Below are 47,507 nucleotides of genomic sequence, written 5' to 3'. Positions count from 1 at the left end.
AACACCTTCGGCATCGGACAACACCTTCCACCAGGCGTTGCTACGACCGATGGAATCCGCCGGGCAAAAGCCACCGGATTCCGCCAATATCTCCAAGATCAACGTGGAATCGGCGGGGGCGGGGCGGGGCGAGGTGGGGGTAGCGTGCACCACGTGCCGGGGCGCAGGTTGCTGGGCTACGCCGTCGTCGCCACGTTGCTGGTGGTGGCGGGCGTCGTCGGGGTGCGGCTGGTGCTGGGACCGCCGTCCGACCCGGCGCCGGCCGCGGTGGCGGGGGAGCCGGCGCCACCGGTGACCGACGACCCGCTGGCGCGCATCGCCGTCGCCGGTGACACCGGGACCGGCGACGCGGCCGAGCGGGCCACCGTCGCGGAGATGGTGTCGCAGGCGGACCGCGGCGGTGGCGGATACGACGCGGTGCTGCTGCTGGGCGACCTCGTCTACGAGGACGGCGACGCCGCGCGGGTCGACGACGCCGTCACCGAGCCGTTCGCGCCGCTGCTCGACGACGGCGTGCCGCTGCTGCCGGTGCTCGGCAACCACGACTACGAGAGTGACGAGCAGACCCAGATCATGGCGGCGCTCGGCCGCGACGACGCCTGGTACGAGCAGCGGGTCGGCCCGGTGCGGGTGCTCGTCCTCGACACCGAGCGCACCGGCGACGCGGCGCAGACGGCCTGGCTGAAGGAGCGGCTGGCGGCGCCGCAGCCGGCGGGCACGTGGACCGTCGTCGCGCTGCACCGGCCGCCCTACTCGGCCGGGCAGCACGGCTCGGACCCGCGGGTGCGGGCCGACTGGGTGCCGCTGTTCGACGAGTACGACGTGCCGCTGGTGCTGGCCGGCCACGACCACGACTACCAGCGCTCGGACGTGCTGGACGGCGTCGTCTACGTGGTGTCGGGGGCGGGCGCGAAGCTGCGGCCCACCGGCCAGGCCGGCTTCACCGCCGTCAGTTCGTCCACCCTGCACTACGTGGACCTGCTGGTCTACGCCGACCGCCTGGTCGGGCGGGCGATCGACCAGTCCGGCGCGCTGGTCGACGTGTTCACGGTGCCGCGGTAGCCGCGTCAGGCGTCGACGGTGAAGCTGAACATCATGCCGCTCTCCAGGTGCTCGGCGATGTGGCAGTGCGCCATCCAGCGGCCCGGGTTGGTCAGGTCGAACAGGATGTCGACGGTCTCGCCGGTGCGGACCAGCACGGTGTCCTTCCACACCAGGTTCGGCTCGGTGGCGCCGTCGCGGGCGAGGACGAGGAACCGGCCGGCGCCGTGCAGGTGGAACGGGTGCTGCATCGGGTGGTCCGACTCCAGCTCGTTGACCAGCCGGATCTTCACCCGCTGGCCGACGGTGAAGCGCCAGTCCGGCTCGCCGCCGGTGGCCGGGTCGACGATGCGCCAGGTGACGGTGGCGTTGGTCGAGGCGCGGTTCATCCCCGCCATCTCGTCCTCCCACTCGATGCCGTCGGCGGTCGCGCTGAGGCCGTCATGGCTGTCGTGGCCATGGTGCTCGTGGTGGCCGCCGTGGCCGCCCTCGCCCATGGTCAGCTCGGCGATGAACGACAGCACCTCGTCCGGCTCGGCCGCGAGCCACGGGCCCAGCCCGGCCCGCTCGGCGGCGAGGTCGGGCGCGCCGCCGAGAGTCTCGAACCGCGCGGTGAGGTCCGGCGTGGCCGGCGTGGCGCCGACCGTCACCGTCGCCAGCCGGTGCGTGCCGACGGGGGTGTGGTGCTCCAGCGCGTACTCGCCCGGCGCCGGGAACAGCACGTCGACGACGGCCCGCTCGGACGGCGAGACCAGCACGCCGTCGACGAACTCGTCGTGCTCGACGCGGCCGGAGTCGCCGCCGACCAGCTTCATCCGCGCGCCCGGCACCCGCACGTCGAACACTCGCGTGTTGGCGGTGTCGACCAGCCAGAACCGCACCACCTCGCCGGCGTCCGCCGTCAGCGCCGGGGCCTGTTCGCCGCCGGTGAGGTACACGTTGCCGAACCGCCCCATGGCCGCGTGCGTCGTCTCGGCCGGGCTGAACGGCGCGATGCGGCCGTCCTCGACCAGCAGGTCGTCCAGCGTCAGCACGACGTCGCGGTGCGCGGGCGGCCAGTAGTCCTCGTCGGCGGGGCGGACGAGGATGGTGCCGTAGAGGCCGAGCTCCTGGGTGTAGTCCTCGCGCACGTGCGGGTGGTACCAGTACAGGCCGGGGTCGGGGAAGCGCAGCCGGTACGTGTGCCGCCCGCCGACGGCGATGGGCGCCTGCGTGTCGCCCGGGACGCCGTCGCTGCTGTTGTCCAGCCGCAGGCCGTGCCAGTGCACCGTCGTCTCCAGGTCGCCCTCGTTCGCGACGTCGACGGTCAGCTCGCTGCCCTGGCGGACGGTCAGCGCCGGGCCGGGGATCGAGCCGTTGTAGGCGAGCATGCGGACGGTGGCGCCGTCCAGCCGCTTCGCCACCGGCGCGATGGTCAGGGCGACGGTGTCGCCGTCGCCGGGCTCGAGCGTGGCGGGCGCGGTGGCCTCGGGCAGTCCGGCCGGGTCGGTCGGGAACGGCGCCGCGGCGGGCGGGTGGTCGGGCGCGTGGTGGTGGCCGGGGTGTTCCATGCCTCCGACGATGCACCACCCGGTCGTGGGCGTCCAGGACCGGGGTGGTCTCCCGGCCGGATGACACCTGCGACGCCCGGCCCGATTCCTGGCCGCTTACGACTCGGGCCGGTCGCGGCGCCAGTAGCTGGCACGGTGCCTCCGGCCTCCGGCTCGATCCGGGCCTTGCGGGTCAACGGTCGCTGAGGCGAGCGCGGACGGCGCCCCAGTCGTCGGCGCTGGACTCACCCGCGAGCACGCGACGTGCTCGCCGTTCGATCTCGCGAGCCCAGGCGGCTTCGACGCCCGGTCGATCCGCGTCGCCGGACTCATCGAGGCTCGCCAGCAGTTCGGCCGCGACGTCGGCACGGTCGCCGCGGGGCAGCGCAAGCGCTGCGCGCAACAGTTCCTCGGCCCGGTCCGTCATGGGATCAGTCTAGGCACTCACCCGGCAGCACCGCGCGGCTGAAAGGCCAGGCTGTGGATAACCGTCCTAGCTCTCCAGCGCGACGCCGGATTCGCCGGTCTGGACGAGGAAGGTGAAGGCCTCCTCGAAGTAGAGCTGGACGGTGTCGTCGTCGTGGGAGAGGTAGCCGATGGAGAGGTCCTGGGCGAGGTGCAGTTCATAGTCGCCGCCGCGGGCCGAGAGCAGCAGGCCGCCGTCGATGGCGGGGGCGAAGACGATCTCGCCGTCGTGCAGGACGCGGGCGACGTGCTCGCGGATCGGGTAGCCGTGGTCGGTGGTCTCCTCGACCGCCGTGTACACGTCCGCCGACAGCAGCAGGCTGTACGGGCCGCCGACGCCGGCGAGGCGGAGGGTGGTGAGGGCGTGGGCGGCGACGTCGGGGAGGTCGCGGACGTCGCCGGGCAGGGCGATCGGGGTGTTGGTGGTGCCGGCCACGATGCCCTCGATGCCGGCCGCGGCGAAGCCGGCCACGATGGCGCGGTCCTCGGCGTACGCGATGCGCTTCGCCGCGTCCTTCACCGGCTGCCAGTCGGCGTCCTTGGCGCCGCGCTCGACGTCGTCGACGGCCTGGCGGTCGACGGTGAAGGGGACGCGCAGCTCGACCACCGGCTTCACCTCGCGGCTGCGCGCCAGCACGCCGTCGCCGGGCGCGTCGAGCCGGCGCAGGTGCCCGGTGCCGACCCCGTGCAGGACGCCGTCGCCCGGGCCGATGACGTCGACGACGCGGCGGGCGGCGACGTACTGGACGAACGTGCGGCGCGCCTCGGCCTCGATGTCGGCCCAGGCGGCCGCCGAGACGGGCGCGAGTTCGCGGTGTAGGTTCCCTCGAGCCGACCGCGAGGTCCCAGGCGGCAACGAGTCCTGCAAGGGAGAAGAAGAGTTGTTCATGAGGCGTCGCTCCTCTTGAGACTGCCGACGTTCAGGCTGCCGTCGGTCGCGGGCGTCGGGCTCGGTGGGTCGGCTAGGCCGTCGAGGGCATCGACCGTGGGGACGGCGAACAGGCCGCCGGTGACCGCGACGGAGAAGTCGAGGATGCGGTCGTGGTTGCCCGGCGGCCGGCCGATGAACATGTTGTCCAGCATCTGCTCGATGACGTCGGGGTGCGCGGCGTAGCCGATGAAGTAGGTGCCGAACTCGCCGCCGCCGGGCTGCCCGAACGGCATGTTGTCGCGCAGGATCTCGCGCTCCTCGCCGTCGTCGTCGACGATGGTGGTGAGCGCGACGTGCGAGTTCGCCGGCTGCTCGGCGTCGGACAGTTCGACGTCGGAGAGCTTGCGGCGGCCGATGACCCGCTCCTACTCCTCGACCGGCAGCGCGTTCCAGGCGTCCATGTCGTGCACGTACTTCTGCACGACGACGTAGCTGCCGCCCTCGAACCCGGGCTCGTCGGAGAGGACGGCGGCAGCGGCGGCCGCGCCGGTCGGGTTCTCCGTCCCGTCGACGAAGCCGAGGAGGTCGCGCTGGTCGAAGTAGCGGAACCCGTGCACCTCGTCGACGACGGTGACCGCGCCGGCCAGCCGCCCGGTGATCAGCGTCGCCAGCTCGAAGCAGAGGTCCATGCGTCGGGCGCGCAGGTGGAACAGCAGGTCGCCGGGGGTGGCGGGCGCGGTGTGCCGGGCGCCGGCGACCTCCTGGAACGGGTGCAGCCCGGACGGCGGCTCGTCGCCGACGACCCGGGGCCAAGCGGCGGCGCCGATGCCGGCGACGCAGGTCAGGCCGTCGCCGGGGCCGCGGAAGCCGACGGCGCGGGTCAGCCCGGACAGGTCGGCCAGCAGGTCGCGCGCGACGTCCTCGCCACCCTCCTCGACCGTGACGACGAGGAAGATCGCGGCCTCGGTCAGCGGGCCCAGCACGCCCTGCGGTGTCGCAGCGTCGGTCACTGTCGCATTATCGCCCGCAGGACGGCCGGCGCGCAGGAAGGCCGCGGCATCACCAGCGTGGCCGGGTCAGCGAGTACGTCACCCCGTCCTGGCCGGCGACCGGCCTGGTGAGTTCGCAGCCGCCGTCCAGGTCGCACCGCAGCAGCGTCGCCAGGCGGTCGTCGCCGTCCTCGAGGCGCACATCGAGGATCAGGTGGTCGTCGTCCTCGAACACGGCGTCGTAGATGTGCCGCCCGCTGTAGTCGTGGACGAGTTCGCCGGTGCGGGCGTCGACGACCATGACCTGGGAGTGGGCCTCGGCCTCCGGGCGGGCGGTCGTTCCGATGAGGTGGTGGCCGTCCGGGCTGAAACGGAACAGCGCGTACGCGCAGGTCTCCCACAGCGGTTCGTCCGCGTCCGCCTCGTAGACCGCCCAGCAGGCGTCGTCGGCGAGGCTGGTGGGGCCGGTCACCAGTCCGGCGGCCGGCGAGACGGCGCTCACCAGCGCCAGCTCCCACGGCGGTGTGGCCGCGGCCATCTCGGCGTCCGGCGCGAGGTCGTCGATCCGGACGCCCGTCAGCGCTCCGGCGGCGGTCGCGACGTTGGACACCACGCGGTGCGTATCGAGGAACCCGGCCGGTTCGAGCCGCTGGCCGTCCGGCACGGCGCGCCCGCCGGGCCGGATCCCGCCGCCGTCGGCCTGCGCGGCGACCAGCATGCCCGCGTCCCGGTCGTAGTAGGCGGCCAGGACGCCGTCGGGCGACAGCACCGGACCCGCACCCGGACGGCGGTCCGTCACCTCGCCATCCGGGCCGAGCCGGGCGATCTCGTCGCCCTTGCTCGCGAGGAAGCCGCCGTCCACCTGCAGCACGTCGGTCCACATCTCGGGGAACCCGGCCGTGGTTCCGCCGGGGTCGTGGAACCGTGCGTCCTCGAACCAGCCGATCGAGGGCGGCGCGCCGCTCGGCAGCCCGTCCAGCACCAGCTGTGTCGTGCCACCGGTCGGCGGGTCGGCCGGGGGAGCGGTCTGCGGGACGCCGCGCAGGGAGAGGGCGGCCGGGACGGCGACGGCGCGGCGCCGCCGGACGACGCGGGCGCGCTGGCGGGCGCGGCCGGCCAGCCCCGCGGTGGCGAGCACCTCACCGGAACGGCGGCGCAACTCCGCGGCCAGGGCGCTCTCGAGATCGTCGAACTCGTTCATCGGTCGTGCCCCTTCCGTTCCTCCAGCCGGGCGCGCAGCGTCGCCAGCGCCCGGCTGGTCTGCGACTTCACTGTGCCGACGGAGCAGCCGAGGAGGTCGGCGACCTCCTGTTCGCCGAGGTCCTCGTAGAAGCGGAGGACGACGGTGGCCCGCTGCCTGGGCGCCAGCCCTTGGACGACGGACCACAGCGCGTCGCCCTCGGCGAGCATGTGGTCGAAGTCGCCGACGACCGGCCGCTCCGGAACGGCGTCGGTAGACCGCTCGAACCGCCGCGCCGCTCGCCGCCACCGGCTGGCGCGCTCGTTGATCATGATCCGGCGGGTGTACGCGTCGACGGAGCCGGCCCGCTCCACCCGGTTCCAGGCCAGGTACAGCTTGGCCAGCGCGGTCTGCAGCAGGTCCTCGGCGGCGTGCTGATCGCCCGTGAGCAGGTAGGCGAGGCGCAGCAACGCCGCCTGCCGCACCTCGACGTACTGCTCGAACGCGCTGTCGCGGTCCATCGCGACCGGCGCCGCGTCTGCGTCGATGTCCATCCCACCCCTCGGTCACCCCTGAAGACGCGAGCCACGGACGTGGAGTTGCATGCCGGCCGGCGCAATCCATTCGATCTCCGCCGCCGTATTACGGCCCGGTACCTGACCTGGCAACAACTCATCGTCAGTGAGGAGTGTCATGTCCGCTCCATCCGTCCCCCGCACCCGCCGGCTCCGGCTCGCCCTCGCGCTGCCCCTCGTCCTGATCGCCGCGACGGCGACGGCGGGCGCGGCGGCGCCGTCCGACCGAGACCGCGCTCTCCCCGTCGATCAGCTGAGCGTCGGCAGCGAGGTCGTCGCGACGACCGGACTGCGGCTCTCCGCCATCGGCACGCCCGACGACGGCAGCGGCCGGCTGTTCGTCGTCGACAAGGCCGGCCGCGTGCTGGTGTTCCACCCGGACACCGGCGTCCTGGACCCGCAGCCGTTGCTCGACCTCACCAGCCGCGTCAGCACCGCCGGCAACGAGCGCGGCCTGCTCGGCGTGGCGCCGTCGCCGGACTTCGCCCGCACGCACACGCTGTTCGTCTCGTACACCGCCATCGGCACCGGCGTCGAGAACGGCGCGCTGACCGTCTCGCGGTTCGTGCTGGACGGCGCCGGCCAGGCCGTCGTCGACCCGGCCACCGAGGAGCGGGTGCTCCGTCAGCAGCACAACCTCAACGGCAACCACAACGGCGGCGACCTGATGTTCGGCCCCGACGGCTTCCTGTACTGGAGCACCGGCGACGGCGGCAGCGCGGACGACCCGCTGTTCGGCGCGCAGAACCTCAGCACGCTGCTCGGGAAGATCGTCCGGATCGACGCCATGCGCGAGTGCGACGGCCGGCTCTACTGCATCCCGAGGGACAACCCGTTCGCCCGCAGCGCCGTCGGCCGGCCGGAGATCTGGGCGTACGGCCTGCGCAACCCGTGGCGGTTCTCCATCGACAAGCCGACCGAGTCGATCTGGATCGGCGACGTCGGCCAGAACCGCTGGGAGGAGATCAACCACGTCTCCCTCGACGACGACGACCAGCCGCGCGACGGCTGGAACTTCGGCTGGTCCTGCCGTGAGGGTGACGACATCCACCGTCAGCCCGAGAACGCCGGGGAGGGCCCCGACCCGTTCCTCGATGTCCGCTGCAACCCGCGCGCCCAGTACACCGACCCGGTCTTCTCCTACGGCCTCGCCGGCAACGACCGGTGCGCCGTGATGGGCGGCGTCGTCTACCGCGGCGAGGAGTTCGAGGACCTCGCCGACGGCACCTACGTCACGGCCGACTACTGCACCGGACAGGCGTTCGCGGTCCAGGAGCAGCGGCGCGGCCGGCACGTCGCCAACGACGCGGTCGGCCAGCTGCCGCCGCGGATCACCTCGTTCGGGGCCGACGAGGACGGCGAGGTCTACTTCGTCACCGACACCGTCGCTCCGGGCGCCGGCGCCATCCACCGCCTCACGTTCGCGGCGGCCGCCGGGTCCTGACCCCCGGGACCGCTCCGCCCGGCCCCCCGCCCGGGGCCGGGCGGGGTCGCGCCCGTAGGGTGACGGGGTGAGTGCTGCGCTTCGCTGGTTCCGGGTCGCGGCCGTCGCCGAGGGCATCTCCTGGGCCGGCCTGCTGGCAGGGATGTTCTTCAAGTACGTCGTGGTCGAGAACGAGATCGGGGTGCAGATCTTCGGCCCGATCCACGGCGTCGTCTTCCTCGTCTACATCGTCACCGTCATCGCCGCCTGGCGGGCGGAGCGCTGGTCCTTCACGACGACGATTCTCGGCCTCGCCTCGGCCATCCCGCCGTTCATGACGGTCTGGTTCGAGCGCCGCGTGCTGCGCGAGCGGGCCGCCGTCCTTCAGTAGGTCGCGCGCCCGCCGCTGATGTCGTAGACCGCGCCGGTGGAGAAGCTGACCCGGTCGGAGCAGAGGAACGCGATCAGCTCGGCCACCTCCTCCGGGCGGCCGACCCGCCGCATCGGGATGAGGCTGGTGATGTGCGCGAGCACGCCGGGCTCGGTGTTGTCGTTCATCGGCGTGGCGATGACGGCGGGCGCGATGGCGTTGACGAGGACGCCGCTGGTGGCGAGCTCCTTGCCGGCGGACTTGGTGAGCCCGATGACGGCCGCCTTCGACGCCGAGTACACGGACAGGTTCGGGTTGCCGTCCTTGCCGGCCATGCTGGCGACGTTGACGACCCGGCCCCAGCCGCGCTCGCGCATGCCGGGGACGAACGCGCGCATGGTGTTGACGGTGCCGATGACGTTGATCTCGAAGACGCGGCGCCACTCGTCCGCCGTCGTCTCGTCCAGTGGCCGGTTCGGGCCGACGATGCCGGCCGAGTTCACCAGCACGTCGACCGGGCCGATCCGCGCCAGGGCCGCCTCGTCGGTGACGTCCGCGGCGACGTCGGCGCCGTGCAGGTCGAGCGTGGTGACGGTGTATCCGCCGGCGCGCAGGCGTTCGGCCGCCGCCGCGCCGAGCCCGCTGCCACCGCCGGTGACGAGCGCCGTCCTGGTGTCAGTGCGATTCACGGCTGACCTCCGATCCGCTGGAGCCGAGGAGGAAGTCCAGGTCGGCGCCGGTGTCGGCCTGGAGTACGTGGTCGACGTAGAGCCGTTCCCAGCCACGGAAGGGCCGGGCGTAGCCGTCGACGGTGGCGTCGTTGGGGGAGCGCGCGGCCAGCTCGTCGTCGCTGACCTCGACGTCGATGCGCCGCGCGGCGACGTCCAGGCTGACGACGTCGCCGGTGCGCACCAGCGCGAGCGGCCCGCCGTCCGCGGCCTCCGGGGCGACGTGCAGCACGACGGTGCCGTACGCGGTGCCGCTCATCCGGCCGTCGCACACCCGGACCATGTCGCGCACGCCCTGGGCCAGCAGCTTCTGCGGTAGCGGCAGGTTCGACACCTCCGGCATGCCGGGGTAGCCCTTCGGGCCGCAGCCGCGCAGCACCAGGACGGAGTCGGCCGTCACGTCGAGGTCCGGGTCGTCGATGCGGGCGTGCAGGTCCTCGATGCTGTCGAACACGACCGCCGGGCCGCGATGGCGCAGCAGCGACGGCGACGCGGCGGCCGGCTTGATCACCGCGCCGCGGGGCGCGAGGTTGCCGCGCAGCACCGCGATACCGCCCTCGTCGACCAGCGGCGCCGACCGCGGCCGGATGACCTCGGTGTCCCAGATCTCGGCGTCGTCCAGGTAGTCGACCAGCGGCCGGCCGGTCACCGTCAGCGCCGCCGGGTCGAGCAGGTCGCGCACCTCGCGCAGCACCGCCGGCAGCCCGCCGGCGCGGTGCAGGTCGTCCATCAGGAACCGGCCGGCCGGCAGCAGGTCGACCAGCACCGGGACGCGCGAGCCGATGCGGTCGAAGTCGTCCAGCGTGAGGTCGATGCCCAGGCGCCCGGCGACGGCGAGCAGGTGCACGACCGCGTTGGTCGAGCCGCCGATGGCGGCCAGCGTCACGATCGCGTTGTGGAACGACGCCCCGGTCAGGACGGTGCTCGGCCGGCGGTCCGCGGCGACCAGCTCGACGGCGAGCCGGCCGGTGCCGTGCGCGGCGGCCAGCAGCCGGCTGTCCGGCGCCGGGGTGCCCGCGACACCCGGGACGACCATGCCCAGCGCCTCGGCCAGCAGGCCCATCGTCGACGCGGTGCCCATGGTGTTGCAGTGGCCCTTGCTGCGGATCATCGCCGACTCCGAGCGGGTGAAGTCGTCGCGCGAGAGCGTCCCAGCGCGGACCTCCTCGGACAGCCGCCAGACGTCGGTGCCGCAGCCCAGCGGGGCGCCGCGGAACGTGCCGGTGAGCATCGGCCCGCCGGGCACGACGACGGCCGGCAGGTCGACCGACGCGGCCGCCATGAGCAGCGCCGGGATGGTCTTGTCGCAGCCGCCGAGCAGCACGACGCCGTCGACCGGGTTGCCGCGCAGCATCTCCTCGGTGGCCATGGCGGCGAGGTTGCGCCACAGCATGGCGGTGGGCCGCAGCTGCGTCTCGCCCAGCGACAGCGCGGGCAGCTCCTGCGCGATGCCGCCGGCCTCGTGGACGCCGTCGCGTACGGATCGCGCCACCTCGTCCAGGTGCCGGTTGCACGGCGTGAGGTCGGACGCGGTGTTCGCGATGGCGATCTGCGGCCGGCCGGTGAACGCGTCGTCGGGCAGGCCGCGGCGCATCCAGGCGCGGTGGATGTAGGCGTCGCGGCCGTCGCCGCCGTACCACTGGGCGCTGCGGAGCTCGGTCACGGCAGAACCTTCCGATTATCGAAACGACGCTCTACTATCTGGAACATGCGGGACGCAGACATGGTGGCGGGCGACGGCCGTCCCGGTCAAGAGGGCGGCCGGGTCGTCGGCTCCGACCGCGTGCTCGCCGTGCTCAAGGAGCTGGCCGCCCACCCCGGCGGCGTCGGGCTGGACGAGCTGACCCGCGTCGTCGGCAGCCCCAAGCCGACGGTGCACCGGGCGCTGCGGTCGCTGCGCCGGGCCGGCCTGGCCGGTCAGGACGCCCGCGGCCACTACCTGCTGGGCGACGAGTTCCTGCGGCTGGCGTTCGCGCACCACGAGGCCCGGCCCGAGCACGTCCGGCTGCGGCCGGTGCTGGAGGCGCTGGCGGCCCGGTTCGGCGAGACCACGCACTACGCGGTGCTCGACGGCCGCGAGGTGGTGTACCGCGCCAAGGTCGACCCGCCCAGCGGCGCCGCCCGGCTGACGTCGGTCGTCGGCGGGCGCAACCCGGCGCACTCGACCGGCGTCGGCAAGCTGCTGCTGGCGCACTCGTTGCCGACGCCGTCCGCTGTGGCGGGATGGGTGGGCGCCGGGCCGCTGGAACGGCGGACGGCGCGCACCCGCGTCACCGCCGACGAGCTGGCCACGGAGCTGGCGGCCGTCCGCGAGCGCGGCTACGCCCTGGACGACGAGGAGAACGAGACCGGCGTCGCCTGCCTGGCGCTCCCGGTGTACGCGCTGGCGCCGGGCACACCGTCGGGCGCGCTCAGCGTCAGCGCGCTGACCTATCGCACACCGCTGGCCACGCTCGTCGACGCCGTCGACGAGATCCGCGGCGTGCTCGGCCGGCTGGGGGAGAGTAGTAGATGAGGGCGTTCGTGCTGACCGGTCCCGGCGCGGGCGGGGTGCGGGAGGTGCCGCGGCCGGTGGCGGCACCCGGCGAGGTGGTGGTCGACGTCGAACGGGCCGGCGTCTGCGGCACCGACGCCGAGTTCTTCAGCGGCGACATGGCCTACCTGCGGTCCGGGCACACGACGTACCCGCTGCGGCCCGGGCACGAGTGGGCCGGCGTCGTCTCGTCCGTGGGCTCCGGCGTCGACGCCGCGTGGCTGGGGCGGCGGGTCATGGGCGACACCATGATCGGCGACGGGACCTGCCGGCGCTGCCGCCGCGGCCTCCAGCACGTCTGCGAGGCGCGGCAGGAGGTCGGCGTACGCGACGGCCGGCCCGGCGCGCTGGCCGAGCAGCTGGCCGTCCCGGCGTCGTCGCTGCACGCGCTGCCCGGCTCCGTCGACGCCGTGCTGGGGGCGCTGGTCGAGCCGGGCGGCAACGCGCTGCGGGCGGCGCGGGCCACCGGGGCCGGCGCCGGTGACCGGGTGCTGGTGTTCGGGCCCGGCACCATCGGGCTGATGGCGGCGATGTTCGCCCGCGCCGACGGCGCCGAGGTGCACCTGATGGGCCGCACCGAGGCGTCGCTGCGGTTCGCCCGTTCACTGGGATTCGAGCACGCGTGGACCGAGGACGAGCTGCCGGACCTGCCGTTCGACGCCGTCATCGACGCGACCAACGCCGCGCAGCTGCCGGCGCGCGCCGTCGAGCTGGTCGAGCCCGGCGGGCGGGTCGTCTACATCGGGCTGTCCGCGACGCCGAGCACGCTCGACACCCGGACCCTGGTGCTCGGCGACGTCACCGCGGTCGGCATCCTGTCCGCGTCGCCCGGCCTGGCCGCGACGATCGAGGCGTACGCCAGCGGGGCGGTCGACCCGCGGCCGCTGGTCGGCGCCACCGTCGGGCTCTCGGACGTCGCCGCCGTCCTGGCCGGGACGCACCCCACCGGTCCCGCCCCCAAGGTGCACGTCGACCCGCGTCTCTAGGGTGCGCTCGGACCGCTCCGCTGCTAGCACCATTCCGCCACATAGCCGTCCGCGCCGGCAGGGAGGGCGTCGCGGTCGCGCAGCAGCACCGCGATCTCGTCGCCGCGTTCGGCGCAGGCGGCGGCGAACGCGGCGCTGCCGTTGTCGGTGTACTCGATCTCGATGACGTGCTGCCCGTAGACGTCGGTGTAGGCGGCGCACTCGTCGTGGACCTCGCACTCCTCGGCGATGGCGAAGTCCAGGTGCGCGGTGTCGCGCCCGGCGGTGCCCAGTTCCGGGGCGTTCTTCTGCGCGATGGCCAGGCCGAGCTCGTGCGCCCGCTCGGCCAGCAGCGCGGCGAACGCCAGGTTGTCCGCGTCGTCCAGCAGACCGTGCGAGCGGGTCCACGAGTCGAGGTTGTCCGGCTCGACGGCGGCGAAGCCGGCCTCGGCGCAGCGCTCGAGCTCGGCGCCGACGACCTCGGCCAGCGCCGCCCGGTTCGCCTCGGTCGACGTGTCGAGCAGTGCCTCGTCCGGCCAGTCCGGGTCGGTGACCAACTCGCCGTCGTCGCGCAACAGCAGGTCCTCGTGCTCGCGCTGCCACCCTTCGAGCGTGCCGGGCTGGGTCTGGAACGCGTTGACGTAGCAGATGCCGTAGCGGTCCGGCGCCGGCTCGGCGGTGACGTCGCGGATCACCACCTCCACCTCGTCGGACGGCGGATACGGGCCGCCGAGCTGGTAGTCGACGCGGCCACCCTCGGGCGGGAGCCGCACGCCGTCGCCGTCATCGTCCCCGCCACAGCCGGCCAGCAGCACGACCGCCGCCAGCAGGGACGCGGCCGCACGCCAGCCGTGTGACAACTGCGGCCGGCCAGCCGCGGTTGCTCGCGTCGTCGGCATGGGCAGAATCATCGTGCACACCCATGCTCACCGCGAACGCCGGCGGCGTGGTGCTCACGTCAGCGCCCGGCCAGGCCCTTCACCAGGAACGTCGTCCCGAACACCAGCAGGATGGTGATGTTGATGGTGCGGTCGTGCGCGGTGATCCACGCGGTGATGCGCGCGAGCGCCCGGGGCGCGCTGCCGGGCGCGAGCCAGCGCCACAGGATCGGGATCAGCATGCCGGAGACCGCGGCGACGACCAGCAGGACGGCGCCCACGACGTGGCCGGTGTCGGCCGCGGCCACCACCGCGAGCCCGGCGACCAGGATCGGCACGTTCGGGTTGAGGATCGCCAGCGCGAGCCCGGCCCCGAACGCGAACCGCGGTGTGGCGTCGTGCAGCCGGGCGGCGAGGCCCTTCTTCGCCCGGCGGGCCCGGCGCCGGTCCCGTCGCTTGACGATCAGCGGCACCGCGAGCAGCAGGAGCAGCGCTCCGACGCCGATCTCGACGTCGCTCTTGGCCCGCACCGACAGCAGCGGCTCCGAGCTCGCCGCCGCGAGCCCGACGACGACCGCGGCGAGGATCGAGTAGGCGAGCAGGAACGCGGCCATGAACGCGAGCGCGTTGGCGAACGGCCGGGACGTGCCGAGCAGCAGGATCCCGCCGGCGATCGCGATCGGCGTGATCAGCAGGCCGATCATCGACGGGATCAGCTCGAGGACGAGGTCGCCCATAGACACCCCTAGACCGCGGCCGCCTCGCCGCCGTGCACGATCAGGGCGTAGATCACGACGGCGTCCAGCGCGATCACGATCAGCGCCCAGATCGGGTAGACCGGCAGGATGGTCAGCTGCGCGAGCAGGCTCAGCGCGGCGACCGCCGAGCCGAGCACCCGGCCCCAGAGCGTGCCGCCGAGCACCCCGGCGCCGGCGATCACCAGCAGCGCGCCCATCGCGACGTGCACCCAACCCCACGTGGTGAGGTCGACGACGATCAGCCGGTCGCCCACGGCGGCGGTGAACTCGTCGTCGAACACCGCCACGAGCCCCTGGAACGCCTGGAACAACCCCAGCGTGACGAGCATGATGCCGCCGAACCAGACCCAGCCCACCCACCCGGTCACGCTGTCGCGCTCCGCCTGCGTCATGACGTCATCGTGGCGGCCGCGGGTGGTGACGCCCTCACCCCAACGGGGTGAGGACCGGCCGGCGGGCGGTGGCGCACGGTGGGGCATGGCCGGTTCGCGGGAGCGTGCAGCGCGGGCGGCGACGGCGGTGCGTGGCTGGCTCCGCTCGGTCCGGCCGAGCCGCCGACACCTGCGCGCGGACGTCGTCGCGGCGGTCCCGAGCGCGGTCGGCAGCGTTCCCGATGGCATGGCGTCGGCGGCGCTGATCGGGGTGAACCCGGTGTTCGGCCTGTACGCGAGCATCGTCGGCCCGGTCGCCGGCGGGCTGGCCACCAGCACCCGGATGATGGTGGTCGCGACGACGACGGCGGCGGCGCTCGCGGCGGCGTCCGCGCTGGACGGCGTCGATCCGGCGGACCGTCCGGCGGCGTTGTTCCTGCTGACGATCGTCGCCGGAGTGCTGATGATCGCGGCCGGGCTGCTGCGGCTGGGCCGGTACGCGCGGTTCGTGTCGCACTCGGTGATGACCGGGTTCCTGACCGGCGTCGCGGCGAGCATCATCTTCGGCCAGCTGTCCGGGTTCGCCGGCGCCGACGTCAGCGGCTCGACGAACGTCGCGAAGGCGTTCGACCTGGTCACGCACCTGGGCCGGATCAACGTCGCGTCGCTCGGGATCGGCCTGGCGACACTGGGCATCCTGTTCGGGCTGATGAACAGCCGCTGGAGCACGTTCGGCGCGCTCGCGGCGCTGGTCGTCCCGACGCTGGTGGTGGTCGTGTTCGGGCTCGACAGCGTCGAGCAGGTGCGCGACGCCGGGGACATCCCGCGGGAGCTGCCGCTGCCGGTGCTGCCCGACCTCGGGATGTTCACGTTCGACCTGCTCACGGGCGCCGCGGCGGTCGCCGTCATCGTCCTCGTGCAGGGCGCCGGGGTCAGCGAGGCGGCGCCCAACCCGGACGGAACGCCGTCCGACGCCGGCCGCGACTTCGTCGCCCAAGGGGTGGCCAACGTCGCCGCCGGGCTGTTCCGCGGCCAGCCGGTCGGCGGCTCCGTCAGCGGGACGGCGCTCAACGTCGCGATGGGCGCCCGGACCCGGTGGGCGGCGATCCTGTCCGGTGCGCTGCTGCTGCCGATCGTGCTGCTGTTCGGCGGGCTGGTCGGGCTGGTGCCGACGCCGGTGCTGGCCGCGGTGCTCATCTACGCCGCGATCACGTCGATCCGGCCGGGCGTCGTCGCGGCGATCTGGCGCACGGGCGCGACGTCGCAGATCGCGCTGGTGACGACGTTCGCGGCGACGCTGGTGCTGCCGGTGGCGGCCGCGGTGGGGATCGGCGTCGCGCTGTCGCTGTTGCTGCAGTTGAACCAGGAGGCGATGGACCTCAAGGTCGTCCAGCTGGAGCCGCTGCCGGACGGCAGGTTCCGCGAGCGGCCGGCGCCGCAGCGGCTGGACGCCGGTGTCGTCGTCGCGCTGGACGTGTACGGGAGCCTGCTCTACGCGGGAGCGCGGACGCTGCAGGCGCGGCTGCCCGACCCGGCCGGCGCCCGCGGGACCGCCGTCGTCATCAGGCTGCGCGGACGCACCGCGCTCGGCGCCACCTTCTACCGCGTCGTGGCCGGCTACGCGCGGCGGCTGTCCGACGCCGGCGGGCGGCTGTACCTGTCCGGCCTCGACCCGCACCTGCTGGACCAGGCCCGCCGCGCCGGCGTCGACCTCGACGGCCCGGTCCGCGCCGTCGCCGCCACCGACGTGGTCGGCGAGTCCACGCTGCACGCCCTGCACGACGCCGACGCCTGGCTGCTGCGTCAGTCAGGCGACCGGCCGGGCGGCTGACCCGGCCGCGTCGTCAGGCGAGCGTGGCGGCCACCTTCGGCAGCACCTGCTCCAGGCCGTAGCGGACGCTCAGCGCCGACGGGAAGCCGATGGCCAGCGCGGTCGGCAGGTCCAGCGCGACGTAGCGGCCGTCGCGCACCGCTGGCACCCGCTGGAAGAGCTCGTTCGCCTCCAGCGTCGTCCGCGCCTCGGGCGTGTTGAAGGTCAGCAGCAGCACGTCGGCGTCGAGCAGCTCCAGCTCCTCCGGGCTGATGATCGCCCGGCCGGGGATGCCGGAGCTGGGCAGGCTCGTGACGGCGGGGGAGAGCTCCATGCCGAGCTGGGCGAGGAACTCCGCCGACGCGTCGGCGGTGCTGTTGATGGTGTTGACGGCGCCGTCGGCGGTCACCGGCCCGAGCGTGAACGTCAGCCCGGCCAGCTGCGGGTGCGCGTCGATCGCGGCGGCGATGGCGTCGTTCGTCTGCCGCAGCTGCCGCTCCGCCTCGTCGGCCCGGCCCAGCGCCTCGCCGATGCGCGTCGTCGTGGTGGTCCAGTCGTCCTGGTTGTAGCCCTCGGCCCAGGACAGCGTCGGCGCGATCTGGCTGAGCTGGTCGTACTCGTCGGCCAGCCGCTGGCGGTCGGTCGCGAGAATGAGGTCGGGCCCCAGCTCGGCGATCGCCTCGTACGGCAGCTCCGCGACGTCGACGATGTGGAGCTCGTCGCCGCCCAGCTCCGGGAGCACCCACGGCGCGACGCCGCCCTGGACGAACTGGCTGAGGTCGGGGCTGAACAACGGCACCACACCGAGCGCGACGGCCGCGTCGGTGTCGCGGTACTGGCCGACGGACACGACCCGCCGCGGCGACACCGGGACCTCGATGGTCCCGAGCGCGCCGGTGATCGAGCGGGTCTCGCCGCCGGACTCGTCGCGGGACGAGCCGCCGCCGCAGCCCGGCAGGACGGCGAGCGCCGCGCCCGCGCCCAGCGCCGTCAGGGCGGACCGGCGGGAGATCGTCAGGGATTTAGGCATGCCTAAGCTTATCGACGGCCACGCGGTCGTGAGCCATCCGGGGGCGGGGGCAGTCTGGGCACACCTCGACGTCCGCAGCCGTCTTCGATGGCGAGAACCGTCCGAACGGCGCCCGGAACACGACTCCCGCCATCGAAGACGGTCGCGGGAGTCGAGGACACGTGGCGAGCACACCGGCGAACCAGTGTGCGCGGGCACGGACGACGCCCGGAGCGGGCCTCAGGCGACGCCGGCGCGGATCTGGTCGTCGAGGAGGGACGGGTCGTCGGCGAGGGAGCGTTTGACGTGGGCGGTCCAGTCGTCGGCGAGCACCTCGGCGGCGCCGGCGGCGAGGCCGTCCAGCCCGGCCTGGACCGCGTCGGACGGGTCGCCCTTGGGGCCGTCGTAGGCGGCGGTGAAGTCGGTGTCGACGGCGCCGAGGTGCAGGCCGGTCACCCGGGTGCCCTGCCCCGCCAGTTCCAGCCGGAGACCGTTGGTGAGCGCCCACTGGGCCGCCTTCGCCACGTGGTAGCCGTTCGTCCCCGGGTAGGCGAACCACGACTGCGCCGACAGCACGTTGAGGATCGCGCCGCCGCCGTTGCGGGCCAGCGCCGGGGCGAACGCGCGCACCATGGCGAGCGTGCCCCACAGGTTGGTCTCGACCTCGGCGCGTAGGTCGGCGACGTCGCTGGTGAGGAGGTTGGTCCAGCGGCTGATGCCGGCGTTGTTCACGAGCAGCGTGATGTCGCCGGCCCGGTCGGCGGCGGCCCGCACGTCCGCGGCGTCGGTGATGTCGAGGCGCAGCGGGATGACGCCCGGCAGGTCGATGGTCTCGGGGCGGCGCGCGGCGGCATAGACGCGGGCCGCCCCGCGCTGCAGGAGGTGGGCGGCGAACAGTCGGCCGAGGCCGCGGTTGGCGCCGGTGACGAGCGCGACCGCGCCGTCGAGAGGGAAGCTCTGAGTCATGTGTGGCAGGCTAGAACCTGACGTTGACGTCAGAGTCAAGTAGTGAGGGAGAACGATGCGCATCGGTGAGGTCGCGAGGCGGTCCGGCGTCAGTGTGCGGGCGCTGCGCTACTACGAGCAGCAGGGCCTGCTGACGTCCCAGCGCACGGCCGGCGGTCAGCGCGAGTACGCCGACGACGCCGTCGGGCGGGTCCGGTTCTTCCAGCAGCTCTACGCGGCCGGGCTGTCCAGCCGCCGCATCGCCGAGCTTCTGCCCTGCGTCGACACCGGCACGACCACCGCCGCCCAGCGCACCATGCTCGACGACGAGCGGGCCCGCATCGCCGAGCGCATCGCCGCCCTGCACACCGCCCTCGACCGCCTCGACGACCTCATCGTCGCGGCCGACGCCCGCAGCGCCTGAGCGCCGCGAGCTGTGCACTTTCCGCTCGGGTGGGTACTCGACACTGTGCGCTGGCCGAGCCGTGAGGTAAGAGCGGGAGACAGGGTTTCAGGCGGCCCCTGCCGGGGCAGGCGTCAAGCAGACCGCGGCTGGTCCCACCTGCCGCCAGCGCTCGCCGTCGTGGCGCGGCGCCGGACGGCCTGATCGAGCGCGTCGACGACGCCGGCGGGGGAGCAGACGGCGACGGCGCGGGACCACGGGCCCTCGGGCGACGGCGGGCCGCACAGCACGAGCGGCGTCCCGGCCACGACGGCGCACAGGAACGGGCGGTCGCGGCCGGACGGCGGGCCCGGGCGCTCGCGGACGTGCACGTGCGCGTCGACCAGGTGGTCGGCCAGCGGGCAGGTGCCGCCCATCGCGAGGGTGCAGTGCTCGCCGCCGCGGCAGCCGTAGACGGTGTGCCCGGCGCGGCGCAGCCGGCCGGCGACGTCGGCCGCGTCGCCGCTCGGTGTGGTGGCGGACAACAGGACCCGCATGGGGATCACCTCCGGAACACCTCCGACGCTACGCGCGCGGCGGCGGCTGCCCCAGAGTCGTTGGCGCTCGCCCGGCGGGACCTTCGGCCTACGGCTCGGGGAGGGCGGCGCGCTGCTGCAGCAGCTGGGCGACGACCCGCTCGGTCAGCTCCAGCCCGCCCGGCGACGACTCCAGCGGCGGCTGCTGCCGGTCGTCGCCGTGGACCTCGCGGTGCAGGCGCTCCATGTCCTCGTCGAGCTTGGCCGCGGTGGTGGCGGCCTCGTGCAGGCTGAGCAGCAGCGCGTCGGGCACGTGTTTGTCGTACTTGTAGTAGATCTTGTGCTCGAGGCTGGCCCAGAAGTCCATCGCGATGGTGCGGAACTGCACCTCGACGGGCACCGGCGTCGGCCCGTCGGACAGGAACACCGGCACCTCGACGATGGCGTGCAGGCTGCGGTAGCCGTTGGGCTTCGGGTTCTGGATGTAGTCCTTCACCGTGACGACCTCGATGTCGCGCTGGCCGGTCAGCAGGTCGAACACGCGGTAGGCGTCTGAGACGAACGAGCAGGTGACGCGGACGCCGGCGATGTCGGTGATCTGTTCGCGCAGCCGCTCGAAGGTCGGCTCGCAGCCCTTGCGCCGCGCCTTCTCCAGCACCCCTTCGGGCGTCTTCAGCCGCGCCGAGACGTGCTCGATCGGGTTGTAGACGTGGACGGTGCGGAACTCCTCCTGGAGGATGCGCATCTTCGTGGTGATCTCGTCCATGCCGAATTTGTAGGAGAGCATGAACCGCGAGAACTCGTCGCGCAGTTGCCGGAACTCGGCGACGACGTTCGCGGGCAGCACGGCGGTGTCGTCGGGGGCCGGGAGGGCTGGTTCGTCCATCGCTTTCGATCGTATGCGAGCCGCGAGCCGCTACGGTCTGAGCCGTGGCTTTCGACTACGACGCGGAGCTGCGCCACCTCGACCCGCCGTTCCGCACCGCGCTCGAGCTGCGCGGCGCCGACCGCGTGCTCGACGTCGGGTGCGGGGCGGGCCGGACGACGTGCGACGCGGCGGGCGTGGCGGTGGACGGGGCGGTGCTCGGCGTGGACGTGTCGGCGACGCGCGTCGACGAGGCGCGCGGGCGGGCCGCCGCCGAAGGGCTGCGCAACGTGGCGTTCGAGGTCGCCGACGCGCAGACGCACCCGTTCGGCGACGGGGAGTTCGACCTGGTGATGAGCCGGTTCGGGACGATGTTCTTCGCCGACCCGGCGGCCGCGTTCGCCAACCTGGCCCGCGCGACCCGCCCCGGCGGGCGGCTGGCGATGATCGTCTGGCAGGGTCGCGCCGCCAACGCGTGGGCCGGCCCGCTGCTCGACGCGGTCGCGGGGGAGGTGCGGACGCGGCCCGACGACGGCGCGTTCTCGCTGGCCGTTCCGGAGGCGACCCGGGCGCTGCTGGCGGCGGCCGGCTACGGCGGCGTCGAGCTCACCGGCGTGGCGCGGCCGGTCTGGTACGGCGCCGGCACCGACGCCGCGTTGGCCGCGGTGCTCCAGCTCAGCGAGCCGCGGGCGGAGCTGGCCCGGTTCGACGGCGACGAGCGGGCCCGCGCCCACGAGCGCCTGCGCGACCACGTCGCCGCCCACGCGACCCCGGACGGTGTGCTGTTCGACGCCCGCGCGTGGATCGTCCGCGCCGAACGGTGACAGGCCCTCAGGGCGCGACGACGGTCCAGTCGAGGTACTTGGCGGTGCGGTCGTCGCCGGACGAGCGGCCGGTCAGCCGCCGCCGCACCCACGGCGCGACGTACTGGCGGTAGTACCGGACGTTCTCGGTGAGGCCCGGCGCGGTGCGCGTGGGTCCGGCCGGCGCCATCCACTCCGGCGGGTACGACGCGCCCAGCGTCGCCAACGTGCGGGCCGCGACCCGGCGGTGGCCGGCGGTGTTCAGGTGCAGCCGATCGGCGGACCAGTAGTCGGCGCGGGCCAGCTCGGCGTCGCTCCAGTTGTCCGCGAATGTGACGTCGTACCGGGCGGTCAGCTCCCGTGCCACCGCCGTCAGCAGGTCGCCCAGCCGCTGGATGCGCCGGCCCATCGGCAGCCCGCCGCTGGGGTTGCCGCCGCTGAGGATGATCGGCCGCACGCCGTTCTCGAGGCAGCGCAGGATGACGTGTTCGGTGAGCGCGCGGAGCCGGACGAGGTCGGCCCGCGCGCGCATGAGGTCGTTGCCGCCGCCGTTGAAGGTGAGCGCCGTCGGCTCCAGCGCCAGCGCCGGCTCCAGCTGCTCGTCGACGATCTGCCCGGCCAGCCGGCCGCGGATGGCGAGGTTGGCGTACTCGACCGGCTCGCCGCGGTCGCGGGCCAGCCCGCCGGCCAGCAGGTCGGCCCACCCGCGGGGCGTGCCGTCGGGGAGGACGTCGCCCACACCCTCGGTGAAGCTGTCGCCGATGGAGACCAGCCGCATGGCCTCAGTATCGGTTATCGCCCGGATCGGCCGCGCTCGACCCCTTGACGGCATTCGTCGGCATCGATAGTTTTTCGACCACCATCGATTTTCTACCGATTGGTGACCATGAAGTTGATCAAAGGCACCGACGCGCAGGCCGTGGACCGCGGGTTCGACGGCGACGTGCGGGTCGACGCCTCGGTCTGCTTCGACTTCGTGGTCAGCCTGCGGGCGCTCTACAACCCGCGCACGTTCACGCGGTCCCGGCGCTGGACGTCGGAACAGCTGGAGCGGCTGGGGGACGAGCACACCGAGGCGGCCAGGTTCCTGTTCCAGGGGTTCGAGACCGCGCTGGGGTACGGGGCGATCCGCGTCATCACGGACCTCCAGCCCGGGGCGGGGCCTCGCGACCTGATCGACGCCGTCGCGGCGCTGCCGGCCGCGGACCTCGCGATGCTCATGCTCGACGACGGCGAGGCCGACGCGGCGCGGCTCGCGGCCTACCGCGAGGTGCTGGACGGCGCTGCGACGCGGGCGACGGCGGCGGTGGCCGGCCTGCTGCCCGGCTGGGCGGCACGGTGCCGCCGCGTGCTCCGCGAGCCGGACGTCGTCCAGGCCGAGCTGGTCGGGGTGTTGAGCAACTACCTCGACCGGGTGTTCGCCGAGCAGGCCGACGACCTCACGGCGCTGCTCGACGACGCCGCCGGCGCCGCACGGGCGATGCTCGACGTGGTGCCGGCGCCGACGGTGATCGAGCAGCTGACCGGCGGCTACACCCTCGGCGAGGACCTCGACCTGCGGTCGGTGACGCTGGCGCCGTCGGTCTTCGCGCACCCCTACATGTCCGCACGCGTCGACCAGGCCGCTCGTGCGGCGCTGGTCGTGTACGGCGTGCCGAGCGCCTTCTTCGACGGGTACGACCCGGTGCCGATCCGCCAGGATCTCGTCACGGCGCTCAAGGCCATGTCCGATCCCAACCGGCTCGCGCTGCTGCGCATGCTGGCGGAGCGGCCGATGTACGCCGCCGAGCTGGCCGCGCAGCTGCGGCTCGGGCAGCCGACGGTGCATCACCACGTCCACCGGCTGCGGGCGGCGGGCATGGTGCGACAGGAACGCGACCGGGTGGGGACGCGGTACTCGCTGCGCACCGAGGCGACGGCGCAGCTCATCCGCTCGATCGAGGACTGGATCTTCGGCAGCACCGACCGGAGGTCGTGACGCCAGGGGCCGGCGCCCACGGGGCGGTGGGCCGGCTCAAGCCTTCACCCGGAGAACGCTTCGTTCCTAGGGAGACCATCATGCGTGGTCGCTACACCAGCCTCACCTCGTGCTCACTCCTGCTCGGCACCGCGCTGGCCGTCGCGGCCTGCACCAGCGTGCCGGTGGACGACCGCGGGCCGGCCGACGCGCCGACCATCGACGACGTCGCGGGCCGGGAGCCCGTCCCCACGATCCAGCTGCTGACGAAGACGGCGGCCAACGATCCGTCCCGGTTCGAGCTGTCGCGGATGATCGTCGAGGCCTGGCAGGAGGCCGGCATCGACGCCGAACTGCTCCCCGTCGACGACGCCCAGCTGAACGCGCGCACGTTCACCGGGAAGGACTACGACGCGTTCGTCGTGTCGTACGGGCCGACGCCGGAGCGTCTGGACCCGGACAACTTGCTGAGCCGGTTCCAGTCGGACGGCGCGACGGACGCCGGGTCGAACGTCTCGATGTTCGTCGACCCCGGCTACGACGCGGCCTACCTCGAGCAGAACCAGGCCGACGCCGAGGCCAGGCGGGCCGCGGTCGAGGAGGCCCAGCGCATCCTCTACGACGAGGTGCCGGTGGTGCCGTTGATCTATCCGGTCGTCGGCGCCGCCTACCGGTCGGACCGGTGGGAAGGCGTCGAGCCGTCCGTCGGCTATCCGCTGTTCAACGTCTGGAACGCGACCGCGGCGACGCCGCTGGACGAGCGCGACACGCTGGTCGTCGGCACCGTCTTCGAGCCGCCGACGCTCAACCCGGTGCTGGTCGACACGCTGGAGAGCCAGATCCCGCTGTCGCTGGTCTACGACACGCCGCTGGCGATCGACGCGGCCGGCGAGACCGTCGAGCGGGCCGCCGAGAGCGTCGAGGTGTCCGGCTCCGAGGTCACGCTGACGCTGCGCGACGGGCTGAGCTTCAGCGACGGCGCCCCGGTCACCGGCGCGGACCTCGCGTTCACCGTCGAGTACCTGCGCGACACCGCCGCGCCGCTCTACGCGGCCGGGCTGGCCGGGGTGAGCGGCGTCGAGGCGGACGGGCAGACCGTGACGATCACGCTGGCCGCGCCCGCGGCCGCCTTCACCGACGTGACGCTCACGCAGCTGCCGATCCTGCCGCGGCACGTCTGGTCGGCGGTGGCCGACCCGACGACCTTCACGAACGAGGCGCCGGTCGGGTCCGGGCCGTTCGTGCTGGAGCAGCGCCGCATCGGCGAGTCGCTGAGCTTCGCGGCCCGGCCGGACCACTACGACGCGCCCGCGGTGCAGCGGCTGGAGCTGACCATCCTCGGCAGCTTCGAGGCGGGTATCAGCGCGCTGACGTCGGGCGAGATCGACCTCTACGACGACGTGCAGCCGGCCACGCAGTACCAGTCGCTGAAGGACGCCGACGGGGTCACCGTCGTCGAGACCCAGAGCCACGGCTGGCGCGGGCTGCACTTCAACACGTCCCGGGCGCCGTTCGACGACCGCGCCTTCCGGGCGGCGCTGCGCTCGCTGGTCCCGTACGACGACCTGGTCGAGGTCGTCATGGAGGGCGCGGCCGAGCCGGGTGGCTCGGTGATCGCGCCGAGCCTGGAGCAGTGGCACGACCCGGACCTCGCGCCGTTCGAGTACGACGCGGGCGCGGCGATGGAGGCGCTGGCCGACGCGGGCTACGCGTTCGGGCCAGACGGCCGGCTCTACTACCCCGAGACCGGTTCCTGAGCGGAGGTGCGTAGCCATGGCGACCGACACCACCCCACGCGTCACCGCGGAGCCACCGCCGTCCAACCGGCGACGGAGCAGCCGTCCGCTGGCCCGGTTCCTGCTGAGCCGGCTGCTGCAGATGCTGGTCACGCTCGCGGTGCTGATTCCCCTGACGTTCCTGCTCTTCCGCGCCGTCCCGGGCGACCCCGCCGCCGCGGTCGTCGGCCCGGACATGGACCCGGCCGTCGCCGACCAGCTGCGGGAGCAGTACGGCCTGGACCAGCCGCTGCCCCAGCAGTTCCTGTCGTACTGCCTGGCGCTGCTGCAGGGCGACCTGGGCACGTCCTTCCAGTACAAGGTGCCGGTCGTGGACGTGCTGGCCGACCGGCTGGTGAACTCCGCGGTGCTGGTGGTCCCGGCGGTGCTGTTGGCGGTCGCCCTCGGCGTCGCGCTCGGCGCGTTCGCCGCGACGTCGAGCCGCCGGTTCGACGAGGGCGTGCGCACGTCCGCGTTCGTCATCAAGGCCTCGCCGATCTTCTGGGTGTCGACGCTGGCGCTGACGCTGTTCGGGCTGACGCTGGGCTGGGTGCCGTCGCTGGGCATGTTCTCGCCGGGCGAGGGCGGTGACGGGCTCACCCGGTTCCTGTCGCTGGACTTCCTGCACCATCTCGCGCTGCCGCTGACCATCCTGGTGCTCTACTACCTGGTCGAGCCGACGCTGACGATGCGCACGTCGATGAAGGAGGTGCTCGACCAGGAGTTCATCGAGCTCGGCCGGGCCCAAGGGCTGCCGCGGCGTCGCATCGTCTACCGGCACGGCGCCCGCAACGCTGCGCTGCCGGTGGTGACGCTGGCGCCGGCGCTCGTCGACAACATCATCGGCGGCCAGGTGATCGTCGAGACGGTGTTCTCGTGGCCCGGCATGGGCCGCGGCGTCGTCGAGGCCGTCAACAACTACGACTACCCGATGATGCAGGGGATCTTCCTGCTGACGGCGGTGACGGTCATCGTCGTCAACGCGGTCATCGATGTCGCGTACGCCTACCTCGACCCGAGGGTGAGGCTGGCATGAGCGCGACGATCGCGACGGTCGGCTGGCAGGCGGCCCAGCGCCTCTGGCGCACCCCCGGCGCGAAGCTCGCGCTCATCGGGTTCGGGCTGTTCGTGCTGGTGGCGCTGATCGGCCCCTGGATCGCGCCGTACGACCCGTTCGCCCGGTTACAGCTCGCGAACGGCGAGCCGGCCCGCTCGGTCCCGCCGAGCCTGGAGCACCCGTTCGGCACCACCAGCTACGGGCGCGACGTGCTCAGCCAGGTGATCTGGGGAACCCGCCGCACCCTCGTCGTCGGCTTCGTCGGCGCCCTGGTGACGGTCGTCATCGGAGTCAACGTCGGCCTCGTCGCCGGGTTCGCCGGCGGGCGGACGGACGCGCTGCTCATGCGCATCACCGACAGCGCCTACGCGCTGCCGTTCCTGCCGTTCGCGATCGTGCTGGTCGGGATCCTGGGCCGGTCCGACGTCGTGCTGCTGCTGGCCATCGCGACGCTGTTCTGGCGGACGACGGCGCGCGTGGTCCGGGCCCAGGTGCTGAGCCTGAAACAGCGGCCGTTCGTCCGCGCCGCCGTGGTGGGCGGCGCCCGGCCGCGGCGCGTGCTCTACCGCCACATCGCGCCGAACGTCGTCTCGCTGGCCATGCTCTACGGCCTGTTCCTCGTCACCGAGGCCGTCATCGCCGAGGCCAGCCTGAGCTTCCTCGGCCTCGCCCCGCCCGACTCCATCTCCTGGGGGACGATCATGTTCGACGCGTTCACCTCGACCGAGCTGAACACCACCTGGTGGTGGGCGTTCTTCCCGGGCCTCGCGATCATGCTGTTCGTCCTGTGCATGTCGCTGCTCGGCCGCGCCTACGAGTCAGCGCAGGCGCATCGCTGGGAAAGCCGGCAGCCGTGACGGGGCCCGGTCTCGACGTCCGCGGGCTGGCCGTGACCTACCGGAGCGCCGACGGTGACCGTCAGGCCCTGGAGGGCCTCGACCTGACCGTCGCGCCCGGGCGCACCGTCGGCCTGATCGGGCGCTCCGGCTCCGGCAAGACGACGGCGGGCAAGGCCGTCCTCGGGCTGCTCCCGCGCACAGCGACAGTGTCCGGCGAGGTGCGCTTCGACGGCCAGGACCTGCTGGCGATGCCGGAACGGCACCGGCGGCGGCTGCGCTGGGAGCACCTCGCGCTCGTCCCGCAGGCCGCGATGAGCGCGCTCGACCCCGTCATGGCGGTGGACGCGCAGCTCGCCGAGGTCGTCCGCGCCCACCGCGGCGTCGGCCGGAAGGCGGCGCTCGCGCTGGCGCACCAGGCGCTGGAGCGGGTCGGCATCCACGCCGACCGCGCGTCGTCCTACCCGCACCAGTTCAGCGGTGGCATGCGCCAGCGCGCCCTGATCGCCATGGCCACCGTGCTGGAGCCGTCGGTGCTGGTCGCCGACGAACCGACCACCGGGCTGGACGTCATCGTCCAGGACCGGGTGCTGGAGCTGCTGGTCCGGGCCAAGGAGGAGCTCGGCCTGGCGCTGCTCGTCGTCACGCACGACCTCGGGGTGGCGAACGAGCTGTGCGACCACGTCGTCGCGCTGGAGCACGGCCGGGTCCGGGCGGCCGGCACGCCGGCGCAGGTGCTGGGCCGGCCGGCCGACGCAGGCGTGGTCCTGCCGCGGCCGGAGCGCGAGCCGGTGCCGGCGCTGGAGGTGTCCGGGGTGACGGTGAGCTTCGCCGGCGGGCGCGGGCTGGCGGCGTTGCGCCGGTCCAGCGAGCTGACCGTGCTGCGCGACGTCTCGCTCACCGTGGGGCGGGGCGAGGTCGTCGGGCTGGCGGGGGAGAGCGGCTGCGGGAAGAGTTCGCTGGCCGGGACGCTCGTGGGCCTCACCTCCGTCGACGAGGGCGTGATCCGCGTCGCCGGGCACGAGCTCGCCGCCGGCGACCGCGCCGACTGGCGGCCGCTGCGCCGGCACGTGCAGATGATCTTCCAGGATCCGTACGACTCGCTGAACCCGCGGCTGCGCGTGCGCGACGCCGTCGCCGAGCCGCTCGTCGCACAGCGCCTCGCCGCGGACGACGCCGACCGGGACCGCCGCGTGGCCCGGGCGATGGACGACGCCGGCCTGACCCCCGCGTCCGACTACCTCGACCGATATCCGTACCAGCTCAGCGGCGGCGAACGGCAGCGGGTCGCCATCGCCCGCGCGCTGGTCGTCGAGCCTCGGGTGATCCTCGCCGACGAACCGGTGTCGATGCTCGACGAGCACACCGCCGCCGGCGTCGTGGCGCTGCTCGCCGGCCTCGCCCGGCGCTTGGACGTCGCCGTGCTGCTGGTCTCGCACGACGTGTCGCTGCTGCGGCGGGTCTGCGACCGGGTCGCCGTCATGTACCTGGGTCGCATCGTGGAGCAGGGGCCCGCGCGCGACGTCCTCGACGGCCCACGCCACCCCTACACGCAGGCGCTGGTGCGCGCCGTCCCGTCCCGCGTTCCGGGGGAACGGCGCGCCCGCGTCCTGCTGGACGGCGAGCCGCCGTCGCTGCGGCACCGGCCGACCGGGTGCGCCTTCCACCCCCGCTGCCCGGTCGCGTCGCCGTCCTGCGCGGGCGACGACCCGCCGCTGCTGGACCTGGCGCCGGGCCACGGCGCCGCCTGCTGGCACCCCGTCGCCGCGGCCACGGAGAAGGGAGCCGCCCGGGCCTGACGCCGCACCCGTCACCACACCCCACCACCGAAGGGACAGCACCATGCAGATCATCACGCCCGACGACGTCGACACCAACGACAACGAGACCCGCACCAGCTGGCGGCTGCTCAACGCCGACACACTGGGCGTCGACTACGGCGCGCGCGGCGGGCTGATCGACTACAAGCCCCGCGCGCAGGAGCCGACCGACGAGCAGCTCGGCGGCGCGCACGAGCACCCGGAGTACTACTACGTGATCTCCGGGTCCGGCGTCGTCGGCCTGCCGGGCGAGCGGGTCCCGATCAGGGGCGGCTCGGCGTTCGTGATCCCCGCCGGCGTCCGCCACTCGATCTGGGGCTCGTCCGAGGACGGCCCCGTCACGGCGTTCTACGTCTCGCTCAAGCGATGAGCCTGAGCGAACCGGCGGTCGCCGCCGCTGACCTGTCGCCCTCCGTGGCGACGGGTCAGCGGGCGATCCACGACCACGACCTCACCTATCCGCTCTGGCCGCCGCTGGTCGCGGGCTGCCCGCGATCGAGCACCGAGACGATGGCGTACCCGCTCGAGGTGGCCTACGACTACGCCGCGCTCGCGCCGGGCGTCGTCGACGCGCTGTTCGGGCGCGCCGACGTGCCCGCCGACGCGTCGGCCTGGGCGCCGCTGCTGCCGCCGCTGCACCCCAGCCTGGTCCGCGGCATCGGCGGGACGTCCCTGCTCGACGCGTCGGCGCTGTTCGACACCGATGTGCCGGTGCTGCTCAAGGACGAGAGCCGCAACCCGACGTGGAGCCACAAGGACCGGCTCAACCTGTGCGCCGTCAGCGCCGCCGCCCTGTCCGGCGCGCCGGGCGTCGTCGTGGCGTCATCGGGGAACCACGGCGCGTCCGCGGCGGCCATGTCCGCGGCGGTCGGGCTGCCGTGCGTCGTCGTCATGTCGGCCGGTGGCCCGCCCGCCGTGGAGTCGTTCGTCGGGGCGTACGGCGCCACTGTCCTGTCGGTGCCGCGGGACGCCCGCTGGAGCGTCGTCAAGGACATCGTCGACCGGCTCGGCTTCCAGCCGGTCAGCAACCAGACCGTCACGCACACCGGCCATCCGTTCGGGCCCGAGGGCTACAAGACGATCGCCTACGAGCTCTTCGTCGAGCTGGGGCACCGGGTCCCCGCGGCCGTCTTCGTCCCGGCCGGCTACGGGGAGCTGCTCTACGGCGTGTGGAAGGGCTTCGAGGAACTGCGCGCCCTCGGCGTCGCCACCGCGGCGCCGGCGATCTACGCGTCCGAGGTGGCCGGGCGCGACGTCATCGCGACGGCGCTGCGCGAGCGGCGGCCCGCCGTGACGGTGCCCGCGACGCCGACAGACGCCTACTCCGTCGCCACCACCACCGGCGGCTACCGCGCGACCCACGTCATGACCCACACCACCGGCTCGGTCGTCGGCGTGAACGACGCCGGGATGCTGGCCGCGCAGGACCTGCTGGCCCGGTTCGGCATGTGGCAGGAGCTCTCCGGCGTGATCGGCGTGGCCGCCCTGCGTCGCCGCCTCGCCGCCGGCGCCACGTTCGACGGGCCGGTCGTGTGCATCTGCACGTCGAGCGGCTTCAAGGACAAGAACGCGCTGCGCTACCAACCCATCCCGGCCGGCGCCGACTGGGCGTCGGTCTCCGCCGTGCTGACCGCCCACGGCATCCCGGCCTCGTGACCTGGCTGGGTGAGTCCGATTGATCATGGTTACGCAGCCTGGGTGGCCGGCCGTGCGCCCGGGTCTGCCGCGTTCGCCGTGGTCCGCACGTTGGCCGTCCCCCTGGCGCCCATTTTCTCAGCCGCGTGATCGCGCCTCAAGCGGACCCATGGGGCGCTTCGCGCGCTGGGTGTCCGCTTGACCCGCGGTCCCGCGGCCAAGAACGGGCACTTATCAGGGGGACGGGGGCAGTTTGGGCACGCCTCACTTCACCCGCGCCGGGTGCACCTCACCCGCGTCAGCACCGCATGGCCGCCGGGGACGGCGCTCATCCGGTGCTGCGGCGGGTGACGTGCCCACGAGACGAGTGACGTCGACGATCTGGGACGTCTTCGATGGCCAGAGTCGTCCAAACGGCGCCCGGAACACGACTCTCGCCATCGAGGACGACTCCGGGAGTCGAGGACGACCAAAGGTGCACCGGCAGGAACAGCGAACGCGCGCGGCTAAGAAAATGGGCAGCAGGGGGACGGCCCACCGCCGCAAAACGGCAAACCACCGCACGACGGCGAACCGTTACACGATCCCCACCCCACCGTGTGGATTCGCTGCGCCGGGTGGGGCGGATCACTGTTCCCCTGACAACAGCAACGCCACCCAGCACGCACAGTGATCCCACCCAGTGATCTCGCCCGGGGCGCACAGTCGTCGCGGCCGTGATCATCCAACTTTTGGGGTGTCAGAGCAGCCCAAAACACTGATGATCATGGTGGCGAACCTCCTGGCCGGGTCTACCTGCGCGCTCGAAGTCGCCGGCCACGTCGAGGGCCTCCTCCAGGGGTCTACTAGCGTGACATCCATGACGACGACAGCGGCGGCCGGTCTCACGCATCGGCTGGTGCGCTCGCCCGCGGGCCGCATCCACCTGGTCGAGCAGGGCGACGGCCCGTTGGTGCTGCTGCTGCACGGCTTTCCCGAGGGCTGGTACTCGTGGCGGCACCAGCTGCCGGCGCTGGCCGCGGCCGGTTACCGCGCCGTCGCGATCGACCTGCGCGGGTACGGACGGTCGTCGCGGCCGGGTGAGGTGGACGCGTACCGCATCGGCGACCTCGTCGAGGACAACGTGGCGGTCGTCGAGGCGCTCGGTGAGCGGCAGGCGGTGATCGCGGGGCACGACGTCGGGTCGGTCATCGCGGCCAACTCGGCGCTGATCCGCCCGGACGTCTTCCGCGCCGTCGCGCTGCTGAGCGTCCCCTACACGCCGGCGGGCGGCCCGCGTCCCAGCGACGTCTTCACGCGGATGGTGCCGCCGGGACACGAGTTCTACGTCAGTTACTTCCAGCAGCCGGGCCGGGCCGAGTCCGAGATCGAGCCGGACGTGCGTGGCTGGCTCCGCGGCTTCTACGCGTCGCTGTCCGCCGGCACCATGCCCGGCCCGGACGCGCCCCCATGGGCGTTGATCCGGGCCGGCCACGCGATGCGCGAGCGGTTCCCCGACGCCCAGCCGGACTGGCTGAGCGACGCCGACCTCGACGTCGTCGCCGCGGAGTTCGAGCGGACCGGGCTGACCGGCGCCCTGAACCGGTACCGCAACTTCGACCAGGACTGGGCCGACCTCGCCGGGTACGCCGGCGCGCCGATCACCCAGCCGTCGCTGTTCGTCGCCGGCGCGCTCGACGCCGCCGTGGTCGCGCTGGCCGGCGCCATCGACGCGTTCCCCACGACGCTGCCCGGCCTCGGCGGCTCGCACCTCCTCGACGGCGCCGGTCACTGGATCCAGCAGGAACGCCCCGGGGAGGTCAGCGCCCTGCTGACTCGCTGGCTGGGGTCGCTGCCGAACTGACAGCCGACGCCCGCAGCGCCACCACGACGCCCACGACCCCCGCGGCGGCCAGCCCGAACAGCAGGTATCGGGCCGAGACCAGCATCGACGGCGCGCCCAGGTTGAGCAGCAGCCCGCCCACCGCCGACCCGATGGCCAGCCCGATCAGCTCGACGGTGTTGACGCCGGCGCTGGCCTTGCCCGCCTCGGCCGGGTCCGCCGAACTGCCCATCACCGCGACCACGACGTGCGGGAACGCCAGGCCGATCCCGGCGCCGGCGACGACCAGCCCGATCACCCAGACGGCCACCAGCCACGGGCCGGCGTCCTCGCGCTGGAACACTCCCGTGACGGCGAGACCGAGGGCCATGACGCCCGGCCCGGCGACGCGCAGCCGCCGCACCGCCGCGGGCCGCCGGGCGCCGGAGCTGACCAGCATGCTGGCCGACCAGCCGAGCGACACGGCCGCGCCGAGGAACCCGGCGACCACCGGCTCCAGCCCGGCCAGGCGCTGCCCGAACAGCGGCGTGAACGCCTCGGACACCGTGCCGACGGCGAGGATCGCGATGCCGATGTACAGCCACTTCAACGGCGACCCGGCCACGTAGGTCGACCGGGGCAGCACGCGCACCGGCGACCGCCGCTCCCAGCGCACGAACGCGCCGATCACGACTACCGCGGCGGCGACCGCGCCGACCATCTGCACCGTGTCGTCGCGCAGGCTCGCGACGCTGATCAGCGCCGTCGCCGTGGTCAGCAGGGCGAGCGAGACGTACGGGACGGGCTCGGCGGCGGTTCCGCCGCCCGAGCGGGGCAGCGCCCGCGGCACCAGGACGGCCAGCGCGACGCCCGCGAGCGCCAGCAGGCCGAACGCCCACCGCCAGGCGCCCAGCTGGGCGAACGCGCCGCCCATGGCCGGGCCGACGAGCGTTCCGAGTCCCCACATCGCCGACACCAGCGCCGTCGCCCGCGCCCAGAGCCGCTCGGGGTAGGCCGCCTGGATGACGGCGTAGCCGAGCCCGGCCAGCATGCCGCCGCCGATGCCCTGGACGGCCCGGCCGGCCAGCAGCAGCGTCATCGTCGGGCTGACGGCGGCGATGACGGCGCCGAGCACGAACGGCGCCAGCCCGATCAGATAGGCGGCGACCGGGCCGCGCCGGGCCAGCGTCCGGCTCACCAGCATCGACGAGATCACCGAGGCGATCATGAACACCGTCGTGCTCCACGCGTAGAGCCGCTCGCCGCCGATTTCGTCGATCGCGGTGGGCAACAGGCTCGTGGTGAGGAAGATGTTCACGGCGTGCAGGGCGATGCCGCCGGCCAGGACCAGCGAGGTCGTGGCCCGGCCCGCGCCGAACAGCTCGCGGAAGCTCGCCGGGCGCTCGTCTGTTGTCGTCATGGTCCGGAACCTAGGATCTCAAGCGAGCTTGAGGTCAACCGTGGAGGTGAGCGCGCTGGAGCCCGACGATCTGCTCACGGTGGGCGAGGTGTCGCGCCGCACCGGCGTGGCGGTCTCGGCGCTGCACTACTACGAGCAGCTCGGCCTGATCGAGTCGTCGCGCACGTCCGGGAACCAGCGCCGCTACCTGCGGTTCATGATCCGCCGCATCTCGCTGATCCTGGTGGCCAAGCGGCTGGGCATCTCGCTCGCGGACGTCGCCGAGGTGTTCGCGACGCTGCCGATGCAGCGGATGCCCGACTCCCACGACTGGCACCGGCTGTCCAAGCGCTGGCAGGCCCAGCTGGCGGCGAAGAAGCGCGAGCTGGAGAACCTGCAGCGCGAGCTCACCGGCTGCATCGGCTGCGGCTGCCTGTCGATGAAGGCGTGCTACCTGCTCAACCCGGACGACGTCTTCGGCGCGGACGGTACCGGCCCACGCCGCGTCACCGCGGACGGGTCAGGGTAGCTTCCACTCCTCGGCGAGGAGGGCGTAGCCGAGGCCGTCGAGCCATTCGCCGGAGCGGTGCAGCGAGTCGGCGACGTTGTACGCCTCGCGGCGCATGCCGATGCGTTCCATCAGGCGCCAGGACGGCTCGTTGTCGGCGAAGCAGAGCGCGGTGACGCGGCGCAGGCCCAGCTCCGCGAAGCAGAGCCGCAGCAGCTCGCGGACGGCCTCGGTGGCGTAGCCCTGGCCCTGGTGGGCGGGGTCGAAGACCCAGCCCAGCTCGGCCTGGACGCCGCGGGCGGCGTCGGCCACCTCGGTCTGGGCCCAGGCGTTCTCGACCCGCACCATGAGGTCGCCGATCACGGTCGCGTCGTGCTCGACCAGCACGCTCGTGGCCAGCCGGTCGGGCGTCGCGAACCGGGCGCGGAAGGTGGCGGCGTCGTCCGGGAGGTCGGTCAGCCAGCGGGCCACCGGCTCCAGGCGGCGGTACCCCCAGACGGCGTCGGCGTCGTCCGGACGGGCGGGGCGCAGCGTGAGGCGGGCGGTGCGGACCGGCCAGCCGATCCGCTGGAGCACGCCGGGCGCCGAGGTGTCGTCACTCATCGAACGCCGAGCGTATACGGCGACCAGCACGATCGGCGCCCGGGCTCCCGCCCGCGGCCGGTCACTGCCATGGTGGCGTCGGGCTCCGCGAGCCGGCCGGTGCCGCCTGTCCGTAGCGGCGCCGGTACGCCCGCGGCGAGATGCCGAACACGTGCCGGAACCGCCGGCTGAGGTAGTTCGGATCGGGCCAGCCGTAGCGACCGCCGATCTCGGCGATGGGGTCGTCGCCGTTGATGAGGTCGGCCGCGACGTGCTCGGCTCGGAGCCGGGCGAGGTAGGTGATCGGCGCCATGCCGGTGGCCTGCGAGAACAGCCTCGACAGGTGCGACGGCGACAGGTGGGTGCGGTCGGCGAGCTCGTCGAGGGTCCACGGGTGGGCGACGTCGTGCTCGAGCAGCCGCAGGGTGTTGGCGATGGACGTCGGCAGGTGCGGCGCCGGGCGCAGGCCCGCGGCCGATTCGTCCAGCTCCGGTGCGGCGGCGATCTCGCCGAGGGCGGCGGTCAGCAGGCCGACCCGCTGGGACGACGACGCGATGCCGTCGGAGGGGTGCCGGGGCGGCACGGCGGAGAGCCAGTCGATGACGCTGGTGAGCGCGGGGCCGGCCAGGGCGCGCTCGGTGACCCGGCCGGGAGCGGGCGGGCTGATCAGGCTGCTGCACTCGGGGGTGTCGCGCAGCCAGCTCAACGCCGACTGGAGCACCTCGGTGCCGAGGTAGATGTTCCACACGCGCAGGTCGTGGCAGTCGCGCCAGCTGTGCCACTCGCCGGGCCGCAGCACCGCGCAGTAGCCCCGGCGCACCGACCGCCGGGACGAGCGGGTCTCGTGGTCGGCGCGGCCGCTCTCGACCACCACGATCTCGATGAACTCGTGGCTGTGCGGGCCGACTTCGCCCAGGCCGTCCATCAGCTCCGCGGCGATCGCCGGGCCCACGGCCGGCAGCGTCTCGCGGCGTCGATAGCGAGTGATCATGGCACCCCTGAGTGTTTCGTGCTACTTCAGGACCAGATCATGCTAGCTCTAGGCTCCTGCCGGGGCAATGATTGCGCAATACGTGCAAGTCGGTCCGCAGCCGACCGGACAAGGAGGTCACGGTGAGCACTGACACCCGCTCGATGCGCTGGCGCCGGCCGATGGCGGTGGTCGCTGCCGCGGCGGCCATCGTGCTCGCCCTGTCCGGGCCGGAATCCGCGGCCGGCCCGGAGAACGGCGAGACGGTCGGCGGGCCGGCCGAGACGGCCACGAACGTCATGGCGCCGGGCGGTCCGCTGGTGGCGACGGACGCGCTGGGCCGCGAGCTGACCGACCACACCGCGGCGCCGGCGCCACGCGACGACCGCACCGTGGGCGTGTTCTACGTGCTCTGGCACGGGTCCAACGACATGCGCGAGTACAAGAACGTCTTCGACAACAACGCCACCCTGGCCGAGGACCCGCTCGCGTGGCAGACGCCCGGCAGCGGCGCGTTCCCCGGGCCGGGCCACTTCGCCTACTGGGGCGAGCCGCTCTACGGCTTCTTCCGCAGCGACGACGCGTGGGTGGTCCGCCGCGACCTGCAGTTGCTCGCCGCCGCACAGGTCGACTACCTGGTCCTCGACGCGTCGAACTGGGAGATCTACAAGCCGCAGGCGATCCTGCTCATGCGGACGATCGTCGAGCTCCAGGCCCAGGGCGTCCGGGCGCCGCAGGTGGTCTTCATGACGCACAGCGACTCGACCCGGAACATGGACGAGCTCTACCGGACGTTCTACGCCGACGACGCGCCGCACCGGTATCCCAGCACCTGGTTCCAGTGGGACGGCAGGCCGCTGATCATGGGCGCCGATCCGTCCCAGGAGGTGCGGGACTTCTTCACCTTCCGCCACGCCCAGTGGCCCAACGAGCCGCAGCAGCCCGCCGGCGGGTGGGACTGGATCAGCTTCGACCGCCCGCAGCGCGGCAACCACGACGCCGACGGCAACCTCGAGCAGATGGCGGTGTCGCCGGCGCAGAACTCCGGGAGCTCGTCGATCTTCAGCTACACCGCCTGGTACGGGCTGGACGACCCGCCGTCGCGCAGCCGCAGCTTCCACGACGGTGCGGAGGACGAGTCACCCGGGGCGGAGAACGCCGGGTACAACTTCCAGGAACAGTGGGACCACGCCATCGAGGCCGACCCCGAGACGATCCTCGTGCTCGAGTGGAACGAATGGATCGCCGGCAACTGGGCGGCGCGGGCCACCGACCCGCTCGTCTTCTACGACGTCGTGAACACCCGCTGGAGCCGCGACCTCGCGCCGATGGCCGGCGGCTACGGCGACAACTACTACCTGCAGCTGGTCGACAACATCCGCCGGTACAAGGGGGTGGCGCCGCCCGCCGGCACCGGGGCCGAGCGCACCATCGAACTCGGCAGCGGGTTCGACCAGTGGAGCGACGTGGCGCCGGAGTACGCCGACCACCAGGGCGACACCGCGCCGCGCGAGCACGCGGGCGTCGACGCCCAGACGTACGTCAACCGCACCGGCCGCAACGACATCGTCTCGGCGAAGGTGACCAGGGACGACGAGAACGTCTACTTCTACGCGCGCACCCAGGAGAAGCTGACCGAGGTGTCCGGCGACGGCTGGATGACGCTGTACCTCGACTCCGACTCCGACGGCTCCACCGGCTGGTCCGGCTACGACCAGCGGGTGCGCTGGCACGGCAAGGACGACGCACGGCTGGAGCGCTTCACGGGGGACGGCTGGGAGACGGCCGGAGCGGCTCTCCCGTACCGGACCGCGAAGGACGAGCTGATGGTGGCCGTGCCCCGGGCCGCGCTGGACGGGCCGGACCAGCCGCTGCGGCTGGACTTCAAGTGGTGGGACCACCAGCAGAGCGACGACATCATGGACGCGTACGTCTCCGGCGACGCCGCACCGGACGGCCGGTTCAGCTACCGCTACGACACCGGCGACCACCCCAGCGCGGGGGAGCAGGCCGGACCGCCGGCGGTGGAACCGCTGCCGGAGCAGCCTCCGGGCTGGCACCGGATCGAGGACGACGACCACACGACCGACTACGAGGCGCACGTCACCCCGGCGGCGAGCAACTGGGTGACGGTCGCCGACCCGGCCAGCTCGGGCGGCACGCACAGCTACCTCTACAACCCCGGCGGCCGCCCCGACGCCTTCTTCCGCAGCTTCATCCGGGCCGGTTTCGAGGGCAACGCCGTGCGCTGGGTGGCTCCGGCCGGCCCGAAGGGCACGGAGGCCGAGGTGTTCGTCGACGGGCTGTCCCAGGGCGTCGTCTCCCTCTACAGCGAGCGCGACGAGCCGCAGCGCACCGTGTTCGAGGTGCGCGGCCTGTCCGAGGGCCAGCACGAGATCATGGTGGTGTTCCTCGCGCAGAGCGGCACCTACTACCACGACTACTTCGAGTACGGCATCGGCGCGGCCGGACGCGACGGCGACGCGGCCGACCTCATGAGCAGCGCGTACGCCACCGCGTCGTCGTTCGCCCCCGCGCAGTGGTTCGCGACCAATGCTGGGCAGGTCAACGACGGCCGGGTGGGGACGTACTGGCGCGGCACCCAGGCGTCCGGCGACCACGTCGGCCTGTCCTTCGGCCGGACGGTGCCGTTCGACCGCGTCGACGTGGTGCCCCGGACCGCCGACACCACGATCACCTCGTTCGAGCTGCGCCTGCACGACGCCCGCGGCTGGCGCACCGTGCACCGGGGCGCGGCGCTGGATGCCGCCACCACCATCGAGCTCGGCATGACGCGCGCCGACGCCGTCCAGCTGGTCGTCACCGGGACCACCGGCGGCGGGCCGGAGGTCGCCGAGCTCGGTGTCCGCTCGGCCCGCGACACCGCGCCGTCGCCGTCGGGGACCTCGTGGGAGTTCACCAACGGAACGGACGGCTGGACCGGGGCCGGGCCGGTGGACGGCCCGGACTGGTCGGCCGACGGCACCATCGGCGGCGATGTCGCGGGTCCCGGCGCGGCTCTCCTCTCGGCCGGCGACCTCGAGATCGACGCCGGTGAGTTCCGCTCCGTCCTCGTCGACCTGGAGAACCGCACCACGGCCCGCGAGGCCCAGCTGCGCTACGTGGCGACCACGCCCGACGGCCGGACCGTCGAGGGACGCCGTCCGTTCCGTATCGCCGCGAACAGCGGCCACACCGCCTACGTCGTCGACCTGACCGACGCCCCGGACTGGGCGGGCACGATCCACCAGCTCGGTGTCGAGGTCTCCGCCGACGCGGGCCGGCTGGAGCTCGGCCACGTGCGGCTCGCGCCGGACCACGCGGTGTATGCCGCGCACTTCGCCGCCGACGACCTCGACGGTTGGACGGCGCAGGGCGCGATCTGGCAGCCCGACGGCTCCGTCGACGTCCCGCTCGACGGTGACGGCGACGTGCTGCGGTCGCCGGAGCTGCGGGCCGACCTCACCAACGCCGACACCGTGACCCTGCGGCTGCGCAACGACTCGTCCGCCCACCAGGGCGTCCTCCGGTTCAGCACGACCGGCGACCCGGACGGCACGGAACACACCGTCCCGTTCGAGCTCACCGCCCACGACGAGACGTTCACGACCTACCAGGTGAGCATGGACGCGGTGCCTGCCTGGCAGGGCGTGCTGGAGCGCCTCACCGTCGAGGTCGAGGGCGCGGAGCCGGGCGAGCACCTGCGGGTCGACACCGTCCGGGTCGAGCCGTTCGTGCTGACCTCGCTCAACACGAAGCGCACCTGGACCTTCGACGAGTCCGCCGAGGGGTGGGGCGGCGCCGGCAACATCGACGGGTTCGGGTGGCGCGACGGAGCAGTGGGCGGGACGATCACCGGCCCGGACCCGCAGTTCTACTCCGCGCCCGATCTCTGGCTCGACCTCACCGAGCTCACCACGGTGTCGATCCGGATGGCCGTCGACGCCAGCGCCACGCACGGCACCCTGTACTTCACCACCGAGGCCAAACCGAACTTCAGCGAGGCCAACAGCATCCGCATCCCGCTCGTGCCGGGTGAGACCGGATACGTCGACTACGAGCTGGACCTGAGCACGGTCGCCGGCTGGACCGGCGTGCTGCGACAGCTCCGGCTCGACCCGGAGGAGGGCGACAGCAACGGGACCTTCCTCGTCGACGGGATCGAGTTGCGGCCGGCCACCATCACTTCAGCAAAGGAGCTCGACCGATGAGAACACCCCACGCCGAGCGGCGGTTCGTCGCGCCCGCCGCCGCCATGGTCCTGCTGTGCGTGGCCGCCTGCGGGAGCGGGTCCGGCGACACGTCGGGCGACGCCTCCGACGACGTGCGGCTGACGATGGTCGGCTGGAACATCGCGGCCGCGGAGGAGACCATCGCGGCCTTCGAGGACGAGCACCCCGGCGTCACGGTGGAGTTCCGCCCGTACGCCTACAACGACTACCTCCAGGCGCTGCGCCCCGCCCTGACCGGCAACGACGGCCCGGACGTCTTCCAGGTGCAGCCCGGCGGCATGCTGACGAACTACGAGCCGCTGGCGGTCGACCTGCGTCCGCACCTGGAGGAGAGCCTGGGCGCGCAGTGGCAGGACGCCTACTACGAGGCCGGCCTCGAGCAACTCGCCTACGACGACAAACAGGCCGCCCTGCCCGGCATCATGAGCGCGGCCGGACTCGTGTACTACGACCAGGCGGTCCTCGACGAGGCCGGTGTCGAGGTGCCCACCACGTTCGACGAGTGGGAGACGGCCTGCGCCGCGGTCGTCGCGACCGGCCGTCAGTGCCTGGCCCACGGTGCCAAGGACGCGTGGGCGAACATCGACGTCTTCCTGGCCGTCATCAACTCCGACGCGCCGGGAGTCGTCTACGACGCCATCGCCGGCGACGTCGCGTGGGACGCGCCGGAGTTCGTGACCGCCGCCACGGAGTTCGTCTCCCTGTTCCAGAACGGGGTCATCGCCGAGGGCGCGGCGTCGCGCGCGGAGTACCCCGACGCGTTCAACGAGTTCGTCGCCGGCAACGCGGCGTTCATCGCGCTCGGAACGTGGAACACCGCGGGCACCATGACGACCGAGGGGCTGGCGCTGTCCGCCGAGGGGATCTCGGGCGAGCCGTCCGGCCCGTTCTACGCCGCGCCGTTCCCGGCCCCGCAGAGCGGCAACGATCCGACGGCGCTGTTCGGCGGCCCGGACAACGGCTGGGCGGTGTCGGCGCAGAGCGCGCAGCCCGACGAGGCCTACGACCTGGTCGAGTTCCTGACCCACGGCGGCGGCCAGGACGTCCAGGCGGAGCTGGCCAACTTCCCGGCGAACACCGAGGTCGCCATCAGCACCGCCGACGTCGTGGTTCCCGACCAGGTCGAGAACATCGAGGCGCAGCAGGAGGGCCTGGCGGATCTGGTCGGGGCGCGGCAGATCCCGTACCCGGACCTCGAGGCGGCACTGGGCCAGGCGCTGTCGAGCATCATCGCCGACCCGGGCTCGATCGAGGACGCCCTGGCCGCGGTCGAGCAGGTGTCGGCGGGCCTCGACCGTTGACCACCCCGTCCCAGCTGACGCGAGCGGCGGACGGGCCCGGGCCGGCCCGGGCCCGTCCGGCCGGCGAACCGGCGCGGGCCCGCCGCCGCCACGACCGGCGAGCCCGCCTGGCCGGATTCCTCTGGCTGCTCCCGGCGCTGGTCCTGGTCGTCGGTGTCGTCCATGTCGGCATCGTCTACAACGCCGTCATCAGCACGACCGACTGGAACGGGATCGCGCCCACCAGGAACCCGGTCGGTCTGGACAACTACACCGCGATCCTCTCGGACGACGTGTTCCTCGCCGCCCTGCGGAACACGGCCGTCTACGCCGTCGCGGTCACGGTGCTGCAGCTCGGCGCCGGTCTCGCGGTGGCCGTGCTGGTCCGCACCCAGGCGCGCGGGCGGAACCTGCTGCGCGTCCTCATCTTCGTGCCGGTGGTCCTCTCGCCGGCGATCATCGGGACGACCGCCCGCTACCTGCTCGACCAGGACGGCGCGCTGAACGGGCTGCTCCGCGCGGCCGGCCTGGGCGACCTCGTCAGGCCGTGGCTGGCCGATTCCAGCTTCGCGCTGGCCACGCTGGTCGTCATCACCGTCTGGCAGTACACCGGCTACAGCTTCGTCATCTACGACGCGGCGATCTCCCAGGTGGACCCCGCGACCCTGGAGGCGGCGCAGATCGACGGCGCCGGCAACCTGCGGATGTTCACCTCCGTCGTCCTGCCGCACCTGCGTGGTGCGCACCTGGTCCTCATCGTGCTGACCGCGATCAGCTCCCTGAAGACGTTCGACCTCGTCATGCTCACCACGGCAGGCGGGCCGGGAACGTCGACCGAACTGCTCACCCTGCACATCTACGAGCAGACGATCCTGCGCTTCCACGCCGGGTACGGCGCCGCGCTGTCCCTCGTGCTCGTCGCGATCGCGCTGGTGTTCGCGGTGCTGCAGGTCCGGCTCTCGCGGCTCCGGGAGGTCTGAGCCATGTTCCGTCATCAGTCGACGACCGGACGGGTCGTCAGCCAGCTCCTCGTGGTCGTCCTGCTGCTGGTGCTCATGCTCCCGCTGCTGCTTGTGGTCAGGGAGTCGCTGAAGGGGGAGGGCTGGCGCAACTACGTCGAGGTCGTCGCCGACACGCCGTTCGTGCGCTTCTTCCTCAACAGCCTCGTCATCGCCGGCAGCACCGTCGCCGTCGTCACGGCGGTCGCGATGGCCGCCGCCTACGGCATGGTCGTGCTGCGGGCCGCCTTCGGGCGGACCAGCCAGCTGGCGATCGTCGCGGGGCTGGCGCTGCCCGGCATGGCGCTGACGGTGCCGCTGTTCGTGACGGTGCAGCGGCTCGGCCTGTTCGACTCGCCGATCGCGGTGATCCTCCCGCTGAGCGGGCTGGCCGTCCCGTTCGGCGTGCTCGTCGCCCGCAACTACCTGACCGGGATCCCCGGCGAGATCCACGAGGCCGCCCGGCTGGACGGTGCCGGCGCCTGGCAGCTCTTCGCGCGCATCGTCGTCCCGCTGGCCAGGCCGATCATGGCCGTCATCGTCATCTTCACGTTCCTCGCCGCGTGGAACGAGTACTTCCTGCCGCTGCTCTTCCTCCAGGAGCACTCCGCGCAGGTGGTGACGCAGATCCCCGGCTACTTCCAGAGCGAACGGCACATCGACCTGCCGAAGGTGTTCGCCGCCAACCTGCTCATCAGCCTGCCGATCGTCGCGCTCTATCTGGTGTTCCAGCGCCAGGTGCGGGCCGGTTTCCTCGCGGGCGCCATCAAGTGACCGACACCAGAAAGTGGGACCGCGTGAGACCCGATGTACTGGCCTACTACTTCCCGCATTGGCACGCCGACGAGCGCGATGCCGCGTGGATCTCGCCGGGCTTCACCGAGTGGGAGCTGGTCGAGCGGGCCGTTCCCCGCTTCCCCGGCCATCGCCAGCCCCGGGTGCCGGTGCTCGGCCACCGCGACGAGAGCGATCCCGTCGTCATGGAGTCCGAGGTGCGCCTGGCCGGCGACCACGGCATCGACGGCTTCATCTTCGACTTCTACTGGTACGACGACGGGCCCTACCTGCAGGGAGCCCTCGACCGGGGTTTCCTCGGCCGGGCAGCGGACGGCTCCCCGTTCCGGTTCGCGCTCATGTGGGCGAACCACGACCTGCTCGACGTGTACCCGCTGCCCGCGCCCACGTCGAGGACCCGGCCCCGCCTGCTGCGTCCGGGGGCCGTCGGCCGCGAAGCCTTCGACGCGATGACCGACCACATCGTGGCGGCGTACTTCAGCCGGCCCGACTATTACACGGTGGCCGGCCGGCCGTTCTTCTCCATCTACGAGCTGGGCACGTTCGTCGCGGCCATGGGCGGGGTGGACGCCGCCGCCGACGCGTTGCGCTCCCTCGACGACAAGGCCAGGCGGGCCGGGCTGCCGGGGGTCCACCTCGACGTCGTCGTGTGGGGGACCGGCGTCCTTCCCAACCACGTGACCATCGACCGGCCGGCGGAGCTGCTGGGCGCCCTGCCGGTGTCGTCCACCAGCTCCTACACCTGGATGCACCACGTCGACCTCGCCACCCACCCGTTCCCGGTGGGTGACTGGGACCGCGTCAGGGAAGAGGCGTTCGACCACTACCGCGCGTACCCCGGCGAGCTGTCGCTGCCGTTCCTGCCGAACATCTCCGTCGGCTGGGACAGCTCGCCGCGGACCTCGGCGGACGGGCCGTGGGAGAACAACCCCGGCTACGGCTGGACCCCGGTGTTCGAGTGCTCGGCCGCGTCGATCGCGAAGGCGGCCGCCGACGCCACGGAGCTGCTCGCGGCGCAGCCGGACGCGCCGCCCATCGTGACGGTCAACGCCTGGAACGAGTGGACCGAGGGGTCCTACCTGCTCCCGGACACCGATCGGGGGACCGAGCTGCTGCGGTCCCTGGCGGCGGCGTTCCCGCGCTGACCGGCCGGCGGCGCGGCGCCGTCAGGAGGCGGTGTCGCGCGCCATCCGGTCGATCAGCGGCCGGACGCGGTGCGCGATCCGGTGCCGCAGCACCGGCTCGGTGCGGGTGCGCAGTACCCCCGGCACCGCCAGGATCTGCTGCAGCACCTCCTCGGTGTTCTCCGGGCCGGTGGAGACGACGTGGCACATCAGGTCGGCGTCGCCGGCGATGGAGTCGACCTGGATCACCTCGGGGATGGCGGCCAGCCGGTCGGTGACCTCGTCGAGCACGCCCTGCGCGAGGTTCAGCCGCACGTAGGACAGCGCCGGGAAGCCGAGCGCGGCCGGCGCGACGCCCGGCTCGTGCCCGGTGATCACGCCGAGCCGGGCCATGCGGTCCAGGCGGGACTGGACGGTGCCGCGGGCGACGCCGAGCAGCCGGGCGTACTCGCGGACACCGGCTCGGGGCCGGTCGAGGCTCAGCTGGAGGATCGACAGGTCCAGACGGTCGAGCGAGGGGGTCACGGGCACCTGGCCATTGGTCGGCTCGGGGCGCTCGAAGCGCCTGGATGGTGGGCCATTGGCCCAACGAAAGCGGTCGGGTCTTGACCCGATGGTACGCCGATCACCAGAGTGGGCGCACCATCGGCACGACTCGGAGGACGCTCGACGTGACTGTGACCGTCGTCCGGCCCCGGGACCGCTACACGGCGGCTCAGGGCCGGGTTCAACTGACCGGCGTCCAGGCCCTGGCCCGGCTGCCGATCGAGCAGGCCCGCCGCGACCGCAACGCGGGCCTCGACACCGCCACCTTCGTCTCCGGCTACGAGGGCTCGCCGCTGGCCGGCTACGACCTGGAGCTGAACCGCATCCGCGAGCTGCTGGACGCGAACGCGGTGACGTTCGTGCCCGGGCTGAACGAGGAGGCGGCGGCGACGTCCGTGCAGGGCAGCCAGCTCGCCCCGACGATCGACGGCGCGACCCGCGACGGCGTGCTGGGCATCTGGTACGGCAAGGCGCCGGGGCTGGACCGCGCCACCGACGCGCTGCGCCACGGCAACCTCATGGGCGCGCACCCGCGCGGCGGCGCGCTCGTCCTCGTCGGCGACGACCCGGCGGCGAAGTCGAGCAGCGTGCCGTGCGCCTCCGAGTTCGCCCTCGCCGACCTCGCGATGCCGTTCCTGTATCCGGCGGACAGCGCCGAGGTGCTGGAGCTGGGGCTGCACGCCGTCGAGCTGTCCCGGGCCAGCGGGCTGTGGACCGGCCTGAAGATCGTGACGTCGGTGGCCGACGGCACCTCGACCGTCGTGCTCGGCGACGACGGCCCCGCGCCGGTGCGCCCGGCCGGGTCGGGCCGGCACGTGCCGACGGCGCGGCTGCTGCAGCCGACGCTCGGCCCGCTCGAACGCGACCAGCTCACCACCCGGCTGCGGCTGGCCCGCGAGTACGCGCGGCTGAACGACCTCAACCCGACGGTGGGACGCGGCCCGGCGGACCGCCTCGGCATCGTCGCGGCGGGACGCACCTACCTCGACGTGGTCACGGCGCTGGCGAAGCTCGGCCTCCCCGCCGACGCGCTCGAACACAGCCCGGTCCGGCTGCTCAAGGTCGCCATGCCGTACCCGCTCGACGACGAGACCCTGCGCGAGTTCGCGGCCGGCCTGGACGAGGTCGTGGTCGTGGAGGAGAAGCGGTCCTTCCTGGCCACGGCGCTGCGCGACGCGCTCTATGACCTCGACCGCCGGCCGGTCGTGACGGGCAAGACCGACCCCGGCGGCGCGGAGCTGTTCCCGGCCTACGGCGAGCTGGACGTCGACCTCGTCACCGCCAGGCTCGCCCGCCGCCTCGCCGCGCACGGCCTGACCACCGCCGAGCCGGACCGCAGCCCGTCGGCGGTGGCCGGCCGCACCCAGCTGCCGCTGCTGCGGCGCGCGCCGTACTTCTGCTCCGGCTGCCCGCACAACACCTCGACGAAGACGGCGGACGGCTCGCTGGTCGGCGCCGGGATCGGCTGCCACGCCATGGTCCTGCTGATGGACGAGGCCCAGGTCGGGACGGTCACCGGGCTGAGCCAGATGGGTGGCGAGGGGCTGCAGTGGATCGGCATGGCGCCGTTCGTCGACCGGCGGCACTACGTGCAGAACCTCGGCGACGGGACGTTCGACCACTCCGGCTCGCTGGCGATCCGGGCCGCCGTCGCGGCCCGCGTGAACCTCACCTACAAGCTGCTCTACAACTCCGCGGTGGCGATGACCGGCGGCCAGCGTCCCGCCGGCGGCATGAGCGTCGCCCAGGTGGTGGACGTGCTCCGCGCCGAGGGCGTGGCGCGCGTCATCGTCACCACCGAGGACCCGGGCCGGCACCGGAAGCTGCCGCCCGGCGTCGCGGTGTGGGACCGGTCCCGGTTCGCCGAGGCCGAGCGGGTTCTGGCCGAGACGCCCGGCGTGACCGTCCTCCTGCACGACCAGGAGTGCGCCACCGAGCGTCGCCGTCGCCGTCGCCGCTCGACAGACACGCGGCCCGAGACGCGGGTCGTCATCGACGAGCGGATCTGTGAGGGCTGCGGCGACTGCGGCCGCAAGTCGAACTGCCTGTCGGTGCAGCCGGTGTCCACCGAGTTCGGCCGCAAGACCGCGATCCACCAGGGCTCCTGCAACCTCGACTACAGCTGCCTGGACGGCGACTGCCCGGCCTTCCTGACGGTGACGGTGCCCGCGGGCGCCCGCGGCCGCGCGGCGGTCGGCGGCATCGACGCGGCCGAGCTGCCCGACCCGGTCGTGGCGGGGGAGCGCGACGGGTTCGGCGTCCGGCTCGCCGGGGTCGGCGGCACCGGCGTGGTCACCGCGTCGCAGATCCTCGCCACCGCCGGGCTGCTGGCCGGCTGGAACGTCCGCTCGCTCGACCAGACCGGGCTGGCCCAGAAGGGCGGCGCGGTGGTGTCCGACGTCCGGTTCCGGCGCGCTGGCCAGGAGGCGAACAAGCTGGCCGCGGGGGAGTGCGACCTGTACCTGGGCTGCGACCTGCTGGTCGCCGCGGACCCCGTCCACCTGGCCGTGGCCGCGCCCGAGCGCACCACCGCGGTGCTCTCCGTCGCCGAGTTGCCGACCGGCCGCATGGTCAGCGACGTCTCCGTGACCTTCCCGGACGTCGGCGAGCTGGCCGGGCGGGTCGACGCCGAGTCCCGGACGACGCACCTGCTGGACGCCCGCGAGCTGACCCTCGGGCTGTTCGGCGACGACCAGTACGCGAACCTGTTCCTCGTCGGCGCGGGCTTCCAGGCCGGCGGGCTGCCGCTGCCCGCCGCGGCCGTCGAGGAGGCGATCCGGCTCAACGGCGTGGCCGTCGACGCCAACCTGCAGGCGTTCCGCCGCGGCCGCCAGTACGTCGTCGCGCCCGAGGTCGTCACGGCGCTGGCCGGGGCGCGGCGGGCCGAGGCGGGCACGCTGGCGGACGTCGTGGCGCTGCGGGTGGCCGAGCTGACCGACTATCAGAACGCCGCCTACGCCGCCGAGTACGAGGCGCGGGTCGAGCGGGTGCGCCGGGCGGAGGCGGCCGCCGACCCGCACTCGACCGTCCTGGCCGAGACGGTGGCGCGGAACCTGCACAAGCTGCTGGCCTACAAGGACGAGTACGAGGTCGCCCGGCTGGCGCTGCGGCCCGAGGCCGGCGCGGAGATCGAGGAGCGGTTCGGCGCCGGCGCCCGGGCGTCGTG

General features: G+C 73.3%; 42 protein-coding genes and 1 pseudogene (1 of these 43 only partly in view). 23 read left to right on the top strand and 20 right to left on the bottom strand.

The window, feature by feature from the left end:
• Positions 1 to 153: 153 nt before the first annotated feature.
• Complete coding sequence (locus ACW62_RS24355; RefSeq protein WP_157574951.1) at positions 154 to 1,062, top strand: metallophosphoesterase family protein; 909 nt, start codon at positions 154 to 156, stop codon at positions 1,060 to 1,062.
• A gap of 5 nt (positions 1,063 to 1,067) precedes the next feature.
• On the opposite strand, the gene ACW62_RS24350 is transcribed toward ACW62_RS24355, so the two are convergent.
• The 6 genes and pseudogenes from ACW62_RS24350 to ACW62_RS24325 form a co-directional block, all read right to left on the bottom strand.
• Entirely contained in the window at positions 1,068 to 2,591 is a 1,524-nt protein-coding gene (locus tag ACW62_RS24350) for a multicopper oxidase family protein (protein ID WP_053206700.1), read from the bottom strand.
• A 172-nt stretch (positions 2,592 to 2,763) separates the two neighbouring features.
• Positions 2,764 to 2,997 carry an addiction module protein gene (locus tag ACW62_RS24345; protein WP_053206699.1) on the bottom strand — a complete coding sequence of 78 codons (234 nt, stop codon included), beginning with the start codon at positions 2,995 to 2,997 and terminating at the stop codon, positions 2,764 to 2,766.
• Between the two features lie 66 nt (positions 2,998 to 3,063).
• Positions 3,064 to 3,924 (bottom strand): family 1 encapsulin nanocompartment shell protein, encoded by an 861-nt coding sequence (locus tag ACW62_RS24340; protein WP_083460120.1) that lies wholly within the window; start codon positions 3,922 to 3,924, stop codon positions 3,064 to 3,066.
• Positions 3,921 to 4,916: pseudogene (locus ACW62_RS35960) on the bottom strand (Dyp-type peroxidase). Before ACW62_RS35960 ends, ACW62_RS24340 begins: the two are co-directional and overlap by 4 nt.
• A gap of 49 nt (positions 4,917 to 4,965) precedes the next feature.
• Positions 4,966 to 6,096 (bottom strand): hypothetical protein, encoded by a 1,131-nt coding sequence (locus tag ACW62_RS24330; protein ID WP_053206698.1) that lies wholly within the window; start codon positions 6,094 to 6,096, stop codon positions 4,966 to 4,968.
• Complete coding sequence (locus ACW62_RS24325) at positions 6,093 to 6,629, bottom strand: SigE family RNA polymerase sigma factor (protein ID WP_205629559.1); 537 nt, start codon at positions 6,627 to 6,629, stop codon at positions 6,093 to 6,095. The genes ACW62_RS24330 and ACW62_RS24325 overlap by 4 nt, the downstream gene beginning before the upstream one ends.
• A gap of 139 nt (positions 6,630 to 6,768) precedes the next feature.
• Between ACW62_RS24325 and ACW62_RS24320 the strand changes: the two genes are divergently transcribed.
• Both ACW62_RS24320 and ACW62_RS24315 read left to right on the top strand, forming a co-directional pair.
• A complete protein-coding gene (locus ACW62_RS24320) occupies positions 6,769 to 8,094 on the top strand; it encodes a PQQ-dependent sugar dehydrogenase (RefSeq protein ID WP_053206697.1) in 1,326 nt (441 codons plus the stop codon).
• Between the two features lie 67 nt (positions 8,095 to 8,161).
• The gene (locus tag ACW62_RS24315; RefSeq protein WP_053206696.1) at positions 8,162 to 8,464 is read left to right on the top strand and encodes a DUF3817 domain-containing protein; all 303 of its coding nucleotides are present in this window, start codon (positions 8,162 to 8,164) and stop codon (positions 8,462 to 8,464) included.
• Here ACW62_RS24315 and ACW62_RS24310 read toward each other — a convergent pair.
• Positions 8,458 to 9,132: an SDR family NAD(P)-dependent oxidoreductase gene (locus ACW62_RS24310; RefSeq protein WP_053206695.1), complete on the bottom strand. Its 675-nt coding sequence runs from the start codon at positions 9,130 to 9,132 to the stop codon at positions 8,458 to 8,460. The genes ACW62_RS24315 and ACW62_RS24310 overlap by 7 nt on opposite strands.
• A complete protein-coding gene (locus ACW62_RS24305) occupies positions 9,119 to 10,834 on the bottom strand; it encodes an IlvD/Edd family dehydratase (RefSeq protein ID WP_053206694.1) in 1,716 nt (571 codons plus the stop codon). The genes ACW62_RS24310 and ACW62_RS24305 overlap by 14 nt, the downstream gene beginning before the upstream one ends.
• Positions 10,835 to 10,879: 45 nt before the next feature.
• Between ACW62_RS24305 and ACW62_RS24300 the strand changes: the two genes are divergently transcribed.
• A complete protein-coding gene (locus ACW62_RS24300; RefSeq protein WP_053206693.1) occupies positions 10,880 to 11,686 on the top strand; it encodes an IclR family transcriptional regulator in 807 nt (268 codons plus the stop codon).
• A complete protein-coding gene (locus ACW62_RS24295; RefSeq protein ID WP_053206692.1) occupies positions 11,683 to 12,690 on the top strand; it encodes a zinc-dependent alcohol dehydrogenase in 1,008 nt (335 codons plus the stop codon). The genes ACW62_RS24300 and ACW62_RS24295 overlap by 4 nt, the downstream gene beginning before the upstream one ends.
• A 23-nt stretch (positions 12,691 to 12,713) precedes the next feature.
• Here ACW62_RS24295 and ACW62_RS24290 read toward each other — a convergent pair whose 3' ends face one another.
• Genes ACW62_RS24290 through ACW62_RS24280 form a run of 3 tightly spaced genes read right to left on the bottom strand, consistent with a single transcriptional unit; the run spans position 12,714 to position 14,697 of the window.
• Positions 12,714 to 13,568 carry an endo alpha-1,4 polygalactosaminidase gene (locus tag ACW62_RS24290; protein ID WP_053206691.1) on the bottom strand — a complete coding sequence of 285 codons (855 nt, stop codon included), beginning with the start codon at positions 13,566 to 13,568 and terminating at the stop codon, positions 12,714 to 12,716.
• A 59-nt stretch (positions 13,569 to 13,627) separates the two neighbouring features.
• Positions 13,628 to 14,284, bottom strand: coding sequence for a GAP family protein (locus tag ACW62_RS24285; RefSeq protein WP_053206690.1), 657 nt, complete (start codon positions 14,282 to 14,284; stop codon positions 13,628 to 13,630).
• An 8-nt stretch (positions 14,285 to 14,292) separates the two neighbouring features.
• Positions 14,293 to 14,697, bottom strand: coding sequence for a DUF7144 family membrane protein (locus tag ACW62_RS24280; protein WP_053206689.1), 405 nt, complete (start codon positions 14,695 to 14,697; stop codon positions 14,293 to 14,295).
• Positions 14,698 to 14,782: 85 nt separating this feature from the next.
• Between ACW62_RS24280 and ACW62_RS24275 the strand changes: the two genes are divergently transcribed.
• Positions 14,783 to 16,507, top strand: coding sequence for a SulP family inorganic anion transporter (locus ACW62_RS24275; protein WP_083460118.1), 1,725 nt, complete (start codon positions 14,783 to 14,785; stop codon positions 16,505 to 16,507).
• Positions 16,508 to 16,520: 13 nt separating this feature from the next.
• Here ACW62_RS24275 and ACW62_RS24270 read toward each other — a convergent pair whose 3' ends face one another.
• Positions 16,521 to 17,516, bottom strand: a complete 996-nt coding sequence (locus ACW62_RS24270) for an ABC transporter substrate-binding protein (RefSeq protein WP_053206688.1) — start codon at positions 17,514 to 17,516, stop codon at positions 16,521 to 16,523.
• A gap of 219 nt (positions 17,517 to 17,735) precedes the next feature.
• On the bottom strand, positions 17,736 to 18,461 hold the full coding sequence (locus tag ACW62_RS24265; protein ID WP_053206687.1) for an SDR family oxidoreductase: 726 nt from the start codon (positions 18,459 to 18,461) through the stop codon (positions 17,736 to 17,738).
• A 55-nt stretch (positions 18,462 to 18,516) separates the two neighbouring features.
• Between ACW62_RS24265 and ACW62_RS36280 the strand changes: the two genes are divergently transcribed.
• Positions 18,517 to 18,864, top strand: a complete 348-nt coding sequence (locus ACW62_RS36280; RefSeq protein WP_053206686.1) for a MerR family transcriptional regulator — start codon at positions 18,517 to 18,519, stop codon at positions 18,862 to 18,864.
• Positions 18,865 to 18,977: 113 nt separating this feature from the next.
• On the opposite strand, the gene ACW62_RS24255 is transcribed toward ACW62_RS36280, so the two are convergent.
• On the bottom strand, positions 18,978 to 19,379 hold the full coding sequence (locus tag ACW62_RS24255; protein ID WP_053206685.1) for a hypothetical protein: 402 nt from the start codon (positions 19,377 to 19,379) through the stop codon (positions 18,978 to 18,980).
• A gap of 88 nt (positions 19,380 to 19,467) precedes the next feature.
• A complete protein-coding gene (locus tag ACW62_RS24250) occupies positions 19,468 to 20,244 on the bottom strand; it encodes a GTP pyrophosphokinase (RefSeq protein ID WP_053206684.1) in 777 nt (258 codons plus the stop codon).
• A 44-nt stretch (positions 20,245 to 20,288) separates the two neighbouring features.
• Between ACW62_RS24250 and ACW62_RS24245 the strand changes: the two genes are divergently transcribed.
• Positions 20,289 to 21,047: a class I SAM-dependent methyltransferase gene (locus ACW62_RS24245; RefSeq protein WP_053206683.1), complete on the top strand. Its 759-nt coding sequence runs from the start codon at positions 20,289 to 20,291 to the stop codon at positions 21,045 to 21,047.
• A 7-nt stretch (positions 21,048 to 21,054) separates the two neighbouring features.
• Here the strand turns inward: ACW62_RS24245 and ACW62_RS24240 are convergent, their stop codons facing one another.
• Positions 21,055 to 21,804: an SGNH/GDSL hydrolase family protein gene (locus ACW62_RS24240; protein ID WP_053206682.1), complete on the bottom strand. Its 750-nt coding sequence runs from the start codon at positions 21,802 to 21,804 to the stop codon at positions 21,055 to 21,057.
• 108 nt (positions 21,805 to 21,912) lie between these two features.
• Here ACW62_RS24240 and ACW62_RS24235 point away from each other — a divergent pair, with 108 nt between their 5' ends.
• The 8 genes from ACW62_RS24235 to ACW62_RS24200 all read left to right on the top strand — a co-directional run bounded on the left by ACW62_RS24235 (position 21,913) and on the right by ACW62_RS24200 (position 31,949).
• Positions 21,913 to 23,004: an ArsR/SmtB family transcription factor gene (locus tag ACW62_RS24235; RefSeq protein WP_157574950.1), complete on the top strand. Its 1,092-nt coding sequence runs from the start codon at positions 21,913 to 21,915 to the stop codon at positions 23,002 to 23,004.
• An 80-nt stretch (positions 23,005 to 23,084) separates the two neighbouring features.
• On the top strand, positions 23,085 to 24,740 hold the full coding sequence (locus tag ACW62_RS24230; protein ID WP_053206680.1) for an ABC transporter substrate-binding protein: 1,656 nt from the start codon (positions 23,085 to 23,087) through the stop codon (positions 24,738 to 24,740).
• 16 nt (positions 24,741 to 24,756) lie between these two features.
• Positions 24,757 to 25,794, top strand: a complete 1,038-nt coding sequence (locus tag ACW62_RS24225) for an ABC transporter permease (protein WP_053206679.1) — start codon at positions 24,757 to 24,759, stop codon at positions 25,792 to 25,794.
• Complete coding sequence (locus ACW62_RS24220; RefSeq protein WP_053206678.1) at positions 25,791 to 26,672, top strand: ABC transporter permease; 882 nt, start codon at positions 25,791 to 25,793, stop codon at positions 26,670 to 26,672. Before ACW62_RS24225 ends, ACW62_RS24220 begins: the two co-directional genes overlap by 4 nt.
• Complete coding sequence (locus tag ACW62_RS24215) at positions 26,669 to 28,450, top strand: ABC transporter ATP-binding protein (RefSeq protein ID WP_053206677.1); 1,782 nt, start codon at positions 26,669 to 26,671, stop codon at positions 28,448 to 28,450. The genes ACW62_RS24220 and ACW62_RS24215 overlap by 4 nt, the downstream gene beginning before the upstream one ends.
• Positions 28,451 to 28,493: 43 nt before the next feature.
• The gene (locus ACW62_RS24210; RefSeq protein WP_053206676.1) at positions 28,494 to 28,841 is read left to right on the top strand and encodes a cupin domain-containing protein; all 348 of its coding nucleotides are present in this window, start codon (positions 28,494 to 28,496) and stop codon (positions 28,839 to 28,841) included.
• Complete coding sequence (locus ACW62_RS24205) at positions 28,838 to 30,127, top strand: threonine synthase (RefSeq protein ID WP_053206675.1); 1,290 nt, start codon at positions 28,838 to 28,840, stop codon at positions 30,125 to 30,127. The genes ACW62_RS24210 and ACW62_RS24205 overlap by 4 nt, the downstream gene beginning before the upstream one ends.
• Positions 30,128 to 30,965: 838 nt before the next feature.
• Positions 30,966 to 31,949 (top strand): alpha/beta fold hydrolase, encoded by a 984-nt coding sequence (locus tag ACW62_RS24200; protein ID WP_053206674.1) that lies wholly within the window; start codon positions 30,966 to 30,968, stop codon positions 31,947 to 31,949.
• On the opposite strand, the gene ACW62_RS24195 is transcribed toward ACW62_RS24200, so the two are convergent.
• Positions 31,906 to 33,327: an MFS transporter gene (locus ACW62_RS24195; RefSeq protein WP_053206673.1), complete on the bottom strand. Its 1,422-nt coding sequence runs from the start codon at positions 33,325 to 33,327 to the stop codon at positions 31,906 to 31,908. The genes ACW62_RS24200 and ACW62_RS24195 overlap by 44 nt on opposite strands.
• Here ACW62_RS24195 and soxR point away from each other — a divergent pair.
• Entirely contained in the window at positions 33,326 to 33,835 is a 510-nt protein-coding gene (gene soxR, locus ACW62_RS24190) for a redox-sensitive transcriptional activator SoxR (protein WP_053206672.1), read from the top strand. The genes ACW62_RS24195 and soxR overlap by 2 nt on opposite strands.
• On the opposite strand, the gene ACW62_RS24185 is transcribed toward soxR, so the two are convergent.
• Both ACW62_RS24185 and ACW62_RS24180 read right to left on the bottom strand, forming a co-directional pair.
• Positions 33,827 to 34,417, bottom strand: a complete 591-nt coding sequence (locus ACW62_RS24185) for a GNAT family N-acetyltransferase (RefSeq protein WP_053206671.1) — start codon at positions 34,415 to 34,417, stop codon at positions 33,827 to 33,829. The genes soxR and ACW62_RS24185 overlap by 9 nt on opposite strands.
• 61 nt (positions 34,418 to 34,478) lie before the next feature.
• Entirely contained in the window at positions 34,479 to 35,387 is a 909-nt protein-coding gene (locus ACW62_RS24180) for a helix-turn-helix transcriptional regulator (protein ID WP_053206670.1), read from the bottom strand.
• Between the two features lie 122 nt (positions 35,388 to 35,509).
• On the opposite strand from ACW62_RS24180, the gene ACW62_RS24175 reads away from it, so the two are divergent.
• From ACW62_RS24175 to ACW62_RS24155, 5 genes are read left to right on the top strand one after another with little or no spacing between them, the layout of a single operon-like run.
• Positions 35,510 to 39,577, top strand: a complete 4,068-nt coding sequence (locus tag ACW62_RS24175; protein ID WP_157574949.1) for a discoidin domain-containing protein — start codon at positions 35,510 to 35,512, stop codon at positions 39,575 to 39,577.
• Positions 39,574 to 40,899 (top strand): ABC transporter substrate-binding protein, encoded by a 1,326-nt coding sequence (locus ACW62_RS24170; protein WP_053206668.1) that lies wholly within the window; start codon positions 39,574 to 39,576, stop codon positions 40,897 to 40,899. Before ACW62_RS24175 ends, ACW62_RS24170 begins: the two co-directional genes overlap by 4 nt.
• Complete coding sequence (locus tag ACW62_RS24165) at positions 40,896 to 41,858, top strand: carbohydrate ABC transporter permease (protein WP_083460117.1); 963 nt, start codon at positions 40,896 to 40,898, stop codon at positions 41,856 to 41,858. Before ACW62_RS24170 ends, ACW62_RS24165 begins: the two co-directional genes overlap by 4 nt.
• Before the next feature lie 3 nt (positions 41,859 to 41,861).
• The gene (locus ACW62_RS24160; RefSeq protein WP_053206667.1) at positions 41,862 to 42,650 is read left to right on the top strand and encodes a carbohydrate ABC transporter permease; all 789 of its coding nucleotides are present in this window, start codon (positions 41,862 to 41,864) and stop codon (positions 42,648 to 42,650) included.
• A 23-nt stretch (positions 42,651 to 42,673) separates the two neighbouring features.
• Entirely contained in the window at positions 42,674 to 43,816 is a 1,143-nt protein-coding gene (locus ACW62_RS24155; RefSeq protein WP_053206666.1) for a glycoside hydrolase family 99-like domain-containing protein, read from the top strand.
• Positions 43,817 to 43,837: 21 nt separating this feature from the next.
• Here the strand turns inward: ACW62_RS24155 and ACW62_RS24150 are convergent, their stop codons facing one another.
• Positions 43,838 to 44,320: an Lrp/AsnC family transcriptional regulator gene (locus ACW62_RS24150; RefSeq protein WP_053206665.1), complete on the bottom strand. Its 483-nt coding sequence runs from the start codon at positions 44,318 to 44,320 to the stop codon at positions 43,838 to 43,840.
• A 146-nt stretch (positions 44,321 to 44,466) separates the two neighbouring features.
• Here ACW62_RS24150 and ACW62_RS24145 point away from each other — a divergent pair, with 146 nt between their 5' ends.
• Positions 44,467 to 47,507, top strand: partial view of an indolepyruvate ferredoxin oxidoreductase family protein gene (locus ACW62_RS24145; protein WP_205629558.1) — the 5' portion only. Its footprint extends 352 nt past the window's final position; only the first 3,041 of its 3,393 coding nucleotides appear in the window; it begins with the start codon at positions 44,467 to 44,469; the stop codon falls past the right edge of the window.

The organism is Jiangella muralis (assembly GCF_001270745.1).
GTDB lineage: Bacteria > Actinomycetota > Actinomycetes > Jiangellales > Jiangellaceae > Jiangella > Jiangella muralis.
Note: the sequence above shows the minus strand (reverse complement) of the source record. Positions and strands in the feature narration are given on the sequence as shown.

Coding starts and splice junctions, on each gene's coding strand:
- ACW62_RS24300 (WP_053206693.1), top strand. CDS start 10,880: ATGCGGGACGCAGACATGGTGGCGGGCGACGGCCGTCCCGGTCAAGAG.
- ACW62_RS24235 (WP_157574950.1), top strand. CDS start 21,913: ATGAAGTTGATCAAAGGCACCGACGCGCAGGCCGTGGACCGCGGGTTC.
- ACW62_RS24330 (WP_053206698.1), bottom strand. CDS start 6,096: ATGAACGAGTTCGACGATCTCGAGAGCGCCCTGGCCGCGGAGTTGCGC.
- ACW62_RS24230 (WP_053206680.1), top strand. CDS start 23,085: ATGCGTGGTCGCTACACCAGCCTCACCTCGTGCTCACTCCTGCTCGGC.
- ACW62_RS24225 (WP_053206679.1), top strand. CDS start 24,757: ATGGCGACCGACACCACCCCACGCGTCACCGCGGAGCCACCGCCGTCC.
- ACW62_RS24295 (WP_053206692.1), top strand. CDS start 11,683: ATGAGGGCGTTCGTGCTGACCGGTCCCGGCGCGGGCGGGGTGCGGGAG.
- ACW62_RS24350 (WP_053206700.1), bottom strand. CDS start 2,591: ATGGAACACCCCGGCCACCACCACGCGCCCGACCACCCGCCCGCCGCG.
- ACW62_RS24205 (WP_053206675.1), top strand. CDS start 28,838: ATGAGCCTGAGCGAACCGGCGGTCGCCGCCGCTGACCTGTCGCCCTCC.
- ACW62_RS24290 (WP_053206691.1), bottom strand. CDS start 13,568: ATGCCGACGACGCGAGCAACCGCGGCTGGCCGGCCGCAGTTGTCACAC.
- soxR (WP_053206672.1), top strand. CDS start 33,326: ATGGTCCGGAACCTAGGATCTCAAGCGAGCTTGAGGTCAACCGTGGAG.
- ACW62_RS24200 (WP_053206674.1), top strand. CDS start 30,966: ATGACGACGACAGCGGCGGCCGGTCTCACGCATCGGCTGGTGCGCTCG.
- ACW62_RS24195 (WP_053206673.1), bottom strand. CDS start 33,327: ATGACGACAACAGACGAGCGCCCGGCGAGCTTCCGCGAGCTGTTCGGC.
- ACW62_RS24320 (WP_053206697.1), top strand. CDS start 6,769: ATGTCCGCTCCATCCGTCCCCCGCACCCGCCGGCTCCGGCTCGCCCTC.
- ACW62_RS24160 (WP_053206667.1), top strand. CDS start 41,862: ATGTTCCGTCATCAGTCGACGACCGGACGGGTCGTCAGCCAGCTCCTC.
- ACW62_RS24345 (WP_053206699.1), bottom strand. CDS start 2,997: ATGACGGACCGGGCCGAGGAACTGTTGCGCGCAGCGCTTGCGCTGCCC.
- ACW62_RS24250 (WP_053206684.1), bottom strand. CDS start 20,244: ATGGACGAACCAGCCCTCCCGGCCCCCGACGACACCGCCGTGCTGCCC.
- ACW62_RS24180 (WP_053206670.1), bottom strand. CDS start 35,387: ATGATCACTCGCTATCGACGCCGCGAGACGCTGCCGGCCGTGGGCCCG.
- ACW62_RS24340 (WP_083460120.1), bottom strand. CDS start 3,924: ATGAACAACTCTTCTTCTCCCTTGCAGGACTCGTTGCCGCCTGGGACC.
- ACW62_RS24240 (WP_053206682.1), bottom strand. CDS start 21,804: ATGCGGCTGGTCTCCATCGGCGACAGCTTCACCGAGGGTGTGGGCGAC.
- ACW62_RS24185 (WP_053206671.1), bottom strand. CDS start 34,417: ATGAGTGACGACACCTCGGCGCCCGGCGTGCTCCAGCGGATCGGCTGG.
- ACW62_RS24265 (WP_053206687.1), bottom strand. CDS start 18,461: ATGACTCAGAGCTTCCCTCTCGACGGCGCGGTCGCGCTCGTCACCGGC.
- ACW62_RS24220 (WP_053206678.1), top strand. CDS start 25,791: ATGAGCGCGACGATCGCGACGGTCGGCTGGCAGGCGGCCCAGCGCCTC.
- ACW62_RS36280 (WP_053206686.1), top strand. CDS start 18,517: ATGCGCATCGGTGAGGTCGCGAGGCGGTCCGGCGTCAGTGTGCGGGCG.
- ACW62_RS24270 (WP_053206688.1), bottom strand. CDS start 17,516: ATGCCTAAATCCCTGACGATCTCCCGCCGGTCCGCCCTGACGGCGCTG.
- ACW62_RS24255 (WP_053206685.1), bottom strand. CDS start 19,379: ATGCGGGTCCTGTTGTCCGCCACCACACCGAGCGGCGACGCGGCCGAC.
- ACW62_RS24285 (WP_053206690.1), bottom strand. CDS start 14,284: ATGGGCGACCTCGTCCTCGAGCTGATCCCGTCGATGATCGGCCTGCTG.
- ACW62_RS24275 (WP_083460118.1), top strand. CDS start 14,783: ATGGCCGGTTCGCGGGAGCGTGCAGCGCGGGCGGCGACGGCGGTGCGT.
- ACW62_RS24325 (WP_205629559.1), bottom strand. CDS start 6,629: ATGGACATCGACGCAGACGCGGCGCCGGTCGCGATGGACCGCGACAGC.
- ACW62_RS24210 (WP_053206676.1), top strand. CDS start 28,494: ATGCAGATCATCACGCCCGACGACGTCGACACCAACGACAACGAGACC.
- ACW62_RS24280 (WP_053206689.1), bottom strand. CDS start 14,697: ATGACGCAGGCGGAGCGCGACAGCGTGACCGGGTGGGTGGGCTGGGTC.
- ACW62_RS24170 (WP_053206668.1), top strand. CDS start 39,574: ATGAGAACACCCCACGCCGAGCGGCGGTTCGTCGCGCCCGCCGCCGCC.